This window comes from Ferdinandcohnia sp. SAFN-114 (assembly GCF_059415045.1).
Genome location: NZ_JBPFDQ010000028.1, coordinates 1 through 57,671, shown reverse-complemented (window position 1 = coordinate 57,671; position 57,671 = coordinate 1). Strand labels below are relative to the sequence as shown.

The 57,671-nt window shown below is 39.6% G+C and carries 51 protein-coding genes and 2 pseudogenes; 43 read left to right on the top strand and 10 right to left on the bottom strand.

Annotated elements, in window-relative coordinates; all coding sequences use genetic code 11:
• Positions 1-208 precede the first annotated feature (208 nt).
• Entirely contained in the window at positions 209-343 is a 135-nt protein-coding gene (locus ACR65M_RS11075) for a hypothetical protein (protein WP_341329890.1), read from the top strand.
• A gap of 17 nt (positions 344-360) precedes the next feature.
• On the top strand, positions 361-1,872 hold the full coding sequence (locus ACR65M_RS11070; protein WP_440273333.1) for a sodium:solute symporter family protein: 1,512 nt from the start codon (positions 361-363) through the stop codon (positions 1,870-1,872).
• A gap of 179 nt (positions 1,873-2,051) precedes the next feature.
• Here the strand turns inward: ACR65M_RS11070 and ACR65M_RS11065 are convergent, their stop codons facing one another.
• Entirely contained in the window at positions 2,052-2,375 is a 324-nt protein-coding gene (locus tag ACR65M_RS11065; RefSeq protein WP_341329893.1) for a DUF192 domain-containing protein, read from the bottom strand.
• Positions 2,376-2,616: 241 nt separating this feature from the next.
• Between ACR65M_RS11065 and ACR65M_RS11060 the strand changes: the two genes are divergently transcribed.
• The 9 genes from ACR65M_RS11060 to ACR65M_RS11020 are packed head-to-tail and all read left to right on the top strand — an operon-like array spanning position 2,617 to position 9,739.
• On the top strand, positions 2,617-2,802 hold the full coding sequence (locus ACR65M_RS11060) for a Flp family type IVb pilin (RefSeq protein ID WP_341329894.1): 186 nt from the start codon (positions 2,617-2,619) through the stop codon (positions 2,800-2,802).
• Between the two features lie 55 nt (positions 2,803-2,857).
• The gene (locus ACR65M_RS11055; RefSeq protein ID WP_440273332.1) at positions 2,858-3,367 is read left to right on the top strand and encodes an A24 family peptidase; all 510 of its coding nucleotides are present in this window, start codon (positions 2,858-2,860) and stop codon (positions 3,365-3,367) included.
• Positions 3,364-3,780 (top strand): TadE/TadG family type IV pilus assembly protein, encoded by a 417-nt coding sequence (locus ACR65M_RS11050; protein WP_440273331.1) that lies wholly within the window; start codon positions 3,364-3,366, stop codon positions 3,778-3,780. Before ACR65M_RS11055 ends, ACR65M_RS11050 begins: the two co-directional genes overlap by 4 nt.
• Positions 3,781-4,767 carry a TadE/TadG family type IV pilus assembly protein gene (locus tag ACR65M_RS11045; RefSeq protein WP_440273330.1) on the top strand — a complete coding sequence of 329 codons (987 nt, stop codon included), beginning with the start codon at positions 3,781-3,783 and terminating at the stop codon, positions 4,765-4,767.
• A 28-nt stretch (positions 4,768-4,795) separates the two neighbouring features.
• Positions 4,796-5,389, top strand: a complete 594-nt coding sequence (gene cpaB / locus ACR65M_RS11040) for a Flp pilus assembly protein CpaB (protein ID WP_341329898.1) — start codon at positions 4,796-4,798, stop codon at positions 5,387-5,389.
• The gene (locus ACR65M_RS11035) at positions 5,389-6,561 is read left to right on the top strand and encodes a CpaE/TadZ family protein (protein WP_440273329.1); all 1,173 of its coding nucleotides are present in this window, start codon (positions 5,389-5,391) and stop codon (positions 6,559-6,561) included. Before cpaB ends, ACR65M_RS11035 begins: the two co-directional genes overlap by 1 nt.
• On the top strand, positions 6,561-7,874 hold the full coding sequence (locus ACR65M_RS11030; protein WP_440273328.1) for a TadA family conjugal transfer-associated ATPase: 1,314 nt from the start codon (positions 6,561-6,563) through the stop codon (positions 7,872-7,874). Before ACR65M_RS11035 ends, ACR65M_RS11030 begins: the two co-directional genes overlap by 1 nt.
• A complete protein-coding gene (locus ACR65M_RS11025; protein ID WP_440273327.1) occupies positions 7,871-8,821 on the top strand; it encodes a type II secretion system F family protein in 951 nt (316 codons plus the stop codon). The genes ACR65M_RS11030 and ACR65M_RS11025 overlap by 4 nt, the downstream gene beginning before the upstream one ends.
• A gap of 6 nt (positions 8,822-8,827) precedes the next feature.
• Positions 8,828-9,739 carry a type II secretion system F family protein gene (locus ACR65M_RS11020; protein WP_440273326.1) on the top strand — a complete coding sequence of 304 codons (912 nt, stop codon included), beginning with the start codon at positions 8,828-8,830 and terminating at the stop codon, positions 9,737-9,739.
• Positions 9,740-9,811: 72 nt separating this feature from the next.
• Here the strand turns inward: ACR65M_RS11020 and ACR65M_RS11015 are convergent, their stop codons facing one another.
• Entirely contained in the window at positions 9,812-11,029 is a 1,218-nt protein-coding gene (locus tag ACR65M_RS11015) for an MFS transporter (RefSeq protein WP_494776423.1), read from the bottom strand.
• Between the two features lie 185 nt (positions 11,030-11,214).
• Between ACR65M_RS11015 and ACR65M_RS11010 the strand changes: the two genes are divergently transcribed.
• The 3 genes from ACR65M_RS11010 (at position 11,215) to ACR65M_RS11000 (ending at position 13,813) form a co-directional block, all read left to right on the top strand.
• Entirely contained in the window at positions 11,215-12,651 is a 1,437-nt protein-coding gene (locus tag ACR65M_RS11010) for a DEAD/DEAH box helicase (RefSeq protein WP_440273325.1), read from the top strand.
• 231 nt (positions 12,652-12,882) lie between these two features.
• Positions 12,883-13,224 carry a hypothetical protein gene (locus ACR65M_RS11005; RefSeq protein ID WP_440273324.1) on the top strand — a complete coding sequence of 114 codons (342 nt, stop codon included), beginning with the start codon at positions 12,883-12,885 and terminating at the stop codon, positions 13,222-13,224.
• A 139-nt stretch (positions 13,225-13,363) separates the two neighbouring features.
• Positions 13,364-13,813 carry a YueI family protein gene (locus ACR65M_RS11000; protein ID WP_341329906.1) on the top strand — a complete coding sequence of 150 codons (450 nt, stop codon included), beginning with the start codon at positions 13,364-13,366 and terminating at the stop codon, positions 13,811-13,813.
• Between the two features lie 109 nt (positions 13,814-13,922).
• Here the strand turns inward: ACR65M_RS11000 and ACR65M_RS10995 are convergent, their stop codons facing one another.
• From ACR65M_RS10995 to ACR65M_RS10980, 4 genes are read right to left on the bottom strand one after another with little or no spacing between them, the layout of a single operon-like run.
• Positions 13,923-14,525 carry a response regulator transcription factor gene (locus tag ACR65M_RS10995; protein ID WP_341329907.1) on the bottom strand — a complete coding sequence of 201 codons (603 nt, stop codon included), beginning with the start codon at positions 14,523-14,525 and terminating at the stop codon, positions 13,923-13,925.
• The gene (locus tag ACR65M_RS10990; RefSeq protein ID WP_440273323.1) at positions 14,522-15,658 is read right to left on the bottom strand and encodes a sensor histidine kinase; all 1,137 of its coding nucleotides are present in this window, start codon (positions 15,656-15,658) and stop codon (positions 14,522-14,524) included. The genes ACR65M_RS10995 and ACR65M_RS10990 overlap by 4 nt, the downstream gene beginning before the upstream one ends.
• 5 nt (positions 15,659-15,663) lie before the next feature.
• Positions 15,664-16,404: an ABC transporter permease gene (locus ACR65M_RS10985; RefSeq protein WP_440273322.1), complete on the bottom strand. Its 741-nt coding sequence runs from the start codon at positions 16,402-16,404 to the stop codon at positions 15,664-15,666.
• 1 nt (position 16,405) lies between these two features.
• Complete coding sequence (locus ACR65M_RS10980) at positions 16,406-17,305, bottom strand: ABC transporter ATP-binding protein (RefSeq protein WP_440273321.1); 900 nt, start codon at positions 17,303-17,305, stop codon at positions 16,406-16,408.
• 250 nt (positions 17,306-17,555) lie between these two features.
• Here ACR65M_RS10980 and ACR65M_RS10975 point away from each other — a divergent pair, with 250 nt between their 5' ends.
• The 10 genes and pseudogenes from ACR65M_RS10975 to ACR65M_RS10930 form a co-directional block, all read left to right on the top strand.
• A complete protein-coding gene (locus ACR65M_RS10975; protein ID WP_440273320.1) occupies positions 17,556-19,058 on the top strand; it encodes a nitrate/nitrite transporter in 1,503 nt (500 codons plus the stop codon).
• Between the two features lie 325 nt (positions 19,059-19,383).
• On the top strand, positions 19,384-19,809 hold the full coding sequence (locus ACR65M_RS10970) for a hemerythrin domain-containing protein (RefSeq protein ID WP_121446769.1): 426 nt from the start codon (positions 19,384-19,386) through the stop codon (positions 19,807-19,809).
• A 39-nt stretch (positions 19,810-19,848) separates the two neighbouring features.
• Positions 19,849-20,160 (top strand): hypothetical protein, encoded by a 312-nt coding sequence (locus ACR65M_RS10965; protein WP_440273319.1) that lies wholly within the window; start codon positions 19,849-19,851, stop codon positions 20,158-20,160.
• A gap of 96 nt (positions 20,161-20,256) precedes the next feature.
• Positions 20,257-20,541, top strand: coding sequence for a hypothetical protein (locus ACR65M_RS10960; RefSeq protein WP_121446871.1), 285 nt, complete (start codon positions 20,257-20,259; stop codon positions 20,539-20,541).
• A complete protein-coding gene (locus ACR65M_RS10955; RefSeq protein WP_440273318.1) occupies positions 20,525-24,202 on the top strand; it encodes a nitrate reductase subunit alpha in 3,678 nt (1,225 codons plus the stop codon). The genes ACR65M_RS10960 and ACR65M_RS10955 overlap by 17 nt, the downstream gene beginning before the upstream one ends.
• Entirely contained in the window at positions 24,192-25,694 is a 1,503-nt protein-coding gene (gene narH / locus ACR65M_RS10950; protein WP_121446766.1) for a nitrate reductase subunit beta, read from the top strand. Before ACR65M_RS10955 ends, narH begins: the two co-directional genes overlap by 11 nt.
• Positions 25,691-26,293 carry a nitrate reductase molybdenum cofactor assembly chaperone gene (gene narJ, locus ACR65M_RS10945; RefSeq protein WP_440273317.1) on the top strand — a complete coding sequence of 201 codons (603 nt, stop codon included), beginning with the start codon at positions 25,691-25,693 and terminating at the stop codon, positions 26,291-26,293. The genes narH and narJ overlap by 4 nt, the downstream gene beginning before the upstream one ends.
• 183 nt (positions 26,294-26,476) lie before the next feature.
• Entirely contained in the window at positions 26,477-27,178 is a 702-nt protein-coding gene (gene narI, locus ACR65M_RS10940; RefSeq protein WP_341329915.1) for a respiratory nitrate reductase subunit gamma, read from the top strand.
• A gap of 692 nt (positions 27,179-27,870) precedes the next feature.
• Positions 27,871-27,969: pseudogene (locus ACR65M_RS10935) on the top strand (VOC family protein); the annotation flags it as partial.
• 5 nt (positions 27,970-27,974) lie between these two features.
• Positions 27,975-28,514: pseudogene (locus ACR65M_RS10930) on the top strand (flavin reductase family protein); the annotation flags it as partial.
• Here the strand turns inward: ACR65M_RS10930 and ACR65M_RS10925 are convergent.
• Positions 28,515-29,099 carry a hypothetical protein gene (locus ACR65M_RS10925; protein ID WP_440273316.1) on the bottom strand — a complete coding sequence of 195 codons (585 nt, stop codon included), beginning with the start codon at positions 29,097-29,099 and terminating at the stop codon, positions 28,515-28,517.
• 108 nt (positions 29,100-29,207) lie between these two features.
• On the bottom strand, positions 29,208-30,074 hold the full coding sequence (locus ACR65M_RS10920; protein WP_440273334.1) for a VanW family protein: 867 nt from the start codon (positions 30,072-30,074) through the stop codon (positions 29,208-29,210).
• Positions 30,075-30,515: 441 nt separating this feature from the next.
• On the opposite strand from ACR65M_RS10920, the gene qoxA reads away from it, so the two are divergent.
• From qoxA to ACR65M_RS10895, 5 genes are all read left to right on the top strand, one after another.
• Complete coding sequence (qoxA, locus tag ACR65M_RS10915) at positions 30,516-31,430, top strand: cytochrome aa3 quinol oxidase subunit II (RefSeq protein ID WP_440273315.1); 915 nt, start codon at positions 30,516-30,518, stop codon at positions 31,428-31,430.
• A gap of 194 nt (positions 31,431-31,624) precedes the next feature.
• Positions 31,625-33,574, top strand: a complete 1,950-nt coding sequence (qoxB, locus tag ACR65M_RS10910) for a cytochrome aa3 quinol oxidase subunit I (RefSeq protein ID WP_341329919.1) — start codon at positions 31,625-31,627, stop codon at positions 33,572-33,574.
• Complete coding sequence (gene qoxC, locus ACR65M_RS10905; protein WP_341329920.1) at positions 33,571-34,167, top strand: cytochrome aa3 quinol oxidase subunit III; 597 nt, start codon at positions 33,571-33,573, stop codon at positions 34,165-34,167. The genes qoxB and qoxC overlap by 4 nt, the downstream gene beginning before the upstream one ends.
• 1 nt (position 34,168) lies before the next feature.
• On the top strand, positions 34,169-34,450 hold the full coding sequence (gene qoxD / locus ACR65M_RS10900) for a cytochrome aa3 quinol oxidase subunit IV (protein WP_341329921.1): 282 nt from the start codon (positions 34,169-34,171) through the stop codon (positions 34,448-34,450).
• 92 nt (positions 34,451-34,542) lie between these two features.
• A complete protein-coding gene (locus ACR65M_RS10895; RefSeq protein WP_341329922.1) occupies positions 34,543-35,058 on the top strand; it encodes an RDD family protein in 516 nt (171 codons plus the stop codon).
• 75 nt (positions 35,059-35,133) lie between these two features.
• Here ACR65M_RS10895 and ACR65M_RS10890 read toward each other — a convergent pair whose 3' ends face one another.
• Positions 35,134-35,358 carry a hypothetical protein gene (locus ACR65M_RS10890; RefSeq protein WP_121446754.1) on the bottom strand — a complete coding sequence of 75 codons (225 nt, stop codon included), beginning with the start codon at positions 35,356-35,358 and terminating at the stop codon, positions 35,134-35,136.
• A gap of 1,213 nt (positions 35,359-36,571) precedes the next feature.
• Between ACR65M_RS10890 and ACR65M_RS10885 the strand changes: the two genes are divergently transcribed.
• The 14 genes from ACR65M_RS10885 (at position 36,572) to ACR65M_RS10820 (ending at position 56,468) form a co-directional block, all read left to right on the top strand.
• On the top strand, positions 36,572-37,294 hold the full coding sequence (locus ACR65M_RS10885; RefSeq protein ID WP_341329923.1) for a DsbA family oxidoreductase: 723 nt from the start codon (positions 36,572-36,574) through the stop codon (positions 37,292-37,294).
• Between the two features lie 101 nt (positions 37,295-37,395).
• Complete coding sequence (locus tag ACR65M_RS10880) at positions 37,396-38,130, top strand: hypothetical protein (RefSeq protein WP_440273314.1); 735 nt, start codon at positions 37,396-37,398, stop codon at positions 38,128-38,130.
• Positions 38,127-38,858, top strand: a complete 732-nt coding sequence (locus ACR65M_RS10875) for a hypothetical protein (protein WP_440273313.1) — start codon at positions 38,127-38,129, stop codon at positions 38,856-38,858. Before ACR65M_RS10880 ends, ACR65M_RS10875 begins: the two co-directional genes overlap by 4 nt.
• Positions 38,859-39,082: 224 nt before the next feature.
• Positions 39,083-39,868, top strand: a complete 786-nt coding sequence (locus ACR65M_RS10870; protein ID WP_341329926.1) for a helix-turn-helix domain-containing protein — start codon at positions 39,083-39,085, stop codon at positions 39,866-39,868.
• 1,038 nt (positions 39,869-40,906) lie between these two features.
• Positions 40,907-42,757 (top strand): asparagine synthase (glutamine-hydrolyzing), encoded by a 1,851-nt coding sequence (gene asnB / locus ACR65M_RS10865; protein ID WP_440273312.1) that lies wholly within the window; start codon positions 40,907-40,909, stop codon positions 42,755-42,757.
• 166 nt (positions 42,758-42,923) lie between these two features.
• Positions 42,924-47,375, top strand: a complete 4,452-nt coding sequence (gene gltB, locus ACR65M_RS10860) for a glutamate synthase large subunit (protein WP_440273311.1) — start codon at positions 42,924-42,926, stop codon at positions 47,373-47,375.
• A 41-nt stretch (positions 47,376-47,416) separates the two neighbouring features.
• Positions 47,417-48,886: a glutamate synthase subunit beta gene (locus ACR65M_RS10855; RefSeq protein ID WP_440273310.1), complete on the top strand. Its 1,470-nt coding sequence runs from the start codon at positions 47,417-47,419 to the stop codon at positions 48,884-48,886.
• Between the two features lie 263 nt (positions 48,887-49,149).
• A complete protein-coding gene (locus ACR65M_RS10850) occupies positions 49,150-50,391 on the top strand; it encodes an LL-diaminopimelate aminotransferase (protein ID WP_440273309.1) in 1,242 nt (413 codons plus the stop codon).
• A gap of 19 nt (positions 50,392-50,410) precedes the next feature.
• The gene (gene dapF, locus ACR65M_RS10845) at positions 50,411-51,295 is read left to right on the top strand and encodes a diaminopimelate epimerase (RefSeq protein ID WP_341329931.1); all 885 of its coding nucleotides are present in this window, start codon (positions 50,411-50,413) and stop codon (positions 51,293-51,295) included.
• 272 nt (positions 51,296-51,567) lie between these two features.
• On the top strand, positions 51,568-52,905 hold the full coding sequence (gene glnA / locus ACR65M_RS10840) for a type I glutamate--ammonia ligase (RefSeq protein ID WP_341329932.1): 1,338 nt from the start codon (positions 51,568-51,570) through the stop codon (positions 52,903-52,905).
• Between the two features lie 184 nt (positions 52,906-53,089).
• Positions 53,090-53,809 carry a YebC/PmpR family DNA-binding transcriptional regulator gene (locus ACR65M_RS10835; protein ID WP_341329933.1) on the top strand — a complete coding sequence of 240 codons (720 nt, stop codon included), beginning with the start codon at positions 53,090-53,092 and terminating at the stop codon, positions 53,807-53,809.
• Between the two features lie 199 nt (positions 53,810-54,008).
• Positions 54,009-54,389 carry a DUF2500 domain-containing protein gene (locus ACR65M_RS10830; protein ID WP_341329934.1) on the top strand — a complete coding sequence of 127 codons (381 nt, stop codon included), beginning with the start codon at positions 54,009-54,011 and terminating at the stop codon, positions 54,387-54,389.
• A 57-nt stretch (positions 54,390-54,446) separates the two neighbouring features.
• On the top strand, positions 54,447-56,024 hold the full coding sequence (locus tag ACR65M_RS10825; RefSeq protein ID WP_341329935.1) for a M2 family metallopeptidase: 1,578 nt from the start codon (positions 54,447-54,449) through the stop codon (positions 56,022-56,024).
• Between the two features lie 213 nt (positions 56,025-56,237).
• Positions 56,238-56,468 (top strand): excisionase family DNA-binding protein, encoded by a 231-nt coding sequence (locus tag ACR65M_RS10820; RefSeq protein ID WP_440273308.1) that lies wholly within the window; start codon positions 56,238-56,240, stop codon positions 56,466-56,468.
• A gap of 62 nt (positions 56,469-56,530) precedes the next feature.
• On the opposite strand, the gene ACR65M_RS10815 is transcribed toward ACR65M_RS10820, so the two are convergent.
• A complete protein-coding gene (locus tag ACR65M_RS10815) occupies positions 56,531-57,487 on the bottom strand; it encodes a D-2-hydroxyacid dehydrogenase (RefSeq protein ID WP_440273307.1) in 957 nt (318 codons plus the stop codon).
• Positions 57,488-57,671: the final 184 nt, after the last annotated feature.

The following is a 57,671-nucleotide window of genomic DNA, read 5'->3' as shown; positions in this document are numbered from 1 at the left end:
TACTTACTGAAAATTTTGTAAGAACTCTAAGTTGTTTTGTCAGATTATTACATTGACAAAATTTGTTTGAAAGAATAACCTACCATTATCTTTATATTCATAGAATACTATATATAGAAAATATAAAGTGTAGTGTGATAATTAATTCTGATGTCTGTAACTTCTATTTGGGATGGACTGAATGTAAATGCGAAAGGTGGGTGTCTGTATGTTTATAGCAATGATGTTCTGGGTTGGGGTTATGGTATTTAGCGTAGTGTTAAATACATTTCTTTGCTATAAGGTAGAAAAGTCCGGTGTAAAGCGTTGGGGAGCTACTGGAAGAATATTCAAATATAAATAGAAAAGTGAGGGGATTCGATGGTTTGGTACGTAGCTGTATTTGCTTTTTATATTGTTTTTCTTATCTGGGCAAACCTCAAAAGCCTTAAGGCTGCAGAATCTATCGATGATTTTGCAATCGGTGGGCATAGACTGGGTTTGCTGATGAGTATCGGTACTACAACCGCTACATGGGTAAGTGTGGCATCGGTTATTGGAATACCGGGTTATCTATATAGTACTGGAGTTGCTACAATTATCGGGTGGGTAGCCGGTTGGGCGTTTGGTGGAGCATTACTACCACTTGTCGCCTACAAAGTCAGAAGGCCAAAAGTACCTGCAAGGACATTCCCGGAATTTGTTCGATTTCGATTTGAACCTTTTAAGAAAAAGAGTTCCCTCCAAGCTTTGGTTGGGATACTAATGTTTATTGGTTACTTGCTCTTAGTAAATATTCAGGTAACGGGCTTCGGTATTGTGTTCTCCACGATAACAGGCATTAAATATGAATTTGCTATTTTTGGTTTCTTACTATTTATACTATTAACAAGCCTGGGTGGATTCTGGTCAGTTGCTGCAACTGACACATTAAATACATTACTGATAACAATTGGTGTTATTTTAGCAGCTGGTGTTGTCTTGGTATTAACTGGTGGAATGACCAATATCCTTGATACACTTGCTACCACTACAGCACCAACAATTGTAGGGGGACCTGAACTTGAAAAGGGAATCCTTCTTTCACCAGTTGGATCTTTCGGTCTTGGAGCATTATTTTCTATCTTTATTTCAAATTCACTTGGAACACCTTCTTCACCGCACTGGGTAGCAAGAATGGTAGCACCAAAAAATATTAAAATTGCAATCTTACAAATCATGGGTACTATATTTTTATTAATTTTTATCATGGGCCCACTTATCATCGTTGGCCTAGGTGCAAAAGTATTAATACCTAGCTTACCTGTTGGGAAAACAACAGACTATATTGTTCCATTGCTGATCCAAGAGTATATGCATCCATTTATTGGGGCAGTCATACTTATTGCCATTTGTGCGGCAGCAATATCTACTGCTAACTCGATGCTTTTACACTGTGCAACGTCACTTTATTATGATGTGTATTTAAACATCTCTTCGAAAAAGGTTTCAGACAAAGGATTTAGAAATTGGTTGCGTCTAAGTATTTTTGGAATTGCAATCGTTGCTGTTTTACTTGCGATTAAACCACCTTGGTTTATTGCGATGGGCTTCACGTATGTATACGGTGGTTTTGGTGCAGCCTTCTTCTTAGTTGTATTTTTTGGATTATACTGGAAGCGAATGAACAAGGCAGGAGCCTATACAGGAATATTAGTGGGTTCAGTGGTGTATATAATCGCAAAAGCGATGGAAGCTACCAATCCATTCGTTGTAGCCGTAACAGCTTCATTAATTGGAGTACTAATCGCTGTATTTACAACGAAAAAACCACCAATCGAAGCATACGAACCATACTTCAACGCAGAAGTCAGCAAATCCACCGAAGAACTATATGCGAAAATCAGAGATTAAATGGGACATAGGGACAGGTCCCGCGTCCCACCAAATTTTTCCTGGGACAGTGTACCTGTCCCTCTGACCCAAATTGAAAAAGGTGACCTATTTTGTAGGTCACCTTTTTTGTGTTTTGTATAAAGAACATCACGGCGGCTGGCTCAAAGAACAATTTAGCGATCGATTAAGTGAACTTTTTAGAGAACAAGTTTGTCACCGATTTGTAGATTGTACTTTTCTATAGTCCCTGTTGGGAGTTCTAAAGTAGAAAAAGCTTTTCTATTAGGGATCGCAATTTTCCAGGGCTGGAGGTTATAGCGTACATCTACTATTCTATTTTCCTTATCTAAGAAAACAATATCCAGCGGAAATCTCATAAAGAACATATGTATAGATTCACATGGAGTTAAATGAAGGCCTTTATTTACGTATGGTTTCCTTTCAAACATCAAGCCCTTAAATCGCTTCATAAATGTATCAGCCTTACTAATTGGTAGATCTAGGTCTAAAGAATGTTGCATAATCCATTCCTCCTATCGAGTTAGTTGTTAATGTTCATTATATAGGATATTTTGTTCTAAATAAAAAACAAAAAAGTAAGAAAAAAAGAGAAAAAAGGAGATTAATAGAGAAAGATGGTCATTATATAGAACGAATGGCCTATTTTGGCTGTTTCCAATATAGAACGTTCGATATATACTAAAGTCAAGTTCAATATAAAGAACAAAACAAACCAAAAACAAATTTTAGGAGGAAACAAAAATGATGAAAAACGTAGTAGGAAGATTAGTTAAGGAAGAAGAAGGACAAGCATTAACAGAGTATGGGTTATTGGTTGGGTTGATTGCAATGGGGGTTGTTGCTGCAATCGTAGCACTTGGAGCCGATATTGCAGGTGTATTTACTTCTATTTCGACAAAATTAAAGTCTATCGTAATACCGTCATAATTAGAAAGCCCTGCCCCGGCAGGGCTACAATTTTATCAAGTGGAGGAAAACAAAAATGGAAAACCTAATAATTTGCCTCATCCTATTCATCTCCGTAATAACAGATCTTCGCAACCGAAAAATCCTTAATATTGTAACCTTTCCAGCCATAATAGGCGGCCTCATTTATTTTTCTATTTTCTCTGGATTTGATGGCTTTGTATTTAGCGGAAAAGGATTTTTAGTGGGACTCGGATTACTTTTCATTCCATTTGCAATGGGTGGTATAGGAGCCGGAGACGTTAAACTTTTAGCCGCAATTGGAGCCTGGAAGGGAGCAATGTTCGTTTTTTACACGGGTATTTATGCAGCGATTATCGGAGGAGTCATTGCTATTTTCATCCTTATTAAACAAAGGAAACTAGGATTCACATTTAAAAGTATGCTATTTTCACTTATGTTTTTCAGAGGAACTCAAGGCTCACTAGAAATCAACTCAGGTAACCAAGGAACGGTATCCATTCCATATGCAGTACCAATAGCGATTGGTGCCCTATTATCCTTTATGTGGGAGTTATTACGATGAAGTCACAAAAAGGTCAATCATTAGTTGAGACAGCACTTATTCTACCAATCATATTAATGATTTTATTTGGGATTACAGATTTTGGTCGTATCTTTCATGCGTATTTAACACTCGATCATGCGGGAAGAGAAGCGGCTAGAGTTGCAACAGTCGGCTCGGATTTAGGGACGATACAAACAACTATTTCAAATGCAACTGATACATTAGAGAGCGATGACCCTTCTAATCCAAAAATGGTAGGCAAAACAGTTTATTTTGGTTCAACGGTAGTAACCGATGCATCAGCAACTCCAACAAGCGGTGAAGAAGTAAAGATTGAGCTAACCTATGAAGTTGACTTTCTAACCCCAATCATTGGTCAAATAATAGGAGAGTTCGACTTGAAGGATACCACGGTTATGAGGGTGGAATAAATGGAAAGAGTCTATAAGTTGATTAAACGTTTATATAAGGACCAGAGTGGTGTATCGATGGTTCTTGTCGCAATTCTCATGGTTGCAATCCTTGGATTTTCAGCGATTGTCGTGGATGCTGGAGCCTTATACTTTAAGAAAGGCCAGCTTCAAAAGGCATTAGATGCAGCGGTACTTGCTGGTACTCAGGAACTAAGAGGGAAACCATTTAATGAAACTGTGAAAAACTCCGCAATATATACAGCTAAAGAAATCGCTCAAAAGAATGGAATCTCAATTGTAGATGATGGAACAGAGAGTAACAAAATTGAGGTTACTCAGAATTCTGTAGCAATCACACAAACTGTTAATGAAAATTTATATTTTGCAAGAGTACTATCCCCAGATTTTACAGATGCAGATGTAAAAGCATATGCAAAAGCAGAATATCAGTCCCTTCTAAATAGTAGTGAAGCGATTCCAATGATGCTTAAGTACAATGCTTTCAAAAATGTGTATTTTGGACAAGAATTCGAATTAAAGGAAGAACATTCCGAAACGGGTAATTTTGGATTTATCGCGATAGATGGTTCTAATGGGGCAGATGACCTAAGAATAGCAATTGAGAATGGTGTCGAGGTGAAGATAGGTGATTCTCATTATCCTGAACCAGGTAGAATTTCCAGCGCAACTTCTACATTAAATGCACGAATTGTTGCCGATAACAATGATCCGAGCAGAAGTGATAAATGTAATGATCCAACAAAGGCAGATAGCTCATGTAAAAGACTCGTTACGATTCCAATCGTTGATGTTACTTCTTTTCCGAATGGAAGAAGTCAGAAAGTAGAGATTATGGGGTTAGCAGCATTTTTATTAACAGAAGCAAGTGGTACTGGCAGTAATGAAAAAATAACGGGCAAATTCATTGAGTTTATACTGGACAGTAGTTACACGCCAAATCAGGGATACCCTGAAAGATTACCTAAAGTCAAACTCATAAACTAGTAAAAAATATCAAAAAAGCAGGTGACGTATGAACACGAAAAAAATCTGGATAGCTGCAATGGTTTTCGGACTTGTTGCATCTGGGCTATTATACATACTTTTAAATTCAGAACAGCCAACGAAAGCACAAACTGCTAGCAAAGAAGTTGTACAGGAAGATAAGGCTGAAGAAAAAGAGGAAATTGTACAGCCGGAAGAAACAGAAGTGGCTTCTGCAGAATCGTCAGGAATAAAGATTGCAAAAGGAAACCGCGCCATGACAATTGCTGTGACAGATGTTCAAGGGGTAGCTGGACATATTAAACCGGGTTCATTTGTCGATGTTGTGGCAGTAATGACGGTACCGGAAGAATATAAAGAGAAAGGACAACATGATTCAGCGACACTCCTTTTGCAAAATGTAAGGGTAATAGAAATTGGTCATGCAGCGGATAATCCAGAAACAGAGAAGAAACGCTACCAAATGGTAACTGTTGAAGTAACGCCGAAGCAAGGTTTGGCATTAGGATTTGCTTCAAGATATGAATTGTATTTAATGCTTAGAGATGAAGGGGACCACGATGTGGAACCAAAACATACGCATGTTCATGAGGACCAACTTCACGAAGGAGTGTTTAAGTGATGATTAAGCTAATTTCTATTTTTGAAAATGAAGAAACAAAGTCAATGCTTGATGCTATAGCGAAAAAAGTAGATAGAAAAATCGAGTGGACTACTCATGAGGAACTTTTTGAGAAATTGCTTCCAACTGAGCTGTCACTTGTATTACTCCCACAATCTACTTCATATGACATCTACCATCTATGTTCAAAGATTAAGAATGAGTACCGTAATACAAAGGTATCGTTAGTTTTCGAATATGAAACAGAGCTAGATTCCAAGCAGGCCATTCGTGCAGGGGCGACAGACGTTATTTTTCTATCGTCAAGCCCTTCAAAAATTCGTGATGATCTTCAAAATGCGATTCAAGAAACTAAAAATCAGATTAGCTATCAATTCGACCAACCTAAAAAGAACGGAAAAGTCATTACGATTGGAAGTACAAAAGGTGGAGTTGGCAAGACCAGTATCTCTGTTAACCTAGCGGCCTCTTATGGAAAGAGATTAGCAAAGGTTGCGATTCTTGATTTAGACCTTCAGTTTGGTGATGTCTCAATGTTCTATGATGTGAAACCGAAAAGAACAATATATGACTGGGTAAAAGAAGATCGTAATGGGTCGCAAATTGAAAACTTTATGACGCCTTACAAAAATGGAATTTCCATTTTAGCAGCTCCGCAGCGCCCTGAATTTGCAGAGGTGATTACAGGTGACGATGTGAAAAGGGCCATAAAAACGTTAAAAGAAAACTACGATATTGTCGTCATCGACACAGCACCGCATTTAGATGAGAATTCAATTGTTGCATTGGAAAAATCGGATGAAATTCTTCTCGTCACACATCAGGACCTACCAACTTTAAAAAATACAAGATTATTAATTGATACATTAGAAACCTTACAACTTCTTGAAAAGGTAAAAATGGTTCTAAACCGCCAGGCTAAGGTAAAAGGGCTAACAATCGAAACGGTCGAAAAGATCATTGGGCAAAAGGTGGCCTTCACATTACCAGCAATGGAAAAAGTCATGGTTACTTCAGTCAATGAAGGTAAGCCACTCGTCTATTCCTATCCTAGGTCACAGGTGGCGAAGAAAATTTTCCAAATGGCCGATACCATTTTTACGCCTGTTGGTACATCCGACCGCAAAAAACTTAAGTCAAAACGAGTGATCCATGCAGGGGGTATGGTCTGATGTCGTTATTAGCGAGGCTCGGAGGTGAGACTCCGGTTAAGGAGCTAAAGAAGGACACTCCAAAAATAAAGACAGCAAGCGTTAAATCAAGTGAACTGGGAGTTCGCCTACACAATTATCTAGTTGAGGAATTGAAAAAGCCCATATATCAAGACCGAAACCTAGAGGAAATAATTGAAAAGCTTTCGGAAAGTTTTCTTGAAGCAGAGGGTGAACAGCTCGCTTACGAAGAAAAGAAGCAGCTAAAATATGATATGTCCTACGAGCTAACAGGTTTTGGACCAATTTCTCCTCTGCTAGCTGACCCAGAAGTTTCTGAAGTCATGGTAAATGGTCCAAAGGATATTTACATTGAGTCGAGGGGAAAAATCGAAAAAACAGATATACAATTTCGCGATGATTTGCATGTTTTACGGATAATCGAAAAAATTGTTGCTCCATTAGGACGCAGAATTGATGAGAGTTCCCCATTAGTAGATGCAAGACTACCGGACGGTTCACGTGTAAATGCAATTATCCCGCCACTAGCATTAAATGGACCAACAATTACAATTCGAAAATTTTCGGCAACTCCTTTTACAATCTATGATTTGTTGCGGAAGGGAACTTTAAGTGAACAAATGGCCGACTTTTTAAAGGCTGCCGTAGAGTCAAAGTTGAATATTTTTATTAGTGGGGGAACAGGATCTGGGAAAACGAGCACATTGAATGTGTTGTCATCGTTCATTCCGAGAAATGAACGTATCGTTACAATTGAGGATGCTGCCGAGCTTAGGTTATCACAAGACCATGTGGTGTCACTGGAGTCACGGCCACGAAATATCGAGGGACAAGGTGAAATAACCATTCGTGATCTTGTTCGAAATTCACTACGGATGCGCCCAGATCGAATTATTGTCGGAGAAGTCCGTGGTGCGGAGGCACTTGATATGCTTCAAGCGATGAATACTGGACATGATGGCAGTTTAGGAACGGGACATGCGAACACCCCTCGAGACCTTTTAGCAAGGCTAGAGACAATGGTGTTAATGGCAGGATTCGATCTTCCTGTTAGAGCTATTCGAGAACAAATTGCGGGTGCCCTTCATTTAATTGTCCAACAATCTCGAATGAAAGACGGTACAAGAAAAATCACGAAAATTACCGAAGTCTTAGGACTTGAAGGAGATACGATTGTCCTGCAGGATCTTTTCGTTTATCAGGAGGGGAAAAAGCAAGAGTTTGCCGCTACTGGAATTCTTCCGGATTGTGCCGAAAAGCTTGAGTATGCTGGCTTTGATGTACGATCGATGATTAGGGAGGAGTGGGTATGAGCACTTCTCTTTTAATTGCTATATCTGCGTTTTTGGTTGTTACCCTTTTTACCGGAATTGTAATTACAATGATTTCGGAAAAAGGAAAGTATGAAAAACGAGTTAGCAAGTACCTGCCTATAAAGAAAGAGGAAGAAAAGAAAAAGAAGAACCGCGAAAGTGTATTTGTAAAAAAAGTCAGCGAAAGTATGGAGCGGACCATTCATTTTTCAAAATACGAAACGATTCTTACGCAATCAGGGCTAAAAATGACTCAAGGTGAATTGTTTATTTGGAGAGTGATTGGTGCATGTGCAGTCGTGGGTATCGGATATTTATATGAGCTCCATTTGCTATTATTGATTTTTTGCGGGATTATTGGATTCTATCTTCCAATTTTATATATCAAACGGAAACGAAAATATAGACTGAAAAAATGTTCGGAACAGCTAGGAAACGCATTAGGGACAATGGCGAATGCATTACGGGCTGGTTTTAGTTTCATGCAGGCGATGAAAATGGTAGCTGAAGAAATCGAAGATCCGTTAGGACCAGAATTTTTGAATACACTGAAGGAAATCAATTATGGGGTTAAGATTGAGGATGCCTTTGATAATCTCCTAAAAAGATTACCAGATCGGGAGCTCGAAATGGTTTTAACGACGTTGCTAATCCAACGCTCAAGTGGAGGAAATCTAGCATATTTACTTGAAACAATGCAGGAAACAATTATTGACCGCTCGAGGGTGCAAGATGAGGTAAAGACATTGACCGCACAAGGTAAAATGTCCTCGGTTATTATTACATTATTACCGCCAGCGCTGGCATTGTATTTAACTTTTGTAAACCCAGAATATTTTAATATGCTTTTTTCACATCCATTAGGTTGGGGGATGCTTATCGTGGGTGGAATTAATATGATTTTAGGCTGGGTATTTATTAATAAAATTGTACACATTGAGGTGTAGGTTCCAATGATACAAATCTTTTTTATTATCGCTAGTTTCCTTTGTTTTATGTTGCTCATTGGTGGATTGCTAAGTCTAATATATAAAAAGGACATTGCGATTGAAGCGCGGACCAAGCATTATTTTGGCCCAGACATCGAAAGAGAAATACCGGTGAAGAAACAGAGATTACAGTTGCATGTAATGAAAAATTATAGTGACAGGCTGAAGTTGGTTGTCGATAAAAAAATGGCGAGTTCGAAAAAAAGAGAACTCGAAACAAGGCTACGTGAAGCGGGATACCCGTTGAAGTTGTCAGCCATCGACTTTCGTTTTTTACAGCTGTTAATTGGGGGTGTCCTGTTTCTATCGGTTTTTTTGATATTAGGTAGTACAGCCATTTTTTCAAGGATTTTACTAGCGAGTGTGGTTGCGGCTTTAGGGATTTATTATCCTTCATTTTATTTAAGTACAATCATAAAAAAACGGAGACATCAGATTCAAAAGAGTATGTCTGATTTTTTTGATATGGTCAATTTATCAATTGAGGCAGGGATGGGGCTGGATGCCTCGATTCAAAAGGTATGTAAGCAAATGAAAGGGCCATTGTCAGAGGAATTTATGCAAACAATGGAGGACATGAAGTTAGGAAAGTCAAGGAGAGAAGCATTTGCAGATCTTCGCTCTAGGGTTCCAATCCCTCAGTTCCAAAGTATCATTACTTCACTCATCCAAGCAGACATGTTAGGTGTGGGTATGGCAAAGGTTCTCCACCAACTGACTCAACGAATTCGGGAGCAGCGGACTCAATTTGCACGTGAACAGGCCATGAAGGCACCAGTCAAAATGATTTTTCCAATGATGCTATTTATCTTCCCATCCATCTTTATCGTATTAATGGGACCGTTAATTATTTATCTAATCGAAAATGTAATGTAGGACAGTTGACCTGTCCAAACATAGAAAAAGGTGACCGAATTTGGTCACCTTTTTTGAACAGTCACTGTTCCATCAAATCATCGCTTTGACTTGCGGTTTTGACTTTGAATTTCTTTGCCACATGATCGTGATGAATAATGTGACAATGAGAAGGATTAGGCCTAAGATGAATGGATAGATAATATTAACATCATATAATAATCCGCCAAGTGTTGGGCCTAATATGTTTCCAATACTCATATATGCGTTATTCATTCCCATCGCAAATCCTTGTTCATTGCCTGCAAGCTTAGAAATTAATGTGTTAAGCACAGGTCGCAGGATGGAAGTAGCAAGGAAAACGAGTAGTGAAATAGCAAAAAACATCGCAAAACTAGTAGCAACTAATGAAAGAAGGAAGCCTAAAGCAGCGACAGAAATAAAAATATTTAAGATTTTACCTTCTCCAAATCGTGTTACCATGCGATCTACAACGAATAATTGAACGATAACACTGACAAGTCCAGTTGACGTTACCATGACCGCAATATCTTGTGGTGTGGCTTGATATTGGTTATCAACGAAAAGTCCGATAACTGATTCAAATGCCATTAATCCGAAGCTCATTACAAGTGTTATAACCAATGGAATGAAAAATGGCATTCGGACAGATCGTACTAATTTTTTTGCCATTGTTTCATCATCAACAGGCATGAATCCCTCTTCTTTTTGTTGGCTTTCCTTTAGTACCGCAAAGGAAAAAATGACTGATACAAGCGAAACCAATGCCGAAATTAAAAAAGGAAATTTTAATCCAAAGTCAGCTAAAAATCCGCCGATACCAGGTCCCACTACAATTCCAAGAGACATAGCCGCGGAAACATAACTATTTCCTTTTGCACGTTGTTCCATCGTTGTTATATCCGCAACATAGGCAAAAATAGCTGGAATAAGAAGTGCTGCTCCGATTCCACCAACAACGCGTGATGCATATAGTAGCCAAATTGAATCTACAAAATAAAAAATAAACATGGACAATGTTAACCCGGATAGTCCATAGATAATCATCTTTCTACGGCCATATTGGTCTGTCCACTTACCTGCGATTGGTGAGAAAATAAACTGCGCACCAGCAAAAATAGCAATCATAAGGCCAGCTGCTTTTCCACCCTCATTGATTGATTCAAGATAAGCAGGCAAAATGGGAATAATAATCCCAAAACTTCCTATTGCAATAAACATATTGATCATCAAAATGATCATTTTTTTACGTTGGTCTGCTGACATCAATACACCTCTTTTTTCATGAATATTTATATAAAAACTTTAATTCTATTTCACATTAGCTATACTAAGTTAATACATCCCAATCCAGTTGTCAACTGAGAAAAAACTGGGGACTGGGCCAGAGGGACAGGTCCCGCGTCCCACCATTTTTTTCCTGGGGCAATGTACCTGTCCCTTTGTCCCATAATAAATATAGATGAGGTAATGATATGAGTGGTTTTGATAGATTTAATTTAAGTGATGAAATTGTGAAGGCACTTTCGGGTTTGCGTTATCAGGTTCCGACTGAAATTCAAGCGAAGGTGATACCTGTTGCAATGCAGAAAAATGACATTGTTGGAAAATCGCAAACCGGTAGTGGTAAGACTGCTGCATTTGCGATTCCAATTTGTGAAATGGTTGATTGGGTTGAAAATAAGCCACAAGCCTTGATTTTAACGCCAACGAGAGAGCTTGCCGCACAGGTGAAGGAAGATGTTATACATATTGGTCGATTTAAGCGGATCAAAGCAACTGCTATATTTGGAAAGCAATCCTATGAACGACAAAAGTTAGAGCTAAAGCAAAAAACACATGTAGTTGTGGGGACACCAGGAAGGGTACTAGACCATATCCAAAAGGGAACGCTTTTTGTGGATCATATAAAATTTCTAGTAATTGACGAAGCTGACGAGTTGTTGAATATGGGCTTTATTGAACAAGTGGAGTCGATTATCCAAGCACTTCCGACTGAGCGGGTTACGATGTTATTTTCAGCGACATTACCTGAAGATGTTGAAGCTCTTTCGGCCAAGTATATGAAAAAGACAAAATTTATTGAGGTTAACAATCCAAATGTTGCAAAAGGAAAGATTGAACATTATTTAATGAGGATTAATGAAGATGAGAAGCTTTCACTTTTAAAGGACATTACGATTGTTGAAAATCCAGACAGCTGCATTATTTTTTGCGGAACACAGCAGGGTGTGGACGATTTGTATCGAAAACTGACAAGAGCCAATTATTCTTGTGGGAAAATTCACGGTGGTATGGTTCAAGAAGAGCGTTTCAAGGTGATGGATGATTTTAAGAAGGGTAAGTTTCGGTACTTAGTAGCGACAGATGTTGCGGCAAGAGGGATAGATGTTGAGGATATTTCGCTTGTGATCAGTTACGATGTGCCCCAGGATAAAGAACGGTATGTTCATCGAATTGGAAGAACGGGTCGCGCAGGCAAAGTCGGAAAAGCGATTACTCTCGTAACACCCCAAGAAGAAAATCTAGTAAAAGAAATTGAAGAATACATCGGTGAGGTACTTCGTAACATCGAATCTCCAAGTAAGGAAGAAGTTGCTCGTGCAAAAGCAGCCTTTGTAGAAAAAATGAACACCAAGCCACGACTTAAACAAGATAAGGCAAAGCAAGTTAATAAAGATATAATAAAGCTTTATTTTAATGGCGGAAAGAAAAAGAAGCTTCGGGTGGTCGATTTTGTCGGTACGATTGCTAAAATCCCCGGAGTGTCTGCAGATGATATTGGAATCATCACTATCCAGGAAAATGCAACCTATGTGGATATTTTAAACGGGAAAGGCCAGCGTGTTCTAACAGCAATGAAGCAAACAACCATCAAAGGAAAACAACTAAAAGTACATATTGCAAAATAGAGATATCTGTTTCGATCTACTTGGGTCAGAGGGACAGGTCATTTGTCCCACCATTTTTTTCCTGGGACACTGTACCTGTCCCTGTGACCCGCCAAGCTCTACGTCAAGGCCACCCGTTACCCACATCTATGAATCAGGGAAAAGGAATTATGCGGAAGTTGAGAGAATAGATTAATATATAATCTTTAACATTGTGGGGAGAGATAGTCGAACCATTAGAAGGGAGTTCCTATGGATTTTGTTGAGATTGCAATATTAGTCTTAATCTGGGGAATATTTGGGTTCAATGTTATCAAAGTATATAATAAAGCAAAAAAAGAGAAACGGCATCGATTTTTAGATATTAAAAATTTCGAGTTCTGGGAAGAAAGCTTGCGTATCATAGGGATACTCCTATTTATTTCAGGACTAATTGCAGATATTGCCTTAGTAAAACATATCGGTGCCTATTTATTAGCAAGCGGTTGGTTTTTATCAGGTATCTTATTATTGGGGGAAAATAAGAAAAGAGGCGTCCTCATAATGATGGTGGCGGTCCTTTTTGGGATAATCTATTATCTAATATGGTTTTAAGTAATGGGGCATCGGTGGATGCTCCATTTTACATTGGATATTCTGAAGAACATAGACGTGCTGAACAGAATACTCATAAAAGGAGCAAGATATTGTTATAATTGGAAATAATAATGGCGAGCGAAAAGGGGAGGACGGTATGGTGAAGCAGAATGTAGATGACTATCTTCAGCAGGGGATACATGGGGCAAAGGAAATAAAACCAGAAGAACGGAAACAATTTCTTGGAACCATTAGGGAACGTGTATTATTAGCCTTAACCCAATCACAAGTTAGGGAAAATAAGGTAATCCAAGAAATCCAGGATGCATGTAAAAAAAACACCGGGGTACATATGTACTTAAATGGTCATATGAATTATCGTTTTTTATCCAAATATGTGAAGCTAGCGAGTACAAACAACATGGAGTACACACTTGTCACGAACAAGGATTACAATTCGGACCTCGGGCTAGTACTTGCATTCGATCATGCCATCGATAAAGAGGATATTTATATAACTGAAAAAAGAAAACCCATACTACCACAAGAGAATAAATCCGAAAAAAAAGGACTCCTCTCACTTTTTAAAAAGACGTTTAAAAAGTAGGGAAGAGTCCCTTTTTTGTAGCTTGCGACTATGGACGCAGGGACAGGTCCCGCGTCCCACCATTATTTTCCTGGGACAGGGGACCTGTCCCTCTGACCCAAACTAAGATTTAGATCCATCTTTTTTCTTTTGCAACGGTGCAGGCTTCGGTGCGGTTTTTTACGCCAAGTTTATTAATGATTTCGGACATATAATTCCGGACAGTTCCAGCTGATAAAAATAATTGTGATGAAATTTCTTTTGATGTTTTTCCCTCTGAGGCTAATCGAAGTACGTCTTGTTCACGTTCAGTTAATGGATTGTCATCTTTGATGCTACCAAAAATTAGTTCAGGAGCAAATTCACGTTTTCCTTTCATAACGCTGCGAATGGATTCCGCAAGCTCATCAACGGATCCGTCTTTTAGCATATACCCGTGTACGCCAATTTTTACTGCTTGCTCAAAATAACCTGGACGGGCAAAAGTAGTTAATATCATGATTTTACATGTGGAAAAATGTTTTTTTGCTTCCTGGGCTACTTCGAGTCCGCTCATATAAGGCATTTCAATATCCATTAAACAAACATCGGGCTTTAGGGATAGAATCAGCTTCAATGCTTCTTTTCCATTGGATGCTTCCCCAACAATTTCAATATCATCCTCAAAATCTAGTAAAGATCCTAAAGCCCCTCTAAGCATGCCCTGATCCTCGGCAATCATTACTCTAATCAAGAACCAACACCAGCCTTTTTCTCCCTTGCAATTATTGGAACAGTAATCATTAATTTTGTTCCATTATGCGAAATAGCTTCTCCGAAACCGTCGATTAATTGTAAACGCTCCTTTATTCCTGTTAAACCATTACCGTCAGCAGCCTTTTCATCTATTCCTTTACCATTATCAGAGATGGAAAGTTCGATTTCGCCCGGTTTTTTCAATAAATGAACGGTACAGTTATTTGCTTCACTATGTTTGACGACGTTGGTAATACCTTCTTTCAGACACAAACTCAGGATATTTTGAGTAAGCAATGGAACATCTTCTAGTTTTGAATCTCCATCAAATTCAAAAGAAATCCCTGCAGCTTTTAAGATGTTCTCAGTTTCAATTAGTTCTTCTGCAATGGTGACCGCCCTCATATCAGATACTAATTCTCTTACTTGTGTCAAAGCAGTGCGAGAGGTTCTTTCAATCTCTTTTGTCTCAAGCTTAGCTTTTTCAATATCCTTACTTATCAATTTGTGAACGAGCTGACTTTTTAGAGTGATCATTGATAGAGTATGTCCTAACGTATCATGAAGGTCTCTTGCAATCCTTAACCGTTCTTCTCGTTTCACTAATTCCTCAATTTGTTCATTAGCTTCCTCAAGTTTTTTTTCGAGCTCCATACGGCTATTCATCGAGCGAATACCGAATGGTGAAACAATCATAATGATAATAAAAATTCCATAGAAGTACATCGACTCTAAAATCAACGAATCCCAATGAATCAGAAGTGGAATGATAATTGAAAGTGTAAAGAACCCTAATGCACGAAAGAAGTAAACTTTTTTTTGATACCAGCCAATAAAATGAGCCGGAAAAAACCCTAAGAATAAATTATAAAGATTATAAGAGATTGCAAGGATCATAACCAAAATAATTTGAATAACTAACCAATATGCGTAGGTTTTTTTATTGGAAGTGTTATATAGTTGTCGATAGGTTACGAGAAACAATAGTAGCAGTCCAATCCCTGCAACTTGTTTCCAACCGCGCTCCAATGAAACATAGTAGGCAGGCATGACAAGATAAATTAAAAAGATATAGGGAAAGAATCCGTACCTAGCAGGAAAGATCCGAAACTTTTTTATGTTTTGCAGCATTCAGCTTACACCGCCACTTCTTGTTTTCTCCTTGTATAACCTGATATTACCATGAACAGAAGGAGATACCCAACCAAAAGTGTAAAATTAATCCATTCCGGTTGACCACCACGGACAATTTCCCAAGCACCACTGCCAAAGTGATAGGAAGGGAGCCATTTTCCGATTGATTGAACGAAATTAGGCATGATCTCCATTGGCATCCACATTCCACCACATAGAGCTAGAACCATATAAATCATATTCGAGACGCCAGAGGCTGTATCTACCCTTTTCATCGTTCCGACGAGTGTCCCTATAGCAAGAAAAGGCAACGAGCCAAATAGTAACCACATTCCGCACATTAACCACTCAAAAAGGGTGAGTGAGATACCGTTAATCATTGCCCCTGAAGTAAAGATAATAAGAATCGAAAAAATATGAATGACCGTTTGACCGACCATCTTTGCAGCGAAATAGGCTTGGTCAGATAATGGAGTAATTCTCATAAACATCGACCAGCCTTGTTTTCTTTCTTCAACGAGCCGGATGCCTAGTGTCATAATAGCGGATCCCATCACACTAAACGCAGCCATTGACATTAAATAATGAGCTTGCCATAACTGCTGATCGTCCATTCCTGAATTAAAAATTCTTGTAAAAACGACGTAAAAAACGATGGGCATGAACAATGACCAAAATACATAGTAGGGATTACGGAAAATTCTCAAAACCTCAAACTTACATTGCATCAAAAAACCGTTCATTTTAGATTACCTCCCTTTTTTCTACTAGCTGTTCAAACGCATCCTCGAGACGTCCGCGTTCAATTTCGATATTTTCAACGGAAAGTTTCTGAGAAAAAATAGAGGCTAGGACTCCATCTGTATGATCCGTTAATAAAAATATCCGACCATTCTTTTCATACACATCTGTTACATGGGGAAGATTTATTAATTCCTCAAAGTTTATTGCAGAAATTGGCGTAAAAGAAACAGACTGTTTTAATAACCTAGCCTTTATACTTTTGGGGGTTCCGTCCCCGATTATTTTTCCTTCATGAAAGAGAATGACTCTTTCGGCAATATCATCGGCCTCCTGTAAATAATGGGTTGTAAATAGAATCGTTTTACCACGTTCTTTCAAATCAATCACTGTATTCCAAAAAAGTTTTCTTGAGGTTACATCCATTCCTACAGTGGGTTCATCAAAAAATAACACATCAGGGTTTCCTGCCATAGCAAGCGCAAAGCCAAGTCGTCGTTTTTGACCGCCTGAAAGTTTATTGGCACGTTTTTGTAACTCATCCTTTGTAAATCCAGTAAAAGCAACTAGTTCCTCATATGATAAAGGGTGTGGATAATAACTTCTAAAAAGCTGGATAACTTCCCGTACCTTTAGTGCATCAATCACACTTACCTCTTGCAGCAATGCTCCGATTTTCTCCCGTACGGCTTGTTTCTTTGGATGACTCCCAAATAATTGAACACTCCCATCACTTGGCTCCAATAGCCCAAGCATCATCATTATGGTTGTTGTTTTCCCAGCCCCATTTGGCCCTAGAATAGCAACAACCTCACCCTTTTGAATTGAAAAGGAAACCTGATTAACAGCCATCTTGTTTTTAAACAACTTACTAACTTGGTTTACTCCAATAATAGATTCCATAAAAACACCTCCACCATCATTGTAAAACCAAAGGACCACCAAAATTAGTGGATAATGTCATCAACCTACATGACAATTGTCATCTGGGACACAGGGACAGGTTCCTTGACCCACCATTTTTTTCCTGGGACAGTGGACCTGTCCCCTTGACCCACCTCTGACTCACGAGAAAAAAGTATGTTTGATTTTCTTGAAATTCCGTAAACTAGGGAAAATACATATAGATTGTTTGGAGGAGGAGTACGAAAGTATGAAGACGCAAAAGTTGCAGTTGCCACTTCAAACCTCAAGTTTGGTTGTAGGTTTTATGGTGTGGGTGATTCTTTCTTCCTTGATGTCGAGCATTAAGCAGGATATACCTTTAACCGATAACCAGACCGCTATGGTTACGGCCGTTCCTGTCATCTTGGGTTCACTGTTGCGAATACTATTAGGATATTGGACAAATAAATTTGGGGCCAGATGGTTGTTTTTCCTTGGATTTGTTATCCTGATCCTTCCTATTTTTTATATCAGTATTGCTGATTCCATGTTTGATTTGATTCTAGGAGGACTTCTTCTCGGTATTGGGGGAGCCCTGTTTTCGATTGGGGTTACTTCCTTACCGAAGTACTATCCGAAGGAACGTCATGGATTTGTCAACGGGATTTATGGTGCAGGTAATATTGGTACTGCAATCACTTCATTTGCAGCACCAGCGCTTGCAATTAGCATTGGGTGGCAAAGTACGGTTCGCTTGTTTTTAATACCTGTCATTTTATTTGCACTTTTAAACTTTTTGCTTGGTGACCGTAATGAACCTAAAGTAAATAAACCATTAAGTGAACAGATAAAAAGCGTTTATAAAAATGAAAAGCTTTGGTTCATCAGCTTATTTTATTTTGTAACCTTTGGCTCTTTTGTTGCGTTTACAGTGTACTTGCCGAACTTTTTAGTCACTCATTTTGGATTAAGCTCGGTCGACGCAGGATTACGAACAGCTGGGTTTATTACACTCGCTACCCTTTTAAGACCAGTTGGGGGTTGGCTTGGGGACAAGTTTAATCCGTATCTCATTTTGTTTATTGTTTTTAATGTGATCACGTTCGCAGGCGTGCTCTTGGCGTTTACACCGGATATTGTTTTATACACTATAGGCTGTTTACTCATCTCTATATTTGCGGGAATTGGGAACGGAACAATCTTCAAGCTCGTCCCATATTACTTTTCGAAGCAAGCTGGGATTGTAAACGGAATTGTGTCGGCAATGGGGGGATTAGGTGGTTTCTTCCCACCAATTGTTCTCTCAATTGTGTTTGGTATGACGGGACACTATGCGATCGGGTTTATGTCACTCGCGATGTTTGCACTATTAAGCTCTGTATTCGTTGTGTGGATGTTCTATACGGAAAGAATTCAACTTGAGGCAAAGCTTATCGAGAATGTTGCTCAAGGAATGATGGTTACGAATCCGAAAGGCATTATTCAAAAAGTTAACCATGCATTCACAACGGTTACCGGATTCGAACCGAACGAAGCAATCGGAAAATCCCCAAGTATTCTCCGTTCAGGAAAGCATGATGCTGCGTTTTATGAACAAATGTGGGATTCAATTCGCTCGAAGGGATTCTGGCAGGGAGAGATTTGGAATCGACGAAAAAACAAAGAGCTTTATCGAGAATGGCTAACCATTAGTGAAGTGAAAAATGAAGCCGGCGAGGTTAAATATTATGTTGGTCTCTTTAACGACTTGACTGAAAAACAGGAGACATGATAAAGGGCTGGGGTTCAAACCTCGGCTCTTTTTATGATGGTGGAACCACTTTATAACGCAAATATTAATAATAAAACGCAATTACAAAAAATAACACGCAAATCCACGAAATAAAGCGCAATTATCCAAAATAAAACGCATATCTACGATTTACGAAATTAACCCCAATTCGAAAACACCCCTTTTTCAACTCCAACTAACTCGCAACCCAAATTTATGACATTTTTCGCAAAATGTAAGCTCGTAAGTTTAACGGGAATTAAGATGGAAAGGATTATGAAGGAAGAAAAAATAATCTTTTGTAAATGATGAAAGGATGATAGTTATGTCAACAGGACCAAGTTTACGAAAAACAGATTCTCATTCAGCGATACACGAGGCGGCACTTCATGAAGCGAAGGAGCTTAGAAATCTATTTAGAAAGTGTGTTGAACAAGGAGATAAGGAAAAAGCATTACAAGTGGCGGAGATTGCAATTGACCATTGGGAATCAAGAACACTCAAGCATGCGGATTCCGAAGAAGAAGGATTGTACAAAGAAATAATTGAACAAAACCCGAAACTTGAAAAACTAGTGAATCAATTAACCCGTGACCATGATTTAATGCGCCGCATAGTTGCAACGATGAAGAAAAGCCTTGAGACACAAGAAGCGGATTACCGGATGATTCCACTACTAGATAGCCTAATTATCATCGATGAAATCCATAATGATGATGAAATGAATAAACTGCTAGCATCTAACGAATAATAAAATGAAAAATTAGGAAATAGAGGAAAGGGGATGTAAATGGGTAAAAAAGATGTAATTGAGGAAAAGATGCTGCGTTTTGCGGCTCCCAACTTATATAAGAAGATGGTTGAAACATTTTTAGCATATAACATTCATTCTTATGACATCTACGCCACGGTTGTGAAGCAGGAAAAAGGGTTTGAGCTCACTTTGCGATTCTCTGAATCATTTTCACAAGCTGTCACAGGCTTCGTAAGTTTTGAACAGGCAGAGAATCCGGATGAAGAGGTTATGAGCTTCTTTAAGGAAACTGCAGAGAAATGCAAGAATCAGTTGATTTCCGACTATTACAAGATGATTAAACTATAGAGCTATTAGTATAAAAATTCTACTGACTCTAATACTTTCAAGGAACAAAGAGTGATAGGTTCTATTAAAAAAGAAGGGGTTGATTGATTGTTTTCAATGGAGAATGACGTATTGTTAATTGATGATCGGGAAGATTTGATTGCTGTTCTAAGAATGAGATTTGGTGACATCCCTGGAAAAATAATTGAAGAAATCTATCAAATCCAGGATATTAGTACACTTCAGCGACTTATTCTCGCCGCAGCAAATGCATCAAGCTGGAAAGTCTTCCTCGAAGAATTCCAAGCGGGAACGCAAAGCTTCAGGTTAGTGGGTGAAGATTTTAACCCATTGGCAAATATTCTAAAGGGAAGGGATGGAGACTTTGGCAAAACAGAATAGTCTCTTCCACTCGCTAAAGCATTTAGTGCGTGGAGAGCGTATTAACGATGGTTGGACAGAAGAAAATCCACGCCCGCGTGACTGGGAATCAATTTATCGCAATCGCTGGGCCCATGATAAGATTGTCCGTTCCACACATGGGGTGAACTGTACAGGTTCATGTAGCTGGAAGATCCATGTGAAGGATGGAATCATTGCCTATGAAACTCAGCAAACAGACTATCCATCTACTGGTGATGATTTCCCAGATTACGAGCCCCGCGGATGCCCACGTGGTGCAAGCTTTTCATGGTATACATACAGCCCTACTCGAGTGAAATATCCATATATACGTGGTGACCTTCTCGCTCTTTGGAAGGATGAGCTTAATAAAGCGGATAACCCTGTACAAGCTTGGGAAAATATCGTCACCAATCCTGAAAAACGTCAATCATACGTATCCGCCCGCGGTAGAGGTGGTTTCGTAAGAGGAAATTGGAAAGATATATGCCAAATGATTGCAGCATCGACCATTTATACGATTAAAAAATATGGTCCCGACCGGGTAGTAGGTTTCAGCCCGATTCCAGCGATGTCGATGGTGAGTTATTCTGGTGGAACAAGATTCTTATCGCTAATCGGTGGAACCATTCTTAGTTTCTATGATTGGTATGCAGATTTGCCGCCAGCATCTCCACAGGTTTGGGGCGATCAAACTGACGTGCCAGAAAGCGGTGACTGGTACAATACAAAATATTTCATTATCTGGGGTACGAATATTCCGCAAACAAGAACCCCTGACGCACACTTTATGGTGGAAGCACGCTATAACGGAACGAAAGTAGTTGGAGTAAGTCCAGACTATGCGGAGTATGATAAATTCGCTGATATCTGGTTGCCTGCCAAAGCAGGGACAGATGGAGCACTTGCAATGGCTATGACTCATGTCATTTTAAAAGAATTTTATGTCGATAAAGAAACACCTTATTTCCGTGATTATGCGAAGCAATACACAGATTTACCGTTTCTGATTACCCTTACTAAAAAAGGAGAGAACTACCGTTCAGACCGGTTCCTGCGTGCATCTGATTTTTCCAATGAACACGAGCTTGGTGAATGGAAGACAGTCGTTTGGGACGAGAACTCTAATCAAATCGCCGTGCCAAATGGAAGTCAAGGATTCAGATGGGATAGTAGCTCGAAATGGAATCTTGATATGACAACAGAAGACGGCACAAGCATCAATCCGAAGCTTAGCTTTATTAAGATTTGCGACGAAGTAGCGATGGTAGAGTTCCCTTATTTTGCAGAACAAGAGGGCGGAAAAATTGAGCGTGGTGTTCCAATCAAACGTATGAAGGACCAATCCGGTAATGAGTTGATTGTAACAACTGTTTATGACTTGATGCTCGCACATACTGGTATAAACCGCGGGTTAAAGGGAGACTATCCGACTGACTATAATGATGCGGCAAGACCCTACACACCTGCATGGCAAGAAAGCATTACAGGTGTGAAAAAGGAACACGTCATCCAAGTTGCGCGTGAATTTGCTGAAAATGCGGCATTAACACAAGGTAAGTCGATGATAGCAATGGGTGGAGGTACAAATCACTGGTTTCATAGTGATCAAATCTATCGCTCCATATTAAATCTAGTTTTACTTACAGGCTCACAAGGTGTGAATGGTGGAGGCTGGGCTCACTATGTTGGACAGGAAAAGGTGCGTCCGTTAGAGGGCTTCTCTCAAATTGCATTTGCCAATGACTGGGTAAAAGCGCCGCGTTTTATGAACGGAACATCTTTTTTCTATTTTGCAACGGAGCAGTTCCGCTATGAATATGACTTTGATGAAAGAGAAACGGACTGGGGTAGCCAGTATTCAAATATGCATCCGGCTGATTTTAATGCGCTGTCTGCACGCCTAGGGTGGTTACCAAGCTTCCCATCCTTGTCACAAAACACGCTCGATGTCATGAAGGATGCTCGTGCAAAACATAGTGATGACAAAGCTGTAACGGAGTATATTGCGAAACAGTTGGTCGATGGAAACCTAGAGTTTGCCATGGAAAATCCGAACGATCCACGAAATTTTCCAAGAGTCTTCTTTAATTGGCGCTCCAATTTATTAGGGGACAGCGGAAAAGGCCATGAGTATTTTGTAAAGCACTTGATTGGTTCAAAGGATACGGTGTTATCGGATCCAGAACAGTCGTGGCAACCTAAGGATGTTAAGCTTTCAGAAAAACCGCCGGAAGGAAAAACAGATCTTTTCGTTAGTATGGATTTTCGGATGACAAGTTCAGGATTGTTCTCTGACATCATTCTGCCTGCTGCAACATGGTATGAAAAGCAGGATATCAGTACCACGGATTTACATCCATTTGTACATCCATTTAACGCGGCGATTAGTCCACCTTGGGATACAAGAAGTGACTGGGATGCCTTCCGCGAAATTGCAAAAGCTTTTTCTGAGCTTGCAAAAGAACATCTGCCGGCCCAAGAGGATCTCGTCATTTCACCACTCGCTCATGACACAATCAATGAAATTGCTCAGCCATTTGGAAAAGTGAAGGATTGGCGCAAGGGTGAAGTAGAAGGAATTCCGGGAAAAACAATGCCGAACTTTAATTATGTGCAGCGTGATTATCCAAATGTGTATGACATGTGGATAACAGTCGGACCGAATATTAAAAATGGTTATGGAACGAAAGGTGTAAAAATTCCTGGGGATAAAGTGTACCAATCCTTATTAAATCGCCTAGGACCGTCCAAACATGAAGGAGTTGGAAAAGGCTACCCGTCCTTATACACAGATGTACAAGCAATTAATGCAATTCTTCTCATGTCAGGAGCAACGAATGGGAAGCGTGCTGTTGAAGGCTGGAAATCAATGGAGCAAAAGACTGGGAAAAAGCTTGAACATATTGCTAAAGAGCGTGAGGAAGAGGACTTTACATTAGATGCCCTAACGATTCAGCCTAGACAAACCCTTTCAACACCGGTTTGGAGTGGACTTGAAAGTGATGGTCGTCGTTACTCACCTTTTACAGTAAACAAAGAGTACCACATTCCCTGGCACACACTTACTGGCCGACAAAGCTTTTATTTAGACCATGAAGTAATGCTCGACTACGGTGAAGGACTTCCGTTATATATTCCTCCAATTAACAAAGGTCCTTTTATAAAAGGGGAAAAAGAGGTTGAGAATACCCGAAAGTCGATAACGCTTCGCTATATGACACCTCACCAAAAATGGGGTATCCACACGATGTTCACAGATACCCGAAACATGATCCAGCTATTTAGAGGCTGGCAGGTTGTCTGGTTGAATGAAGAGGATGCTGCTGAAATTGGCATTAAAGATAATGACTGGATTGAATTATACAATCGTAACGGTGCTGTCGTGGCAAGGGCGGTGTTAACGTACAGAATGCCTCGCGGTGCTGTCTATATGCACCATGCCCAAGATCGGGTTATGGGTGTACCTGGTAATACAATCAATAAAAATCGTGGTGGAACACATAACAGCGTGACAAGAATTTATCCAAAGGCAACACATATGATTGGTGGTTATTCACAGCTCAGCTATGGATTCAATTATTATGGACCAACTGGTAGCCAAAGAGATACGTTGACAATTGTTCGCCCATTAAAGGAGGTCGACTGGCTTGAGAATTAAAGCACAAGTGGCAATGGTCATGCACTTAGATAAGTGTATTGGCTGTCATACTTGTTCTGTCACATGTAAAAATGTATGGACGAATCGACCGGGTATGGAGTACGTCTGGTTTAACAACGTTGAAACACGTCCAGGACCAGGGTACCCGAAAGAATGGGAAAATACGGATCGCTATAAAGGTGGTTGGACATTACGAAATGGAAAACTACACCTACGAGCCGGTGGTCCAATTTCCAAACTTGCAAACATTTTTTACAATCCAAATATGGCAGAGCTTGATGATTTTTATGAGCCATGGACATACGATTTTGAACATCTGCATAATGCAAAAAAAGGGGAAAACATCCCTGTAGCACGACCAAAATCAATGATCACCGGAAAATACATTGATAAGCCTGAATGGGGGCCGAACTGGGATGATGACCTTGCCGGAGGTAGTGAGGTCGTCCCGATGGATCCTAACGTGCAAAAGCTTCAAGAGCATATTGCTATGGAATATGAAAAAACATTCATGATGTATTTGCCGCGGATTTGTGAGCACTGTTTGAATCCATCCTGTGTTGCGTCCTGTCCGTCAGGTGCGCTGTATAAAAGGGATGAAGATGGAATTGTTCTTGTTGACCAAGATGCTTGCCGAGGCTGGCGTTTCTGTATGAATGGTTGCCCTTATCATAAGGTGTACTATAACTGGAACACACATAAAGCGGAGAAGTGTAATTTCTGTTACCCACGAACAGAAGCTGGTCTTCCAACAATTTGTTCAGAAACATGTGTTGGTCGTATCCGTTATATTGGGGTTGTTTTATATGATGCTGACCGTGTAAAGGAAGCTGCATCCGTTGAGGACCCGAAAGACTTATATGAATCACAGCTCTCTGTCTTTTTAGACCCATTTGATCCAGAAGTAATTGAAAAAGCAAAAGAGCAAGGTATTAATGCAAGCTGGATCAAGAGTGCACAGGAGTCACCAGTTTATAAAATGGCAATGAAGTGGAAAATTGCATTACCGTTGCACCCTGAATATCGCACAATGCCGATGGTGTGGTATGTTCCGCCACTTAGTCCAATCATGAACCACATCACAAATGAGAATGGCTTAAGTGCAGATGGATATATTCCAGCAGTTGATGATATGAGAATTCCGATGGAGTATTTAGCGTCGATTTTATCAGCTGACGATACGAATGTCATTCGCCGAGTGTTACTTAAAATGGCAGCCATGCGTGTTCATATGCGTGCCAAAACAGTTGGGGGAATTGATGAAGTGAAGAAATCGAAGCTCTTAAAAGAAGCAAATACAACTGTTGAGGAGCTTGAAGAAATGCAACGCCTATTGGGTGTAGCAAAATACAATGAACGCTTCGTTATTCCGACAGGTCGTCGTGAAATGGATGAAGACCTCCATTACAAACAAGGCGCATGTAGTATTGAGGATTTAGCACCACCTGAAGGAATGGTGACTTATCCATTTGAAAGAAGTGGAAATCAATGACCAATGAAGCAAGAGCAATATTAATGATCATGTCACGAATTCTCGAATATCCGGACAAAACCCTTCACGAAGGGTTTCCGGAAATTGAGGAATATGTGAAAGCAGAAGTTGGCTCAGTAAAAATGAGAAATGAAATCTTAGCAAGGATTGCACCACTTTTTAAGATGCCATTATTAGAATTACAGGAGCTCTATGTAGAAACCTTCGATTATAAGGATAAAACAGGTCTTTATTTAACAGCCCATGAATTAGGTGATAGTAGAAAACGTGGAGCAGCATTAATTAAGCTCCAAAAGTTAATTGTCGAAGGTGGGTTTGAATATCACGGGCAGGAGATTGTGGATTATATTCCAATGTTATTTGAGCTATTAGCTCATGCTCCAGATGGCGAGAATTTTGAACGATTATATCGCCGCTTAGCTTTTGCGGTTGATCGAATCCACAAAAACCTATTCGATTCAAATCCATACCACCGGATTGTGGACTTGTTAATGATGTTTGTCTTTGAAGCACCAGAAGCAGAAGAGATCACATTGCTGGAAAATCAGCGTGAGGAAGCAGATTTAGAAGAGCTTCCATATCCAATGCTTTATCAATAAATGTTCATAACTTGTGGATGATGTGGATAAGTATGATGCTTTTCTGTGGATAACGTGGATATTGTGGAAAAATAAAAATGTGAAACGCTCATCACTATCCACAAAAGGATCCACAGGTTGTGGAAAACAAATGTTCTTATGTGGATAAGTATATACCACAATTTGTTGAAAGGGGGTCATTAGATGGAATTACACTTCTGGTGGACGGCCTATCCTTATATATGCATTGCGATCCTTGTAGTTGGGACATTTTATCGCTTCGTGTTTCGAGGGAAAAGCTGGACAGCGCCATCAACGGAAATTTTTGAGAAAAAGTGGTTACGTTATGCTTCCGTTATATTCCACTACGGGATTATCTTTGCCTTTATCGGTCATGTGATGGGGATGTTGATTCCCCTGGAATTCTACAACGCGATTGGAGTGGATGACCACACGTACCACCTATTTGCAATAGTAGGCGGTGGGTTTGCAGGACTGATGGTTGTCCTCGGATTGCTCTTATTTTTAATTCGAAAGTTTGTCATTGAACGAGTCCAAGTTCATACTTCAGCGGGTAGTTATTTCACAATCATTCTATTGTTACTAATAGCCGGTTTGGGTACATATATGACAATCGTCTACAATACAACAGTAGCAGCTTATGAATACCGAATTTCAATCGGGCCATGGTTTCGAAGTTTATTCACATTAAATCCACAGCCTGAATTAATGCTTGGAGTTCCGACATTATTTAAAGTGCACGTAATTTTGTCTTTTCTATTATTTGCATCTATTCCATTTACAAAGCTTGTGCATATGTTTAGCTTCCCGTTGCGTTATCCAACAAGAGCACCGCAGCAATATCGCGCACGTAATGGATTTTCGAAAAATACACGTCAGAATTAAGGGGGAGGGCTATCCTCCTCTTTTTTGTTTTGGAATCCATACATGGAGACAAATCAGGAGTTTTATTAATAAACAGAGTCGGAAAGAGTTGGTGATTGAGACACACTCTTTAATTATTGAGCAGTATGAGTCAGAAAGCGGTCTTGAATCTGACAGAGAATTTATTGTTTGGTTGGGGGGTGTCGGAAAGAGCTGGCGATTGAGACACACTTTTTAATTATTGAGCAGTATGAGTCAGAAATTGGCCTTGAATCTGACAGAGGATCTATTGTTTGGTTGAGTGGTGTCGCAAAGAGCTGGTGATTGAGACACACTCTTTAATTATTGAGCAGTATGAGTCAGAAAGTGGTCTTGATTCTGACAGAGAATCTATTGTTTAGTTGGAGGGTGTCGGAAAGAGCTGGTGATTGAGACACACTCTTTAATTATTGAGCAGTATGAGTCAGAAAGTGGCCTTGATTCTGACAGAGAATCTATTGTTTCGGTTGTGTGGTGTCGGAAAGAGCCGCTGATTGAGACACACTCTCAAATTACTTAGTAGCTTGAGTCAGAATTAGACTTTGACAAAGTCTTTTATTTTTTAAAAGATTACCCTGAATTCGGAATAAATAAGTTAAAGATAATTACATCGAATATTCTATCATATATAGTTGGAAAATAAATGAGATAGATAGTAAAGGAGATATATTACTATGAAAACAGCGGGCATTCATCATATTACTGCGTTTGTTGGACTTTCCCAAGAGAATGTTGACTTTTATGCCGGTGTTTTAGGCCTTCGCCTTGTAAAACTTCGAGGCCAATCGCATTTGTGACGTCAATCTCAAGTGAAGGTACGCTAAATGGTGCACCTTTCAGTTATTTTAATATAGTATCTTCAAATCCGCCCCTTATTTCAATATCGGTCCAAAGAAAAAATGGGGTAATGAAAGACACAGCTAGAAACATTATAGAAGGAAAAGAATTTGTCGTTCATATTGTGGATGAAAGCAATGTCGAACAAATCAATAAGACGGCAGCAAGTCTTCCTCCAAATGAAAGTGAAATTGAACTTGCTGGACTGACTCCAGTAGAAAGTAAGAATATAAAAGTACTGGGAATCTGGGAATCTAAAATTCGCTTTGAATGTATTTTAGAGCACTCCATTGAATTAGGTGGTCAAGAGGAAAACTCCGGTTGTGATTTGCTAATCGGAAAAGTGGTCTAGTTTCATGTCAATAAGGAACTGTATAGTAATGGAAGGATCAATCAAGAAAAATTAGGGGCGGTAAGCCGATTGGCAGGAAATTATTACGCGAAAATAGGAGAGGTTTTTGAAATTGAGAGACCAAAGTAGTCATGATTGGTCTCTCTTTTTCTTTTTCCTTTGATATTGACTTTGGCTTTGGTTCTGATTTTGACTTTGACTTTGGTTTTTGTTTTGAATTTGATTATAGTTCATGTTTTGACGTTGACTATGGTTCATGTTTTGTCTTTGATTTTGGTTCATGTTTTGGCTTTGACTAAGATTTATGTTTTGACTTTGACTATAGTTCATATTTAGGCTTTGATTTAGGTTCAAGTTTTGACTTTGGTCCTGGTTCTGGTTTTGGTTATTTTTTATGATTTCTTCAAGCTGTTTCACTTTTTCCTGAAGACTATCAATATCTTCCTGCATCTTTTGCTTATCTTGATCTGACTGGTAATCGTCTACTTGAGATTTAAAGTCATCAGAAACATCGGCATTTAGCTGAATGATTGCACCAATAGTTGCTAAAGCGTCACCGGTAGCAGATAAAACACCGCCAATTATTCCTAAGATGGTTCCACTATTGTTAGGTGGTTTATATTCAAAAGTTCCCGGAGTAGAGTTCCCGCTTTTTACACTTTTTTTGGGGTCAGTTGCAGCGGTGATAACAATAGCCCTTTTATCCTTTTCCATGAACTCCCCCCATAACTATTTCAGATATTATAGGGTCACAATTAGCCCATTTCTAATATATTCACCCAGACTTATAAAGGTGTAGAATTAGTTTTTAATAATCAAACTCTATCCTGTTTTTGTTTTAGGTACAATCTTACGAGGAGTAAAATTGATATCCTCTGATGAATAGACGGTTACGATAAGAGTTCCTCCATGTACCTTTGCACGAATTAATATTGGTTGATTGTATGTATTCTTAAAAAGAAAGTCAGGCCCATACCAACTCACCGTTGCATCGCGCCCAGGTGGTACATAGCCAACACGTTTGGTGTGAGAATAGCGTTTTACAATTTCAACACCTGCACGATCAACAGCATTAAAGAGTGTGGAGGAAGTCTGGCATATTCCACCCCCGATTCCTTCAATTAGTTCTCCCCGAATGATTTCAGGTGCAGGCTGATACCCTCTAGCAGCAGTTCGTTTTCCAACAACTTTATTAAAAGAGAAGGTTTCATTTTGAAAAAGAACATAGCTATCGATGGCTGCTGCTGATAGAGCGATATTTGTGGAGCGCTCCTTATTGGAAGAGTTAAAGTGCGTTACATACTGCCCAATCTGTTTTACTCGAATCGTTGATAATAGCTCGCTATCTACACGGGGATAAATACGCTGTATCGGTACTTCAAGGTATTCTCCTTTTCCGAAGAACGAAGAGTAAAACAATCTTGAAAATTTGTCTTTATCTAATTTTATACCCACATGTTCTTTGATAATTTCATTTGACTTGCCAATTTTTGCATCCTTTGGCTCCTCATATACCTGTTCTTCTAAATAGGTAAGAAAGTCTGTGAATTTTTTTATGTTTAAGGTGGGTATGCCGAGCAGTGGTGTAGAGTATTCAGAACGATTAATAGTTGCGATTGGTTCTCCTTTATATGTTATGTAAAGATTATCCTGAGGATGGAACTGCTGTACAGAAAGGAAAAACAACATTGCCAACAATATTTTCAGTGTCCCCACCACCTTTTCGAAACTCTTTTTTTATAGTATGGATGGTTACTTCGAATTCCATTAAAAATAGGAGAAGTTTTTTCGTTTTAAAATTTGTAACAAATTGTTCAAATTCAAAAAAAAGCCTGTGATTTGCGTCACAACAAGGTTTAAGGCATTTATGTTAAGATAATTATTTTTTACAAATACTTCCTTCCCTTTTCTGTAACAACTTTTTGATATCTCGCATGTTATCATCATTTACACAGTGATAAGCTTTATAAAATAATTTCGCGAAATAAAATTTAGCTTCATTTTTTTCAAGATATTACGAAAAAAACAAGTAGCTAAAAAATTTTTGACAACTTTGTGAAGTTGTACACATATTCGTCACAAGCCACATAGTTGTGAATGAAGAGCATCCATTCGGAAAGGAGTACAATAATGAAAATCAAATGGTTTTTCTTATCGATGGTTATTACTATTGCCACAGTGCTTGCAGGTTGTGAACCCGTAATGGTTCTTGATCCTAAAGGCCCACAAGCCGAGAGGCAAGCCCATGATATCTTACTCTCAATTGGAATCATGGCATTCGTAATTATTGTCGTTTTTGTATTGTTAGTTTATATGCTTGTAAAATATCGAGCTTCTAAAATGCCAGAGGATTACGAGCCACCACATATTGAAGGGAATCCGTGGGTTGAAGCGATTTGTATTGGTATTCCAATCTTAATTGTGGGTTATCTATCAGTTGTTTCGGTTCAAAGTAACTACATTGTCGAGTCAGCTCCTCAAGGCTATGAAGAGCAAGAGCCATTGGTTATTTATGCATCATCTTCCGATTGGAAATGGCACTTTAGCTACCCTGAAGAGGATATTGAAACAGTCAATTATCTATACATCCCAACTGATCGTCCACTTGAATTCAGACTTTATTCATATGGTCCAATCACAAGTTTTTGGATTCCACAACTTGGTGGGCAAAAGTATGCCATGGCCGACATGATCACAACTTTGCATCTTGCAGCCGATGAGCAGGGTGAATTAATGGGACGAAATGCAAACTTTAGTGGTAAAGGATTTGCGGAAAATAGGTTTAGTGTAAATGCCGTATCTCCAAAGGATTTTGAAGAATGGGTAGATGAGGTTAAAGAAACTGCACAACCTCTCACTGAAGAAAAGTTTGAAGAGATACTAGAACCAGGTCATCTCGGACAAATGACGTTCACCGGAACTCATTTAGGGTTCGCACCACCGCCAGAGCATAACCATGGATCAGATGATACTGAAAAAGGTCATGAGGACCATGAGGATGAGCATTCAGAGCACGAAGGTCATACAGAACATAACAATCATTAATAACAGAAATAATTTGAACGCCGAATTTATACTTCAGATAGGAGTTTAAAAAGGAGGATGAAGAGGACCACGTCGACAAAAACGCCACGGCCTCATGTCTTGTCGGCACTAGCACGTCCTGTGCGTCGAAATTTCAAGTGTCCTATTCACCAGACTTTTTAAACATCATCTTCATTTGAAAGGAGTAACAACGGATGGAATTCTTCGAACGTTTTGCCATACCACATCCAAGTCCCGCCATCTATGCAGCGATGGTTGCAATTGGACTTACGGTAATTGGAATTATCGCCGGATTAACCTATTTTAAAAAATGGGGTTACCTATGGCGTGAATGGTTAACAACCGTTGACCACAAACGAATTGGTATTATGTATTTAATCTCCGCATTAATCATGCTGTTCCGCGGTGGGGTAGACGCGGTTATGATGCGTGCACAGCTAGCTTCACCTGAGGCGAAGTTATTAGATGCGCAGCACTATAATGAAATTTTTACAACACATGGTGTAGTCATGATCATGTTCATGGCGATGCCGTTTATCATTGGATTCATGAACTATGTTGTTCCACTTCAGATTGGTGCGCGCGACGTAGCATTTCCACGCTTAAATGCGATCAGCTTCTGGCTCTTTTTTATGGGGGCAATGCTATTTAATATCTCCTTTGTAATTGGGGGATCACCTGATGCAGGTTGGACATCATACTTCCCACTTGCTGGTAACGAGTTCAGTAAATCAGTTGGAACAAACTATTATATGCTCTCGTTACAAATTTCGGGTCTTGGTACATTGATGACTGGTATCAATATGATTACCACCATTCTAAAAATGAGAGCACCTGGTATGACATTAATGAGAATGCCAATGTTCACATGGTCTACATTAATAGCTAACTTAATTATCGTAACGGTTTTCCCTGTATTAACAGTTGCATTAGCAATGGGTACAATGGACCGTCTATTTGGAACACATTTCTTTGCAAGTACAAACGGTGGAATGGATATGCTTTGGGCAAACCTATTCTGGGTATGGGGACACCCTGAAGTGTATATTTTAATCCTACCTGCGTTTGGTATTTACAGTGAGATCATTTCAACCTTCTCAGGAAGAAACCTATATGGTTACAAATCAATGGTTGGTTCAATGGTCATTATCTCAGTTCTTTCATGTCTAGTTTGGGCGCACCATTTCTTTACAATGGGGCAAGGAGCAGCATCAAACAGCTTCTTCTCAATCACAACAATGGCGATTGCGGTTCCAACTGGTGTGAAAATCTTTAACTGGCTGTTTACCTTATGGAGAGGTAAAATCCGTATGACAGTACCGATGCTTTACTCAATTGGGTTTATTCCACTTTTCACAATCGGTGGGGTAACTGGGGTAATGCTCGCGATGTCAGCAGCTGACTATCAGTACCACAATACAATGTTCCTAGTGGCACATTTCCATAACACAATTATTCCTGGTGTAGTATTCGCAATGCTTGCTGCACTCACATACTATTGGCCAAAAATGTTTGGCTTTATGTTAAATGAACGAATCGGAAAATGGGCATTCTGGTCTTTATCAATTGGATTTGTTTTAGCGTTCTTCCCAATGTATATTACTGGATTAGACGGTCAAGCTCGTCGTATGTACACATACTCTGAGTCAACTGGATTTGGTCCATTGAACATGCTGTCATTCATTGGTGCTGGAATCATGGCGATTGCCTTCATTTTAATTGTGTATAACATTTATTACAGTATCCGTTATTCACCAAGAGATATTGGAAGCGACCCATGGGATGCACGTACTTTAGAGTGGGCAACACACACACCTGTTCCTGAGTATAACTTCGCATTTACACCAAGTGTGAACTCCAGTGAGCCATTCTGGGATGATAAGAAGAAGAAGCACAAGCTCTTCCCAGGTAAAATTGAAAAGATTCACATGCCGAACAATAGTGGTGTTCCATTTATCATGAGTAGTATCTTCTTTGTATGGGGCTTCTCGTTCGTATTTGCGATGTGGCCATTGTTGATTATTTCAACAATTGGTATCTTTATTTGTATGGCATACCGTTCATTTGAACAGGATCATGGACGATATATTACTGTTGAAGAAGTAAAGGAAACAGAAGAAAAATTAGGAGGTGCTAAGTTATGAAACTAGATCACTCGCAACCTCTTGAATATAGTACGCACGAAAACGAGTTAAATATTTTTGGTTTCTGGATTTTCCTTGGTGCCGAAATTATGCTTTTCGCAACCTTGTTTACATCTTATTTTACATTAGAGAACCGCGTCGGCAGTGGTCCATCAGGTGCAGAGATTTTTGAAATCTCACCTGTGCTAATTGAAACATTTCTACTATTAACAAGTAGTTTTACAATAGGTCTTGCAGTTCATGCGATGCGCCTTGGCAGACAAAAGGAAATGATTGGATTCTTCGTAGTAACATTGCTTTTAGGTTTAACCTTCCTAGGTGTTGAAATCTATGAGTTTGTTCACTATGTCCATGTCGGAGCTGGACTACAAACAAGTGCATTTACAGCGATGTTATTAACAACATTAGGAACACATGGACTTCATGTTACATTTGGTTTATTTTGGGGAACGATGATTATCCTCCAAATAAGAAAAAGAGGCTTAACTGCACAAACTGCTGGTAAATCGTTTATCTTTTCATTGTATTGGCACTTCCTAGATGTAGTCTGGATCTTCATCTTCAGCTTCATCTATTTGAAAGGAATGATGTAATATGAGAGAACTATTTCCAGCAAAACAAGTCATGGGCTTCGTATTTTCATTAGTTCTTACGCTTATTGCTCTTTCGGTGTACTTCTTAGATTTATCCTTTACGGCAGGACTAACAATTCTGATTGTAACGGCATTTGTGCAAGCATTGCTGCAACTAATTGTATTCATGCATGCTGGTGAATCAAAGGATAAATGGGCAATCTACGGAAATGTATACTTCATGATTTTTATAGCGTTAATTACAATACTTGGTACATTATTCCTGCTTATTTGGGATATGTAATGAAAGTAAGAGTGTCTTTATAGGCACTCTTTTTTTTATGGAGAATAGTAAGGTTAAGGGTTTAATATAGATTATGAGAGGAGGGGGGACCGTTGTATGCTTCGTTTCGATTGAGGTTCAAAGCTTTCATGATTGATTATATATTAATTTTGTCATATTTAGGTTTCCTGTTTATTGCGTCAGTATTTTTGTTTCCGAGTTTGCAAGAATTATTCAAGGGCTCATTAGTAGTCGCGCAGTTCTCAGGATTTATAATGGTGACTTTGCCAGTTTCTCTTTATTTCATAATTAGCGATTCAAAAAATGTCGGACAGTCATTTGGAAAACGTAAATCAGGAATAAAAGTGGTCAAGAAAAGTGGCGAAGCCGTGCCTTTGCTGCAAATGGCTTTTCGGACAATCTTAAAGTTATTACCTTGGGAGTTTTCACATTTTCTTGTATATCGTTTAATTGATATGGGCGATGGGGAGTTTCCTTTCACTTACACAGTGATTGGTGGGCTCATCTACGCGCTTATGTTTTCTTATATTTTGACATGTATTTTTACAAAAAGGAAACAATCTATATATGATCTACTAGCGAAGACGTATGTGTTAAAGGTGCAGTAATACTGCATCTTTTTTTGCAAAATAAAAAGCTTAGCCGAATGAGTGGCTAAGCCTATACATAATTAATTGATTTATTTATTTAATCTTGTTTGCGCCTTGTGCCTTAAGTAACATTTCTTCAGACGCGATCAAAAATAACCCCATTAAAAAGACAAAAATAGCTCCCATGACCGTTCCGATTCCGATTGGTGTTAGCACACTAGAACCGCTTCCGAAGAATCCAAGACAAAAAATAATGATACCGGCAATAAGCACTGTTCCCCCAAAATACTTAACAGCCTCAAGCATAGTAGATTTCATTTTTCCTCATCCTCCTACTATATATTATTAATCTTGTTCACAAAATTGTCAAATATAATTCACTAAATGTTCAAAAGTTATATTTTGGGCGAGGAGTGCCGAAGAAACATTAAATGAAGTTGGCTCGAGTTCAGACATGATTATGGTATTCGTAGCTGTCATGTCCGAGGTTAGTTTGGTTTCAGACATAATCATGCTATTTTGGAGCTGTCCTGTCTGAAGTTAGCACATCTTCAGACACGCACTTGCTATTTCTTAGCTGTCATGTCCGAAATTAGTTTGAGTTCAGACACAATCCTGCTATTTTGTAGCTCTCCAGTCTGAAGTTAGCTGGAGTTCAGACACAATCATGCAATTTCGTGGCTGTCGTGTCCGAAGTTAGCGCAGCTTCAGACACAATCCTGCTATTTTGGGGCTGTCGTGTCCGAAGTTAGCGCAGCTTCAGACACAATCTTACTATTTCGAGGCAGTCCAGTCCGAAGTTAGCTCAACTTCAGACACAATCAAGCTGTTTTGGAGCTGTCGTGTCCGAAGTTAGTTTGAGTTCAGACACAATCAAGCAATTTCGAGGCAGTTCTGTCCGAAGTTAGCTCAGCTTCAGACACAATCAATCTATTTTGGAGCTGTCCAGTCCGAAGTTAGCTTGACTTCAGACACAATCATGCAATTTCGTGGCTGTCGTGTCCGAAGTTAGCTCATCTTCAGACACAATCCTGCTATTTTGTAGCTGTCCAGTCTGAAGTTAGTTTAACTTCAGACACAATCAATCTATTTTAGAGCTGTCCAGTCCGAAGTTAGCTTAGCTTCAGACACAATCAAGCTACTTCGAGGCAGTCCAGTCCGAAGTTAGCTTGACTTCAGACCCAATCATGCAATTTCGTGGCTGTCGTGTCCGAAGTTAGCTCAACTTCAGACACAATCAAGCTATTTTGGAGCTGTCGTGTCCGAAGTTAGTTTGGCTTCAGACACAATCCTGCTATTTCGAGGCAGTCCAGTCCGAAGTTAGTTTGAGTTTAGACACAATCAAGCATCCTCGTCGTCCCCTTGTCCGAAGATTGCCCGATTTAAGACACAATTCTGCATTTTTGTCTCATGCTTGTCCAAAGTTAAACTGATAGTAAAAACGACGCAATTTATACTCAGGTCGCGCTAGGAGCATTTACAAACTAATTATGTTACCATGGTGAAAACTAACTAAATGAGGTGTGAAAAAATGAAAATTGAGGTTTGGTCAGATTATGTATGTCCATTCTGTTATATAGGAAAGCGACGCTTGGAACAGGCTCTTGAGCAATTTCCACATCGTGATCAAGTCGAAGTGGAATTCAAAAGCTTTGAGCTAGATCCGAATGCAAAGCCATATTCAGGTCAAAGTATTCATGAATTACTTGCTTCAAAATATGGTATGCCAGTGGCTCAGGCCAAGCAAATGAACGAAAATTTAGGTCAGCAAGCTGCGGAACTCGGTCTAAACTATAATTTTGATGAAATGAAAAACACAAATACCTTTGATGCCCACCGTCTTACAAAGTTTGCAGCGACCGTCGGCAAAGAAAAGGAACTCACTGAGCTTCTTCTTCACTCGTATTTCATTGAAGGAAAACTAATCAGTGACCACGAAGTATTAGCGGGTCTTGCAGAATCTGTAGGGTTGGAGCGACAGGCCGCGTTAGAAGTGTTAAAAGATGAGAAGAAATATGCGAATGATGTCCGAATTGATGAGGCGACTGCTCAACAAATCGGTGTTACCGGCGTTCCGTTTTTTGTAATCAATCAAAAATATTCTATTTCTGGTGCACAGCCAACTTCCACTTTTCTTGGTGCACTCCAACAGGTTTGGAAAGAAGAACATCCAGCACCAAAACTTCAAGACCTTTCAGGTGGCCAAGGTGCAGTTTGCACAGATGAAAGCTGTGAGATTCCTACAGATAAATAATAACCATGTGCAAAGCCCTTGTGGTTTTGCACATTTTCTTTTACCTGAAAAGGGAATTCAAAGTATCATTCCGAATATATATGAAGGTATAAAAAGAAGGGGTGGTATCCATAACGTTCCAGTTAGATTTTGAAAGTAGCCTCGTTTCAGTTATTACGTTATTAATTGGATGGGGAATCATTGGTTTTTTATCTTTTAGGATTTATAGAAAACAAGATGTGAAACCAACTATATGGAAGATAATTCTCGTTTTACTTATTGGGCTTTTTTCTTTTTCCTTTAATATGAATTTCTTTGATACATTCATGAAACTTCCAATTTTACCCTTAGGTGTATGGATTCTCTACTTTTTTCTTAAATCAAAAAAAGGGCGCTGGGATAGATTCCGGAAGTATGCATGGCTCGGCTTTTTCGCGAACTTTCTATTTTTAGTATTATCCTTTACCTCGATTGGTCTCCAGCATGTTATTTACTCGCCTAGTAATCTATCAACCTATATTTCTAATGTGGAAAATGCAACAATTATCAACACTCACCCTTCTGCAGGGGATGTAACTTTACAAAAAGATCAATTACTAAAACTACTTCCAGTTATGAAAGAAACTAAGTTTTTTAGTGATAAATGGTATGAGGAAACGTATATGAGTGGAGAGCCGAATACTCGAAAAGAACGATTTCCATATCAAGTGGTGGGTGTTAAGGAAAAATGGGGAAGTGGGGTTGTTACCACCATTGTTATAGAAGGTGATGGGAAAGGTTTATTAATTACAACACCTAAAAACCAATATTATTTTCGCTCCCCAGAAGTTTTTTTAGAAGGGGTGAAAAGTAAATGAGACGAAGAACGATACTAAGTTTACTTGGATTGGTTGCTCTGCTTTTCGTCATTTATTATTTTTATCTAGCTAGACCTACAAACTTTGCTACGACTGATACTTATAAAAGGTATTCTGAAGTAACTGAGATTCTTGATGTAATAGAGATTGATAAGCGCCACGTTTTTGTACCAATGGTTACAGAAGAAAACAAATATGGAATGAGCTTGTGGGTGTGGAAAAATCATAAATGGAATATGGAATTTGATAGTACAGTTGGTGGCCCTAGGATAATCAAACTAAAAAATAATGATCCAAGTTCCTATCAGGTTTTTTGGAATATTCATCCCGATGACCAAGTAAGTTATGGAGAATTATATTTATTGAAAAAACGTAATTATCATATTACAGAAGGAATACATAATTATTATCCTGGTTTGCAATTGAAAACGATTTTAGATTTTGAGGGTACACCCTTTGGAGTAACAGAGCTTCCGAATGAGTGGCAAAAAGTGATGGAAGGATCGATAAAATTGGAAGAAGCAAGGCAACCGGATCTTATTTTTGAAAGCATGTTTCCTGTGATGCAGGATGTGTACTTCGGCTGGATTTCCTATAACAGCGACCATGTAAGGCAACAAGCGGATGCTACTAATGTAGGTGGAGCTTCATGGGGTGGTGGTGTTGATATCCAGCACGTCGTAGATATACCAGAAGAGGAGCTTGAGTATTATAAGGTGGAGGACTAATAAGGAAATTAACAGACCAACTAAGCTCATATAATCATTGCTCATCACTGATTAATCTAAAATTGAGATATATATTATTTAAAATTGATATTTGTTAGATTAATTGAGAAGTTATAAAATATTTCTAGGGGATATGAATCAAATATAGGCTGAAATTTATTAATGAATGGATCTGCCCCTAGAAATAATAAAAAAGAACTTTACGTGTGAGGAAGGTGAGCAGCTTGCTGAGTATTAATCCTGAGCAATTTATCTTGAAACCATCTCTTGCGACCATTACCTGTGAACCAAACTGGCAATGGAAGCGGAAAGAGCCTATTCCGAACTATGATTTGTTTTATGTTTGGAATGGAGAAGGAAATTTGATTTTAAACGGTCGAGATTATTCAATAAAACGAGGAAGTTGCTTTTTATTCCTTCCAGGCGATTGGACGACTGCCACCCAGAATCCTCAGAATCCACTTACAATAACCTACATCCATTTTGACTTAGAGAACGAACCAAGTCTAATACCAAATTCATATCGGATTATTCAAGACGCAATCCCTTTTGAGTCTCTCTTAACACAATATGTTCGATTATTTTTAATCAAAACATTTGGGGCAGAAACGGAGGCAAAGCTAATTCTCAAACAGTTGATGATTCAGCTTTTGCGAGAGGAGCATCAGGTCGAAGAACGAAACGACCAAGGTCAAACTTCTCTCCTGTCAGCGATTAGGGAAGTGGCAAATTATGTGCAGCAACATCCTAGCGAGGGACATACGCTTGAAAGTTTGGCGGCTCGTGCGAACTTTTCTCCAAGGTATTTTTCACTGAAGTTTAAGGAGATTATTGGCAAATCAGTGCGCTCCTATATTGTAGAAGCTCGTATAAAAAGGGCGGAGCATCTCCTGCATTATACAGGAATGACGGTAACTGAAGTAGCTCAAGCATTAGGCTATGATAATCTGCATTTTTTTAGTCGACAGTTTAAAAAATACACAGGGAAAAGCCCTTCTGAAATTCGTTAATTAAAGTAATACAAGCACCTAACCATTGTGGTTTAGGTGCTTTTTTTTATCTGAGCTGGGTTCAACACTCTGTTTGAATTATGCACTCATCTGACACTGTGGCCCATGATTATAAGCTGTTAGTCCAAATCATACACCTTTTCTGACTGAAAGCGTAGTTTGATCAAAAAGCTCGTCACAATCCCAGACTTATTCTGACTCTTGGACGCAAGATCTCAAGCTGCAAGTCAGAAACCCATACCTATTCCGACTGTATGCGCCGTTTGATCATTATCCTAGTCGCAATCCCGGGCTTATTGTGACTCTTGGACGCAAGATTTCAAGCTGATAGTCAGAAACCCACATCTATTCTGACTGTAAGAGCCGTTTGATTATAGTGCTTGTCGCAATCCCGGCCCTATTCTGACTCTGAGGCCCATGTATTACACGCTTGGAGTCAGAATCCCATCCTTATTCCGACTGCAATTGTCGTTTGATAATAATGCTTGTCGCAATCCCGGCCCTATTCTGACTCTAAGCCCCATGTATTACACGCTTGGAGTCAGAATCCCATCCTTATTCCGACTGCAATCGCCGTTTGATCATAATGCTTGTCGCAATCCCGGCCCTATTCTGACTCTAAGCCCCATGTATTACATGCTTTGAGTCAGAATCCCACCCCTATTAAGACTTCAAGCACCATTTGATCATACTGCTAGTCGCAATGGGGGCCTTATTCTGACTACAAGCGCCGTTTGATCATAATCCCTGTCGCAATCCCGGCCATATTCTGACTCTGAGATCCATGATATCAAGTTGTAAGTCAGAATCCCCCCACCTATTCTGATTGCAAGCACTCATTAAACGTGACCGTTGTCCCTTAAACATTGCATTTATTCAAACAGGAAAAATTATGTAAAAAAGTGCAAACTTTACACAGAATAGTCTAAATATTTGCGAGAAAGAGGATGATACGATTAAAATGACAGATCAATATACATGTTTGGCTTTTACTGTGAGCAATGAAGCCAGAAAATTTCTTAAGAAAGAGTGATCTCAATGTGTGGAATTACAGGATGGATTGATTGGCAACAGGATTTGAAACACCAAGAACAAATCGTCGGTAAGATGGCGCAAACATTAGCAAAGCGTGGTCCAGATGCTTCTAATGTTTTTAGTGATCATCATGCTGCACTGGGTCATACAAGGTTAATTGTTGTGGATCCTTCCGGAGGGACACAGCCGATGACAAGGAGATCAAAAAACGGGCATGCCTTTTCAATGGTCTATAATGGAGAACTTTATAATACAGAGGATTTGCGTAAAGAATTACAAAGCCGTGGATATACATTTCAATCCCACTCCGATACGGAAGTTCTTCTTACTTCTTATATTGAGTGGCGAGAAGAATGTGTAGAGCGGTTAAATGGTATTTTTGCTTTTGCAATTTGGGACCATCAGCAAGAAAAACTTTTTATTGCAAGGGACCGACTTGGGGTCAAACCGTTATTTTTCAAACATACAGATAGCACTCTTTTATTTGGGTCAGAGCTTAAAGCCATTTTGGCACATCCAAATGTAAAGGCGGAAGTAGATCGCGAAGGTCTTCAGGAGGTTTTTGGGTTAGGACCATCCCGTACACCAGGGCATGGGATTTATAGAGGAATACAAGAATTAAGGCCGGCACATATTCTTATGTTTGATCGGAACGGACTAAAAATTAAACGTTATTGGAACGTCGAAAGCCGCAAACATTCTGATTCATTAGACGATACCGTGGAAGAAGTGAGATTTCTAGTGAAAGATGCCGTTGAAAGACAACTAGTTGCGGATGTTCCGGTCTGTACATTTTTGTCAGGTGGGTTAGATTCAAGTGCCATAAGTGCGATTGCCTCGAACTACTTTAACCAACAAGGAAGAGGAAAGCTTCATACGTATTCGATTGACTATGAGCGAAATAGTGAGTTTTTCAAATCAAGCTTGTTTCAAGTGGATGAAGATAAACCATGGATTGATAAGATGACGCAATATTTGGGTGTCGATCATCATTCAAAGATTATTACGCAGGAACAACTTGCTAGTCGATTGGAGGATGCGGTAAAAGGTAGAGACCTACCTGGAATGGCGGATATTGATTCTTCTCTGCTTTGGTTTTCCGAGGAGATCAAACAAGACTTTACGGTTGCTTTATCTGGAGAATGTGCGGATGAAATTTTCGGTGGGTACCCTTGGTTTTATAAGAAAGAGTTACTGCAGGATAACCATTTTCCATGGATGAAGTCTGAAGAAGAAAGACATAAGCTTCTATTACCTCATTGGCAAAACAAATTAAATCTAAAAGACTATGTTCAAGAACGATACAACGAAACATTACGAGAGGTTCCAAGATTAGAAGGAGAAAGTCCAGAAGAGTCACGACGTAGAGAAATATTTTATTTGAATATGATCTGGTTCATGTCTACTTTATTAGAACGAAAGGACCGCATGAGTATGGCTGCTAGTCTAGAAGTACGTGTTCCATTTGCAGATCACCGACTCATTGAATATGTGTGGAATATCCCATGGGAGATGAAGATGTTAGAAGGAAGGGAAAAAGGAATCTTAAGGAAAGCGTTAGAGGGAACTTTACCTAATTCCATTCTGTATCGAAAGAAAAATCCTTATCCGAAAACTCATAATCCAGATTATTTGAATCTCGTAAAAAACATGCTAACTAGCGTAATCGAAAAGAAGAACTCTCCAATTCTAGAATTGGTTTCAAAACAAAGGGTAAGAGATATCATTGATTCCGATGGTGCATCATTCACAGTTCCTTGGTTTGGGCAGCTAATGACAGGACCTCAGCTTATCGCACATTTAGTGCAAATCAATGTGTGGCTTGATTCTTATAACGTGAATATTGTTGATTAAACTCCTATTTCGACAGGCGAAAAGGTAGAGATTATACCAAATGTGAAGGTAAAACAAGTTGTGTCATTCAGTGTAAATTTTATAGCGAATAGTTTAAATATCTTCCAAAATAACGATGCTACTATTAACTTAACAACGAAACAGATAAGGAACAGGGGTGATACAAATGCATCGATTAAAAAGACATGGTTTATATGATCCTCAGTTTGAACATGACGCTTGTGGTATCGCCTTGCTTGCAAATATTAAAGGTGGTAAAACACACACCTTAGTAAGTCAGGCACTAACAGCTCTTGAACGATTAAATCATCGCGGGGGTCAGACTGGTAGTGAGAAATTAGGAGATGGGTCTGGAATTCTAACAGAGCTCCCACACGATTTATTTGTACATGAGTGGAAGTTAAAAGGGAAACAACTTCCATTCATGGGTGATTACGGAGTTGGGATGCTATTTTTACCCCAAGAGTTAGACCTAGCGACAGAATATAAATTGAGAATAGAAGAAATCGTGCAGAATGAGGATCTAGAGATTTTTGGATGGAGAGATGTACCAACGAATGATGAAGAGTTGGGAAGCACGGCTAAACAATCACAACCATCTGTTCATCAATTATTCGTTACTTCCGTCAATAAGGAACTAGACAATGATCAATTTGAGCGGTTGTTATATATGGCTCGGCGAAAAGTAGAGAAAGAATTCAATGACGCTGAAGTAAATCAGGATGACTGCTATATTGTTAGTTTTTCATCAAGAACCATCGTATATAAAGGACTTCTTTTACCGAGCCAGTTAAGAAGCTATTATGAGGATTTAAGGCGAGATGATTACCAATCCGCGATGGCCATGGTGCATAACCGATTTAGTACGAATACCTTTCCTAGCTGGAGAAGAGCGCAGCCAAACCGAACATTAATGCACAATGGAGAGATCAATACGATAACGGGGAATGTAAACTGGATGCTTGCACGTGAACCTGTTCTTCGTTCAGACCTTCTGGAAGATAATGAAGCTCTTCACCCAGTGATTGACCTGGATGGCAGTGACACTGCAATGTTTGATAACGCATTAGAATATCTAGTGATGTCAGGATGGTCACTCGCTAAAGCAATGATGTTGATGATCCCAGAACCTTGGCAGAATAACAAACTTCTATCTGACAAGAAAAGGGCATTCTATCAGTTTCATAGTTGCCTCATGGAGGCTTGGGACGGTCCAGCAGCCATGGGCTTTACAAATGGAAAACAGATTGGAGCTTGTCTAGATAGAAATGGGTTAAGGCCAGCTCGTATTATCCTTACAGATGATGATTTCCTCTGTTTATCTTCGGAAGTAGGAGTAGTAGATATTCCAGAAGAAAACATTATTCTAAAGGATCGTCTAAAACCGGGACAAATGCTTTTAGTAGATTTTGAGAAGAAGAAGCTACTACTAGATGAAGAAGTAAAACAACAGCTTATTAACGAACATCCTTATGAAGATTGGGTAGCTGAGACAATTACACCAATTGAAAATCTACCTATAACAAAGAAGAAAGAATCAACAGAAAGCAAAGAGGAACTATTACGTATTCAAAAAGCGTTCGGGTACACCTATGAAGAGTGGGAGAAAATAATTAAACCGATGGCGCAAGAAGGAAATGAACCAATTGGTTCTATGGGATACGATGCTCCGCTAGCCATTCTATCATCAAAACCTCAATTACTATTTAATTATTTCAAACAGCGTTTTGCCCAAGTAACCAATCCTCCAATTGATGCAATCCGAGAAGCATATGTCACATCAATGGAAGTATTACTAGGAGCCGAGGGGAATTTATTACAACCGAAGACTGAAGATTACAAAAAAATAAGGTTAAGCACCCCGATCCTGTCTGAAGTAGAAATGAGAACAATTCAAAGTTTGGATAGTGATGTTTGGAAAGTATCGACTATTTCGATTCTCTTACCTGTACAAGGAATGACGATTCAGGAACGTCTTCAAGAAATACACGCAACTGCTGAAAAAGCAGTTAGGGATGGAAGCAATCTAATCGTGTTAAGCGATCAGGGAATCAATCAAAATCAAGGTGCAATTCCTTCTCTACTAGCTGTTTCAGCTCTGCACCACCATTTGATACGACAAGGGCTTAGAAGCAAGGTAAGTATCATTATAGCATCAGGAGAGCCTAGGGAAGTTCACCATTTTGCAGTGCTACTCGGATATGGAGCAAATGCCATCTTTCCATATCTAGTATACAAATCGCTTTCGAAACTAAGTGGTGAAAACTTAATCACAAATTATAAAAAAGCAGTTACAAAAGGAATCCTGAAGATCATGTCAAAAATGGGGATTTCGACAGTTCAGAGTTATATTGGTGCCCAAATTTTTGAGGCTGTTGGGATTAGTGAAGAGGTAATCAACACGTATTTTCCGCGCACATCTTCTCGAATAGGCGGTCTTCAACTCGAAGATATTGCGAAAGAAACCATTAATCGACACAACCAGGCATGGCTAAATGAAGATCCCACCCTAGATGAAGGTGATGACCTCCAATGGCGTGTAAACGGAGAGTCACATTTGTACCGACCAGAAACTATCCACACCTTACAGCATGCCTGTCGAACCGGTAACTATGAGGTTTACAAAAAATACAGCCACATGATGGGGGAAGATACTGAAAAGAGCATTACGCTCAGAGGGATGTTCCGCTTAAAAAGTAACAGAAAGCCGATTCCTATTGAGGAAGTTGAACCAATTGAGTCTATTTTTAGACGCTTCAAAACAGGAGCAATGTCATACGGCTCCATTAGCAAAGAGGCTCATGAAGCAATTGCTGTAGCCATGAATCGGATTGGAGGGAAAAGTAATTCAGGTGAAGGTGGAGAGGATCCACAACGTTTTATACCGCTCGTTAATGGAGATTCGAAATTAAGCAGAATGAAGCAAGTGGCTTCCGGACGATTTGGAGTGACAAGTCATTATCTTGTAAATAGTGATGAAATCCAAATAAAAATGGCACAAGGAGCAAAACCGGGTGAAGGGGGTCAACTCGCTGGCCATAAAGTCACCGTATCAGTAGCGAAAACGAGGGGATCGACACCTGGTATTGAGTTAATCTCACCTCCTCCACACCATGATATCTATTCGATTGAGGACTTAGAGCAGCTTATATATGATCTGAAAAATGCGAATCCAAGTGCAGATATTAATGTAAAGCTTGTTTCAGGAACGGGTGTAGGAACGATTGCTGCAGGTGTTGCCAAGGCTAAGGCTGATGTCATTTTGGTAAGTGGCTATGATGGTGGAACAGGTGCGGCAGCAAAAACGAGCATTAAGCATGCTGGTATGCCGTGGGAACTAGGATTAGCTGAAGCCCATCAAACCCTCATGCTAAATGGCCTTAGAAATAGTGTGAGGCTTGAGGCTGATGGAAAATTGATGAATGGCCGAGATGTCGTAATTGCAGCATTGTTAGGTGCAGAAGAATATGGTTTTGCAACTCTTCCACTTGTTTCACTTGGTTGTATCATGATGAGAGTTTGCCACATGGACACATGTCCAGTTGGAATTGCGACTCAAAACCCTGAACTTCGAAAGAAAATGATGGGGACAGCGGAACATATTGTTCATCTAATGACTTTTATTGCGCATGAAGTTCGAGAATATATGGCTAAATTTGGTTTTAGAACGATGGATGAGATGATTGGACGCACAGACGTAATCCAGATAGATAATCCTAAAGCTTGGAAACTACAAAATCTTGATTTGTCTCCACTTTTAGTCAGACATGAAGGTGAAAGAGTTTCATCTAAAAAGCAAGACCATCAACTGGAACAAACACTCGATTATCGAGAATTGCTTCCAATAAGCAGCCAAGCGTGGGTTAATCAGCAGACTGCAAGGGATGTTTTCCAAATTTCTAACACAGATCGATCTGTTGGAACATTGACTGGCAGTGAAATATCAAAGCAATTTGGAGCAGTTGGCTTACCTGAGGATACGCTTCACTATCTATTCAAAGGATCAGCTGGTCAAAGTTTCGGGGCATTCATACCAAGTGGACTTACCTTAGAAGTAGAAGGTGATAGTAATGACTATGTTGGGAAAGGCCTATCCGGAGGAAAAATTATTGTCCGCCCATCCAGTATATCCACACTTGTTGCCGAAGAGAATGTGATTATCGGGAATGCGGCGTTTTATGGAGCAACTAGCGGAAAGGCATTTATTCGTGGAAAAGCAGGAGAAAGATTCTGTGTTCGTAATAGTGGTGCAACTGTTGTTGTAGAGGGTGTCGGCGAACATGGCTGTGAATACATGACAGGAGGCAGGGCATTAATCCTAGGGGAAGTTGGGAAAAATTTTGCTGCAGGTATGTCTGGAGGCATCGCTTATATATATGAACCGGCTAATCAACGTTTCCAACATGAATATAATCCAGAACTAGTTCTACTAGAATCCATAGAAGATCTTGAGGAAAAGAATATGGTTTATAGCCTCTTGAAAGAGCATTATGAATACACAAATAGCCCCTTGGCTTATCGCTTAATTCAAAATTGGAAAAAAGAAGCGGCTCAATTTATTAAAGTAATCCCTCGGAATTATAAATTAATTCTTGAAACGCAAAATCTAGTTGTTTAACGACTACTTAATACTAGTTTCCTAAGAAAAGAGGTGCCGATTTGGGAAAACATACAGGATTTTTAGAATATAAGCGGCAGCCCGCAAATTATCGTGAACCACTGCAACGATTGAAGGATTGGAAGGAAATCTCTGTTCTGCCTCCTTCAAGAGATCTAGTTAACCAAGCGGCACGATGTATGGATTGTGGAGTCCCCTTCTGTCAGAACGGAAGTGTTCTTGGAGGGATGACTACCGGATGCCCTTTATATAATCTAATTCCGGAATGGAATGAACTCGTTTATCGAGGAAATTGGAAAGAGGCTTATGAGAGATTAAGTAAGACAAATCCGTTTCCAGAGTTTACCGGAAGGGCATGCCCGGCCCCTTGTGAGGCAGGGTGTGTAGCCTCACTATATGAAAGTTCTGTCACGATAAAAAATATCGAATGGGCTATTATCGATAAAGCCTTTGAGGAAGGTTGGGTAACTCCACAGATTCCAAAGAAAAGAACAGGAAAGAAAGTGGCGATTATCGGTTCAGGACCTGCTGGATTAGCTAGTGCATCGGAACTGAATCAACAAGGACATTCCATTACAGTGTTTGAAAGGTCAGACCGAGTTGGAGGATTGCTAACGTATGGAATTCCCAAAATGAAAATTGAACAGCTTGTCGTGGATCGTCGGATTAATCTTTTAAGAGATTCAGGAATCACGTTTGTGACGAATACAGAGATTGGTAAAGATTATCCTTTGGAAAAACTAGATTCAGAGTTTGATAGTGTGATTATCTGTACCGGAGCAACAAAGCCACGGAATGTGGTGGCGGAAGGAAGAAATCTAGAAGGTATCCATTTTGCAATGGATTACTTGCATCGCAATACGAAAAGTATGCTGGATTCTAACTTCGCGGATGGGAATTTTATTTCTGCAGAAGGCAAAGACGTCATTGTGATTGGTGGGGGAGACACAGCGACAGACTGTGTGTCAACGGCTCTCCGGCATAATTGTAAAAGTCTAGTACAGTTTGATATTTATCCTGAGCGGTCAACCAGTCGTACGGAGGAGAATCCTTGGCCGCAATATCCAATCATTCACAAGCTTGACCATGGACACGAGGAGGCATTAGCGAGGTTTGGAAGTGACCCCCGTGCATATGCGACATCAGCTATTGAATTTTTAGGAGATGAGAATGGGCACTTAATAAGTGTTAAGAGTATCGAAGTTAGGACGATAGTGAATGAAAACGGAGAGAAAATCAGAGAGCAAATCCCAGGTTCAGAAAGAGTCTGGCCTGCCCAGCTTGTTTTATTAGCGGTCGGATTTGAAGGGATGGATCAAGATCTCTTAGAGAAATTCAACCAAGAAGGAAATACAACGAGAGCCGACAAACTAGAAGATCCTTACCAGACGAACAAGGAAGGAACCTTCATAGCAGGTGATGCCCGCCGCGGTTCAAGTTTAATAGTATGGGCTATTCAAGAAGGAAAAGAAGCTGCAGAAGCCTGTCACAACTACTTAATGAGCATTTAACTTTATTCAGTAAAGTCCCCATTCTGTAAATACTGGGATGAAAATAAAGTGAATATAAATTCAGTTTGTGTTCAAACACAGACTGAATAAAGTTAATCCCTCCGGCGGATGCCACAGATTTTTAAAGGGAACTTTTCGATTAAGTAAGATCAAAGACTAAGAACGCCACGTCCTGTGGCAACGTCTTTATGACCCACTTCATGTGGGCCTAAAATCTGGCGTAAATACGCCAATGCGCATTTGATTGATATGGAGGAGTACCAATGACATTAACAGACTATACCCAACAACTCTTTGCTGATCGAATCGGTGGATCGTCGTTCGGACTCAAAGATGAGATTTTTAAATTTGAAAAAATAAAAAGGGCTAAAAAAGCTGCCTTAAAAGAGAATCCCAATATTGAATTAATTGATTTAGGGGTTGGTGAACCAGATGCAATGGCTGATGAAGCGGTTGTAGAAAAGCTGTCATTAGAAGCAGCAAAGCCAGAAAATCGATTCTACTCAGATAACGGAATTTCTGAATTTAAGGAAGCGGCTGCTCGCTACATGGAAGAGGTATTTGGGGTAAGCGACCTTAATCCAGAAACGGAAATCAATCACGTAATTGGCTCAAAATCAGCACTTGCGATGTTGCCAGCAGCTTTTATCAACCCAGGTGACATCACACTAATGCCAACACCAAGTTACCCTGTACTAGCTACTTATACAAAATATTATGGGGGTGAAATCGTACAGCTGCCGCTATTAGAAAAGAATGGATTTTTACCGGATCTTAGTCAAATTGATCAGGATACATTGAAAAAGGCAAAACTACTTTACTTAAATTACCCTAATAACCCAACTGGTGCTGCGGCAACTAAAGAATTTTTTGAGGAAGTAGTTGCATTTGCAAATCAGAATAACTTAATCGTTGTCCATGACGCAGCCTATGCCGCACTGGTATTTGACGGTGAGAAACCACTTAGTTTTCTATCAATCCCCGGAGCAAAGGAAGTGGGGGTAGAGCTTCATTCTTTATCAAAATCCTTTAATATGACCGGATGGAGAATAGGCTTTATCGCCGGACATCCAAATCTAGTTAAGGCATTTGCAACAATTAAAGACAATAGTGACTCAGGCCAATTTATACCTATCCAAAAAGCAGCAGCATATGCCTTGGCACATCCAGAAATTACAGTAAAAACAGCTGAAAAATATTCACGCCGCCATGAATTACTTGTTAACGCGCTTCGTGATTGTGGATTTAAGGCGGAAAAACCGAAGGGCTCCTTCTTCCTTTACGTAGAAATACCTGTTGGAGTTGTCGGAGGTCCGACTTTTACAAATGCAGAAGAATTTGGACAGTACCTGATTCGTGAGCACCTTATTTCAAGTGTGCCATGGGACGATGTGGGCAACTATATTCGGTTCTCAGTGACCTTCCAGGCAGACAGTAGGGAAGGTGAAAAGAAAGTCATAGATGAGATCAGATCACGGTTAAGTAGAGTCCAATTCATATTTTAGAGAAGGAAGGTGAGTGTAAGTGCTTTTTACAAAAATGCATGGTTTAGGTAACAATTATATCATTTTCAATCTCTTAGAATCCTCCTTGAGGGAACAGGACCTTACTAGCCTCGCCAAAGCGGTATCCGATGTGAATTTTGGCATTGGTTCTGATGGGATGATTCTCATCTGTCCATCAAGTGTAGCGGATTTTAGAATGAGAATATTTAATGAGGATGGATCAGAAGGAAAAAACTGTGGAAATGGACTCCGTTGTGTTGCAAAATATCTGGTCGATCACTTGTATGCAGAATCAAACACATTTTCAATAGAAACTCTAGGTGGAATTGTGTATGTGACTGTTACAACCGGACACAAAAATGTCGTCGAGTCAATCACAGTTGACATGGGAGAGCCTAAATTACTAAAAGGAATGGTCCCTATGGCGGGCGACCCTTATTCAACAACAATCAATGAACCTGTAAGTATTGGTGATAATCAATTTCTTTTAACTTGCCTTTCAATGGGGAACCCACATGCAATCCTTTTTGTTGACGATGTTCATGAAGTACCACTAGAGACACTAGGTCCTGCCATTGAGCACTCATACCACTTTCCTGAAAGAGTAAATGTGGGAATCGTCCATATCAGAAACAGTAATGAAATTGATTATAGAGTGTGGGAGAGAGGTTCCGGAATTACAATGGCTTGTGGAACCGGTGCTTGTGCAGCTGTAGTTGCAGCCACGTTAACTGGGAAAATAGCAAAACACATACCTGTAACGGTTCACCTTCCAGGAGGTGATTTGGAAATCAGGTGGGATGAGAACAATCATATTTGGAAAAAAGGGGCTGCAGAGTACATTTGTCACGGTGAGATCGATGTACAGGCATCCTTAGCAAGGCATATTACAAAAATAAATTAGGATTAGTTAGTTTTCGCCCGTATCTAGACAGTGATATCTGATGCCTTGATGAGTAAATAGCAACGATGTGAGCGGTAGCGATACTAATTACAAATATAAGAGGTTGTTCAAAAAGTCGGCCAAAAATGACACATCGAATTTCTGCGTTGGCTTGCTTCTCCGTTCCTCACGTATTAACTGCATACGTTCCGGTACTCGAAGCTGCTCCGCCTTGAAATTCTCGGTCCTTTTTACCCTACTTTTTGAACACGCACTATAAGGAGGAAAATTTTATGGGAAGAACTTATACGAAAGAAGAAATTCTACAAAACGCAAAAGAGGAGAATGTACGCTATATTCGCTTACAGTTCACAGACTTGTTCGGTATTATCAAAAATGTAGAAATTCCGGTTAGCCAATTGAAAAAGGCATTGGATAATCAAATGATGTTTGACGGATCTTCAATTGAAGGTTTTGTGAGAATAGAAGAATCCGATATGTATTTATACCCAGACTTAAATACATGGCTTATCTTTCCATGGAGTGCAGATGAAAGCAAAATTGCACGGCTAATCTGTGATGTATATTTACCTGATGGCAATCCATTCCCTGGCGATCCTCGCGGAGTGTTAAAGAGAGTATTGAGTGAAGCAAATTCCTTAGGGTTTACGGCGATGAATGTCGGCCCAGAGCCAGAATTCTTTTTATTCAAGACCGATGAAAAAGGCAACCCAACTATGGAACTAAATGATAATGGAGGCTATTTCGACTTAGCTCCAACTGACCTGGGTGAAAACTGCAGACGCGATATCGTACTAACATTAGAGGATATGGGATTTGAAATCGAGGCATCCCATCACGAAGTGGCTCCTGGACAGCATGAAATTGATTTCAAATACTCTGATGCTGTTGATGCTGCTGACCAAATCCAAACATTTAAGCTTGTTGTGAAAAATATTGCGAGAAAACATGGGTTACATGCAACCTTTATGCCTAAGCCACTTTTTGGAGTAAATGGTTCAGGGATGCACTGTCACCAATCCCTATTTAGAGGAAACGAAAATGCATTCTTCGATGAAAGTGATGAATTAGGTCTAAGTGAAACAGCGAAGCAGTATTTAGCTGGAATTCTGAAGCATGCGCATAGTTTTGCCGCAATCACAAATCCAACAGTTAACTCCTATAAACGTTTAGTTCCAGGATATGAAGCACCAAGCTATATTGCATGGTCAGCGAAAAATCGTAGTCCGCTTGTACGTGTTCCAGCAAGCCGAGGGTTAAGCACACGTATTGAGTTGAGAAATCCAGACCCATCTGCAAACCCATACCTTGCCTTAGCAGCTATGCTTGCTGCAGGTTTGGATGGTATTCGAAATAAACTTCAATTAGGGGATCCTGTGAATCTAAATATCTATCATATGACAGATGAGGAAATGGCAGAGTTAGGAATTCAAAGTCTTCCGGAAAATCTAAAAGAAGCTGTTACAGCCTTTTCAAAGAATGAGCTACTCATTAATGCCTTAGGAGAACATATTAGCACCCATTTTATTGAAGCAAAACAAATTGAATGGGATCAGTTCCGTACTCAAGTCGACACATGGGAAAGAGACCAATATATGACTCTTTATTAATCTATCCGAATAGAAATTTGTCTAACAGATGAAATAGCCCCGGACACAAAAAAAGTGCCGGGGTTTTTGCTTATTATTTAACTTGGAAAATAAACCTAATATAGCCTGTCAAACACATATTTTGTTAATGGGAAGTTTGATGTATAATATTAAATGATTCAATAGTTGAAAGCGAGTGTTCTAAATGGGACGTAAATGGAACAATATTAAGGAAAAGAAAGCGTCTAAGGATGCAAACACAAGTAGAATCTACGCAAAATTTGGACGTGAAATTTATGTAGCAGCAAGACAGGGCGAGCCTGATCCTGAGTTAAACCAAAACTTAAAGGTCGTTCTTGAACGTGCAAAAACATATAATGTACCAAGAGCAATCATTGACCGTGCGATTGAAAAAGCAAAAGGTGGCGGAGAAGAAAATTACGATGAGCTTCGCTATGAAGGCTTTGGACCAAACGGATCAATGGTTATTGTTGATGCATTAACAAATAACGTGAACCGTACTGCATCTGAAGTGCGTGCAGCATTTGGTAAAAACGGTGGAAACATGGGTGTCAGTGGTTCAGTAGCCTATATGTTTGATGCAACAGCTGTGTTTGGTATCGAAGGAAAAACAGCCGATGAGGTATTAGAATTATTAATGGAAGCAGATGTAGATGTACGTGATATCTTGGAAGAGGAAGAATCTGTCATCGTCTACGCGGAGCCAGAACAATTCCATGCTGTCCAAGAAGCATTTACAAATGCTGGTATTACAGAGTTTGCAGTAGCAGAGCTTACCATGCTTGCTCAAAACGATGTAACCCTTCCAGAAGATGCACAAGCAAAATTCGAAAAAATGATCGATGCACTAGAAGACTTAGAAGACGTGCGCCAAGTCTACCACAACGTCGACCTAGGCGAATAACAAACAAACCAGACCCTTTGGGACAGAGGGACAGGTCCCCTGTCCCAAACCAAGGGTCTTTTTTTGTGTGTATAAAAGTGTGGGTCGAGGGGACAGGTTCCTTGTCCCACACTTTTTTACGAAAAAATTTTTCGAACATTGAAACTTTATAATCCTTTTTGCGTATGGATACTACAGAAGTTTTTTGAGGGGGAAGATTATGTATCCTGGAGATATGATGTTTAATGCTGTTCCAATTTTTATAATGATTGGGTTTATTGTTGTAATCGTACTCGTTATTCTTAATCTAGGAAAGGGAATCAATCAGTGGAAGAAGAACGAGGATTCTCCTAGGCTAAGTGTTCCTGCAATAATAAAATCAAAGCGCACACATGTTAGTAGACATACCCACCATCATACAGAGCCACACCACCACGATCATGTAACATCATCGACAAGTTACTATGTTACGTTTGAGTTTGAGAGTGGAGATCGATCTGAGTTTATGGTATCTGGTGGAGAGTACGGTCTTCTTGCCGAAGGGGATACGGGGAAACTGACATTTCAAGGAACACGTTATTTAGGGTTTGAAAGATTGTGAGCATAAAAGGATTTTGTCGATTTTTCTAGAATTATAGACATGAGGAGGGGTTTTACAATGTCAATTGAACGATTTTTAGAGGAACAAAATAAAGCAATTCGCGAATTACATATTAAAGGTGCAGAAGCATCATGGATGGCCGCCACAACTGGTGAAGAGGAGTGGAATGCAAAATCAGCAGAAGCAGAAACTGCTTACAGTGTTTATTTTTCAGATGCGGAGCGCTTTGAACAGGTGAAAGAATACCTCGAACAGACGGATGATTCAGTTCAAAAACGCCAGCTAGAACTACTATATTCACAAATGCTTGAAAACCAACTCCCGGAAGACAAACTAAAGGAAATGGTTGAATTATCAACAGAATTAGTAGGTGTATTTAATACATTCCGTGCGACTTTAGACGGAAAGCAAGTTTCGGAGAACGATGTTCGCCAAATTTTAATAAAAAGCAATGATCTTGAACTAAGAGAAGAAGCATGGCATGCAAGTAAGCAGATTGCAAAAGAAGTAGAAGAAAAATTATTGAAACTTGTGAAAAAGCGCAATGAGGCGGCCCGTTCACTAGGTTTTGAAAACTTCCATCAAATGAGTTTTGAATCACAGGAACTTGACCGTGAAGAGATTTTTTCTATTTTTACAGAGCTTAAGCAGCTTTCGGATGAACCATTCCGTGAACTAAAGCAGGAAATGGATGAAGAACTTGCTGAACGATTTGGTATCAAAGTAGAGGACCTGCGTCCATGGCATTATGCGGACCCGTTTTTCCAAGAGGCGCCGCCATCTAAGGAATTAGATTTGGATCCGTTTTATGATGGGAAAAATCTTGAAGAATTATCAACACAGACTTTCGCAAAAATGGGTATGGATATTACAGATATGCTGCAAAAAAGTGATCTGTATCCAAGAGAGAAGAAAAATCAGCATGCATTCTGTACCGATATTGATCGCGAGGGTGATGTACGTGTCTTAAGTAACAATGTACCTTCCGATTACTGGTCCAATACAATGCTACATGAATATGGGCATGCGGTTTATTTTAAATATATTGACCGTGATCTACCATTCCTATTGCGCAGTCCAGCACATACACTAACAACTGAGGCAATTGCGATGCTATACGGTCGTTTTGGGAAAAATCCGGAATGGCTTCAGCAGTTTTTAGGGTTAGACCAAGCGCAAGTTGAAGAGTTGAAGCCACTCATTGAAAAATCATTGCGTCGTCAAATGCTGATTGCGGGCCGTTGGATTATGACATTTGTGTTTTTCGAACGTGAGCTTTATGAAAATCCGGATCAGGATTTGAATCGTTTATGGTGGAAAATTGTCAGTGAGATTCAATTGTTAACGCCGCCAGAAAATCAGGATTATCCACATTGGGCTGCGAAAATTCATTTTACGTTGGTTCCGGTGTATTATCAAAACTATTTACTTGGTGAGTTAACAACTTCTCAGCTGCAGCGCTATATCGAGAAGAATATATCAACAGATCTTTTCACGGAAAAAGTGGGAGAATTTTTGTTAAATGATTTCTTTAAGCCAGGTGCGTTATATAATTGGAATGAAAAAATAGAAAGAGCCACTGGTGAGAGGCTTAACCCGCAGCATTTTGTTGATCAGTTTGTTGCGGTAAAATAAAATGAGAGAGCATATCTCTCATTTTTTTCTTCAAGAGGAGGGTAAAAATGTTCTCTTTTTTTGGTGCGAAATGTGCGATTTGTAAAAGAAAAATTAAGCCTTTGCGACAATATGTCGATGATAAGGGGAATACAATAAAGGTGTGTATTCCATGCTCGGAATACGCGGAACGGCGGGCTTATAAAATTCGAAGATAAAGAAGGTTGAAGTAAGTTGTATTTAACAGTTAAAGAAACAGCAGAATATTTATCAATCCCAGAAGAGCTTATAAAAAAACTTATCCAAGAAAAAAAGGTACGTGCACTTTTCGATGGGGAACAATACTTATTAAATAAGGAACAATTCAACACTACCCTCGAGCAGCTTGAAAAATACAAAAAGCTCTACCTAGAATGGCTAAACGAACCCATCCCAGAAGATATTGATGTGAAGGATGAAGATTAAGGTGGGACACAGGGACAGGTCCCTTGTCCCACCATTTTTTTACAGGGGCAGTGTACTTGTCCCTAATACCCTTTCTTATAGTCCACGACATTCCTCGGCAGAACTCCGCCTTGAGCGTAGCTTTTTAGATTCGGGATAAAGATATCTTCAATGACACGTTTGGTGTAATGCTCTGTTGAACCAGACGTATGCGGTGTCACTATCACATTTTCAAAGTCCCACAGCGGGCTGTTTTCTTCAAGCGGTTCTTTTGTAAATACATCCAAACCTGCCCCAGCGATTTCTCCTGAGCGTAGTGCCTCAATTAAATCATCTTCAACGACAATTTCACCGCGTCCGATATTAATGAAAAATGCAGAAGACTTCATTTTTTTAAACTCTTCAGCCCCAAACAAATGATGCGTTTCATTAGTCAATGGCAAAGTTACTACGACATAATCACAATGAGGCAGAACATCAGACAGCTGGGCCGTTGTATACATCTCATCTACAAATTCCTCTTCCCGGTCAGAGTGGCGAACCCCAATTACCTTCATACCAAAGGCCTTAGCAATCTTCGTCGTTTCCTTCCCAATATGACCGACACCTATAACCCCAATTGTCTTTTCATGAATTTCCAGATTCATATCGGCATGATGCCACTTTTTCTCTTGTTGATTACGGACATATGTATGTATTTTTCTCGTTAACCCGAGCATTAAGGCAAAAATAGTTTCTGAAATCGGATAGGCGTGAACTCCATTTGCGCTCGTCAGAACAATATTTTTCTGCTCCATTTCCTCAAGTGGCATACTATTGACACCAGCACTCCAGCTTTGTAACCAGCGAAGCTTTGAGTCAGCAAAAATGGAATGCTCCGCAATTTCTTTTTTCCAGCCAACAATAACCTCAGCATCTTTTAGATGATCTAACCAAACAGATGAATCTCGTCCCGCAACAATCTCCCAGTCAGGAACAATCTTTTTAATCTGATCCAAATGTAATTCTTCTATGTTTTGCGTAATAACTAGTTTTGCCATGTAAGTCCCACACCCCAATTTTTTTATTTTTATCATAATACAGACTGGCACGTATTACCAGTCTCCGGGTCACAGGGACAGGTCCCGCGTCCCACCACATTTTTACAGGGACAAGTTAACATGAACGAAACTAGCCCCTTGTCGTAATCCCGTAGGTTAATTTGGTTAGACTGTTTAACGGAGA

What these genes read in the sequence shown, in the direction of transcription:
- glnA (WP_341329932.1), top strand. Translation starts at nt 51,568, where the DNA reads ATGGGAAGAACTTATACGAAAGAAGAAATTCTACAAAACGCAAAAGAG.
- ACR65M_RS10975 (WP_440273320.1), top strand. Translation starts at nt 17,556, where the DNA reads ATGAAGACGCAAAAGTTGCAGTTGCCACTTCAAACCTCAAGTTTGGTT.
- gltB (WP_440273311.1), top strand. Translation starts at nt 42,924, where the DNA reads ATGCATCGATTAAAAAGACATGGTTTATATGATCCTCAGTTTGAACAT.
- ACR65M_RS11060 (WP_341329894.1), top strand. Translation starts at nt 2,617, where the DNA reads ATGATGAAAAACGTAGTAGGAAGATTAGTTAAGGAAGAAGAAGGACAA.
- ACR65M_RS11030 (WP_440273328.1), top strand. Translation starts at nt 6,561, where the DNA reads ATGTCGTTATTAGCGAGGCTCGGAGGTGAGACTCCGGTTAAGGAGCTA.
- cpaB (WP_341329898.1), top strand. Translation starts at nt 4,796, where the DNA reads ATGAACACGAAAAAAATCTGGATAGCTGCAATGGTTTTCGGACTTGTT.
- ACR65M_RS11045 (WP_440273330.1), top strand. Translation starts at nt 3,781, where the DNA reads ATGGAAAGAGTCTATAAGTTGATTAAACGTTTATATAAGGACCAGAGT.
- ACR65M_RS10980 (WP_440273321.1), bottom strand. Translation starts at nt 17,305, where the DNA reads ATGGAATCTATTATTGGAGTAAACCAAGTTAGTAAGTTGTTTAAAAAC.
- ACR65M_RS11005 (WP_440273324.1), top strand. Translation starts at nt 12,883, where the DNA reads ATGGATTTTGTTGAGATTGCAATATTAGTCTTAATCTGGGGAATATTT.
- ACR65M_RS10825 (WP_341329935.1), top strand. Translation starts at nt 54,447, where the DNA reads ATGTCAATTGAACGATTTTTAGAGGAACAAAATAAAGCAATTCGCGAA.
- asnB (WP_440273312.1), top strand. Translation starts at nt 40,907, where the DNA reads ATGTGTGGAATTACAGGATGGATTGATTGGCAACAGGATTTGAAACAC.
- ACR65M_RS10960 (WP_121446871.1), top strand. Translation starts at nt 20,257, where the DNA reads ATGGAGAATGACGTATTGTTAATTGATGATCGGGAAGATTTGATTGCT.
- ACR65M_RS10920 (WP_440273334.1), bottom strand. Translation starts at nt 30,074, where the DNA reads ATGTTGTTTTTCCTTTCTGTACAGCAGTTCCATCCTCAGGATAATCTT.
- ACR65M_RS11070 (WP_440273333.1), top strand. Translation starts at nt 361, where the DNA reads ATGGTTTGGTACGTAGCTGTATTTGCTTTTTATATTGTTTTTCTTATC.
- qoxD (WP_341329921.1), top strand. Translation starts at nt 34,169, where the DNA reads ATGAGAGAACTATTTCCAGCAAAACAAGTCATGGGCTTCGTATTTTCA.
- ACR65M_RS10970 (WP_121446769.1), top strand. Translation starts at nt 19,384, where the DNA reads ATGTCAACAGGACCAAGTTTACGAAAAACAGATTCTCATTCAGCGATA.
- qoxB (WP_341329919.1), top strand. Translation starts at nt 31,625, where the DNA reads ATGGAATTCTTCGAACGTTTTGCCATACCACATCCAAGTCCCGCCATC.
- ACR65M_RS11020 (WP_440273326.1), top strand. Translation starts at nt 8,828, where the DNA reads ATGATACAAATCTTTTTTATTATCGCTAGTTTCCTTTGTTTTATGTTG.
- ACR65M_RS11065 (WP_341329893.1), bottom strand. Translation starts at nt 2,375, where the DNA reads ATGCAACATTCTTTAGACCTAGATCTACCAATTAGTAAGGCTGATACA.
- ACR65M_RS11035 (WP_440273329.1), top strand. Translation starts at nt 5,389, where the DNA reads ATGATTAAGCTAATTTCTATTTTTGAAAATGAAGAAACAAAGTCAATG.
- narJ (WP_440273317.1), top strand. Translation starts at nt 25,691, where the DNA reads ATGACCAATGAAGCAAGAGCAATATTAATGATCATGTCACGAATTCTC.
- ACR65M_RS11025 (WP_440273327.1), top strand. Translation starts at nt 7,871, where the DNA reads ATGAGCACTTCTCTTTTAATTGCTATATCTGCGTTTTTGGTTGTTACC.
- ACR65M_RS11050 (WP_440273331.1), top strand. Translation starts at nt 3,364, where the DNA reads ATGAAGTCACAAAAAGGTCAATCATTAGTTGAGACAGCACTTATTCTA.
- ACR65M_RS10885 (WP_341329923.1), top strand. Translation starts at nt 36,572, where the DNA reads ATGAAAATTGAGGTTTGGTCAGATTATGTATGTCCATTCTGTTATATA.
- qoxC (WP_341329920.1), top strand. Translation starts at nt 33,571, where the DNA reads ATGAAACTAGATCACTCGCAACCTCTTGAATATAGTACGCACGAAAAC.
- narI (WP_341329915.1), top strand. Translation starts at nt 26,477, where the DNA reads ATGGAATTACACTTCTGGTGGACGGCCTATCCTTATATATGCATTGCG.
- ACR65M_RS10830 (WP_341329934.1), top strand. Translation starts at nt 54,009, where the DNA reads ATGTATCCTGGAGATATGATGTTTAATGCTGTTCCAATTTTTATAATG.
- ACR65M_RS11000 (WP_341329906.1), top strand. Translation starts at nt 13,364, where the DNA reads ATGGTGAAGCAGAATGTAGATGACTATCTTCAGCAGGGGATACATGGG.
- ACR65M_RS11010 (WP_440273325.1), top strand. Translation starts at nt 11,215, where the DNA reads ATGAGTGGTTTTGATAGATTTAATTTAAGTGATGAAATTGTGAAGGCA.
- ACR65M_RS10925 (WP_440273316.1), bottom strand. Translation starts at nt 29,099, where the DNA reads ATGGAAAAGGATAAAAGGGCTATTGTTATCACCGCTGCAACTGACCCC.
- ACR65M_RS10850 (WP_440273309.1), top strand. Translation starts at nt 49,150, where the DNA reads ATGACATTAACAGACTATACCCAACAACTCTTTGCTGATCGAATCGGT.
- ACR65M_RS10835 (WP_341329933.1), top strand. Translation starts at nt 53,090, where the DNA reads ATGGGACGTAAATGGAACAATATTAAGGAAAAGAAAGCGTCTAAGGAT.
- ACR65M_RS11075 (WP_341329890.1), top strand. Translation starts at nt 209, where the DNA reads ATGTTTATAGCAATGATGTTCTGGGTTGGGGTTATGGTATTTAGCGTA.
- ACR65M_RS11055 (WP_440273332.1), top strand. Translation starts at nt 2,858, where the DNA reads ATGGAAAACCTAATAATTTGCCTCATCCTATTCATCTCCGTAATAACA.
- ACR65M_RS10875 (WP_440273313.1), top strand. Translation starts at nt 38,127, where the DNA reads ATGAGACGAAGAACGATACTAAGTTTACTTGGATTGGTTGCTCTGCTT.
- ACR65M_RS10890 (WP_121446754.1), bottom strand. Translation starts at nt 35,358, where the DNA reads ATGAAATCTACTATGCTTGAGGCTGTTAAGTATTTTGGGGGAACAGTG.
- ACR65M_RS10815 (WP_440273307.1), bottom strand. Translation starts at nt 57,487, where the DNA reads ATGGCAAAACTAGTTATTACGCAAAACATAGAAGAATTACATTTGGAT.
- ACR65M_RS10965 (WP_440273319.1), top strand. Translation starts at nt 19,849, where the DNA reads ATGGGTAAAAAAGATGTAATTGAGGAAAAGATGCTGCGTTTTGCGGCT.
- ACR65M_RS10990 (WP_440273323.1), bottom strand. Translation starts at nt 15,658, where the DNA reads ATGCTGCAAAACATAAAAAAGTTTCGGATCTTTCCTGCTAGGTACGGA.
- qoxA (WP_440273315.1), top strand. Translation starts at nt 30,516, where the DNA reads ATGAAAATCAAATGGTTTTTCTTATCGATGGTTATTACTATTGCCACA.
- ACR65M_RS10985 (WP_440273322.1), bottom strand. Translation starts at nt 16,404, where the DNA reads ATGAACGGTTTTTTGATGCAATGTAAGTTTGAGGTTTTGAGAATTTTC.